The organism is Lysinibacillus sp. GW823-FHT02G10, from assembly GCF_058797135.1.
On sequence record NZ_JBXAJI010000003.1, the window covers coordinates 1 to 57671 of the forward strand.

Below are 57671 nucleotides of genomic sequence, written 5' to 3' on the forward strand. Positions count from 1 at the left end.
GCCCTCCGTTAATGTTCGGCTTTCCCAGCTCACAAGTTCACATAATAGGGCACGTAGTTTTTCGGGTGTATCCCACATAAAAGTATTCATGATTTTTTCTCCTTTTACTCCCATTCGTTAGAGGTACGATTAACGAACTTCTAGTGTTTCTTCACTTTTGCTATCTGTAGCAGCAGTCGCCGCTTTCTTTAATTTCAATTGATAAAAAATCATACAGGCAATAAAGAAGCCAATCCCGTATAGTAAACCAATCCTTTGCGTTGGATCAAACGCTAAAAATACTAAAATTAAAACACAAAAGATTATACAAAATACTGGAATCAACGGGAATAGTGGTGTTTTAAATTTTAGATCAGCCACATTTCCTCCCGACTTCACATAGCGATAACGGAACATTAACTGAGAAGCACATATCCCCATCCATGAAATTGTGACAGATATACCTGCTACCGACATTAGTAATACAAATACAGCATCAGCTTCCATTACACTAGTTAATAAAGATAAGAGTGAGAATACCATCGTAAAAATAAGCGCATTTAAAGGTACTTTATTTTTCGTTAATCGACCAAATAACTTGGGCGCCATCCCCTCTTGTGACATGGAAAATAATAAACGTGTTGATGCATATAAACATGAATTACCGACTGATAAAATAGCTGTCAAAATAACAAAGTTCATGATACCAGCTGCATATGGTACACCAGCTAAATTCATTAACGTGACAAATGGACTTTCCATAAGCCCAAGCTCTGATGCTGGGAATATTGCCGATAATACAATAATGGAAGCAATATAGAAAACGATGATTCTAAATAGAATTGTACGAATCGCTCTAGGAATATTTTTTTCAGGGTTCTCGGTCTCCCCTGCTGCAATACCCACCAGCTCTGATCCCTGATAAGAAAAAATTACATTCATCATTGTGACAAAAATAATCGTAATACCTGCTGGGAATAAACCAGAAGGTGCTAAATTTGTGAGATGTGGAGTAGGACGATCTGCCAATGGAATTAAACCAAAGATTGCTGCTCCACCAATAATGATAAATGCAATCACTGCAACAACTTTTATACTAGCAAACCAGAACTCTGCTTCAGCAAAGCCCTTCGTTGTTAAAGCATTTAAGACAAATAAAAGAACCATAAACACAGCACACCATATCCAAATTGGTACACTTGGAAACCAATGCTGCATTAAAATACCTGCAGCCGTAAATTCAACGCCTGCTGTGGCAGCAGATCCGACAAAATACATCCAACCTAATGAAAAACCGGCTGAAGGACTAATGAAACGTGTTGCATATGTTTGGAAAGAACCTGTAACAGGCATGTAAACAGCCAATTCCCCAAGACAATTCATGACCATAAACAAAATTAAGCCACCAAATAAGTAACCAATCAGTGCACCGCCGGGTCCTGCCTGGTTAATGGTATAGCCTACATTTAAAAATAAGCCTGTTCCAATAACACCCCCAAGTGAAAGCATTAACAAGTGACGACTTTTCATCGAACGCTTTAATTGATTATTGTGAAGCTGATCCCCTTTATTCAACATCCATCCCTACTTCCCATATAATGTAAAAATATTAAATATTCTGATATTTTAAGAATGAAAGTACCCAATCAATTTTCTCTTTTAAATTGATTGGGTATTGTTAGATTTACTTAAAAACGTAATGATAAACAGCTTAAACCACCATCGTGTTTTCTAAATTCAGACATATCAAGTTCAATTGTTTGATAGCCAAGGTCCAGTAATTTACGATTTGTTTCTGGATAGCCAGCTGGAATAATAATATAATCATTTACTTGAATACAGTTAGCTGAATATTCATCCTCTTTAGGAATCACGATTTTTTCGTAAGATTCAAATGCAGGATGATCGACAAATTCACCAGCTAGCACCATACGATTTTCCCCAACATAGGCAATTCCAGTTTTTAAGTGGAAGAATTCTTTTAATGGAATAATAGTTGCTTCATAACCTTCTAGTTCAACAATCTCTTTAAATTGCTGAGCGCCTTCTTCATTTGTGCGCTCTGAGATCCCTACGTAAAACTTTTTCTCTGCTTGTAGTACATCTCCACCATCAAGTGTGCCAGAACCTTTAATATAGTAAATTTTTTCATAGAATTGCTTTACAGCTGGTTCGATTTCTTCAATTTCGCGGTTACGAGCTGCTGCTCCAGGATTCGATATAATAGCAAATTCAGGCGTTAATACAGCTGTATCCTCTACAAATGTTGAATCTGGAAATGCTTCATTTGCTGGTAATTGTGTAACTTCTACACCGCATTTTTTTAAAGCCTCTACATAATGTTCATGTTGTTCAAATAATTTTTCTAAAATCGGCTTTCCTAAATCACTAGTTGTTAAACCGTTTACAAAACTATTTCCTGGATTTTTAACAATAACATTTTTAAACATATTCATCTTCTCCTTTATCCTCTTACTACTGGGCAAGTTAGGCAAGTCGGCCCACCTGTTCCTTTAACAGTAATTTCATCGCCTTTATATTCGTACACAGTTGCTCCAGCATCAAGTAGCTGTTGCTTTGTTTCTTTGTTGCCTTGAGGAATCACACATACCCTTGGTGCAAGCGCTAAAACATTACAGCCTAACGAATCGTATTCATCTTTAGGTACTTCTACTAGCTGGATGCCACGCTCAATTAGCAGTTGTCTGAAAAATACTGGCATTAAACGCGAATGCACAACAGCTAAATCTCGGTCTACCATACTTATGAAAGACATTAAATGTAAACATTCAGCTTCACCAAGATCATGTGGTAGTTGTACAACTATAAATTCATCTACCATATCGGCTGTCATTTCCTTTAACTGACGAATGGCTTCATCGTTTGTTCGATAACCTCTACCCACAACGAGCGTTCGATCATCTAGCCAAACAATATCTCCACCGTCTGAAACTGCCTCTCCAGTAAGTTCACCAATTATTGGTATACCTTTTTGCCGTAAAAAGTCCTTGTATACTGCTGCTTCTGGTTGTCTTAATTTTTTGCCTGATTTCAGTATTATGGCACCATTTGGAGTGAATTTAACTGGATCATGTGCATAAAGAGAATCTAATCCTACTTCATCTGCTATAGGCAGATATTCAATAGTCTCAACATACTTTCCAAGAATCCCAATAAATTCAGCGTATTCGCTTAGAGCTTCTTCATAATTAGGCTCAGATAAGTAGTTAAATGTTTTCCATTCCTCACTAAGATGTGTCTGGCTTCGGAAAGCATCTTTTGGATCTTTTACAATAACATGTTTCAAAGGCGCATACATTGATGAACAATAATGCATTCCTTTCACCTCATTTCCGTGTAGTGGAAAACGTTTCCGTTAAGAGGAAAGTTTATATGAAGAATATATTCGTTTTATGCTATACTGTCAATATATTTAGAAAACTTTTATTTTTCTTTTAATCTAGATTGCGTTCACCCTTGGAAAAAATGCTGTCGTTTATTAAAGAAGCCTTAAAGGATCCTTTTGTAGCTTTCGTGTATTAAAATAAGCATTTGTTTAGACTTCTGATTTGTACGGGAATATTGGAACTAGACGTAGATGGAGAATAAAAATAAAATAGGATGAAGGGAGGTGGGACAAATGCAATTATTAGAGCGGGCGATGACAATTGCCAAGGTTTTAGCTGCTGATGCAAACGACAGTAGCTTGTCCATTTCAGAGCTTTCTACAAAATGCGATTTACCGCTAAGTACTTTACATAGAATTTTAAAAGCCATGATTAAACAAGGGATGATTGAGCAAGATGAACAGACTAAATATTATCGGCTTGGAACCATATGGATGGAACTTGGCTTACAGGTGTATGATACGATGGATTATATTAGCAAAATCAGACCTGAGTTAGAACGATTAGCCAGGGAGGTTGAAGAAAGTGTTTATTTAAGTAAACCAGCTGGATTAGATACGATTATTATAGAACGGATAGACAGTGCAGCTAATCCGATTCGTATTTATGATCAGTTGGGTATTCGCATACCTATGCATATCGGAGCGGCCAATAAGGCCATACTTGCCTCAATGTCAGCGCTACAATCCAAAGAAATTCTAGAGCAACTAGTAACTAAAGATGAAATGGCCGAATTAGAGGAGCAGCTTCACCAAATTCGACAACAAGGCTATGCAATAAGTCATGGAGAACGAACTGCAGGTACTTCCTCCATTGCTGTCTCTGTTTTAGATGGTTTTGGTGAAGTGATAGGAGCAGTCAGTATTGGTTTTGTAAACTTTAATGTCTCTCAAGATCATATTAATACATTGATTGAGCGATTAGTTGATACTGGTAGACGTGTATCGCTGAAACTTGGTTATCGAGGAAAAGGATAGGAGAACTATTCCCCATTAAACTTCTCTACTTTTCATAAATGTTTTATGTCTGTAAAGGTTTTTTTCTTGAAAGGTTATGTGAAAACTGTTGCACTGAACGCCATCGTATGTTAAATTATTATGGTATGTGAAATACCGAACTGAAATAATAATCTTTCAGCATCAACAGTAAGGAGGGAATACAACATGCCAAAACAATGTGTAATCACTGGACGTAAAGCTCGTACTGGTAACAACCGTTCCCACGCTATGAACGCTAACAAACGTACTTGGGGTGCTAACCTTCAAAAAGTTCGTATCTTAGTTGACGGTAAACCAAAACGTGTATGGGTTTCTGCTCGTGCATTAAAATCAGGTAAAATCGAGCGCGTTTAATCGCTGCTTCTAAAAAATCGATTTCGCATTGAGCGCAATCGATTTTTTTCTTGATTAGTATTCTAGAAGAAAGTAAAAAATCCGACTAACACTAGTCGGATTTTTTTACTTTCTTATCTTTTTTAAATAGGTTAATACACGTACGCGTGATACTACTCACGAATTTCGGCAATTGGAACGTATATACTTTCAGGACTCTCTCCCCCTTACGCTAATCTATGCTTCTTATCATTAAACATATGCCTTGCGAGAAAGATATAGACCCTGAAGTTCCTATTATTTCATTACTTGTAAATCGAGATGTTCCTAAGGAAATTTCCTCATTCGTTGTTTCATATTTTACTTGTCGTAATGTTACACCTTGAATAGGCTCCTCGTGAGCAAAAAAAGACAAGTATCGGTATCGATCATCTGCATTAATTGTATGTGTACCTGGTAGTAAAAATTGCAACATATTAGTATGATTGATTATCTTTAACTCAATTTGAGGATGCTCTTTTTGTAACCGATAAATAGAACGAACAGCTGCCTCGTAATGATCTAAACGCCCACCCGTCACACCTGTCAAAATAATTTCTTGTGGTGCAAACGTATAGGCTTTAAGCAAAGCTAAATCTGTGTCTGTTTCATTTTTCTCTTCTTGAAAACGTTGTTGATCATTGGTTTGTGCCATTACTTGTCGATATTCTTCATCCGTTAAAGAATCAAAATCACCAACAATAGCATGGGGCGTAATTCCTTGCTCAATTAAATATAAAGCGCCACGATCAGCCCCGATAAACACAACATCCTGTTGTTGCTGAAACGATGAAAATGAACAAAGCTCATTTTTTGGACCACCTGCACAAACAACGACTGTCGTCATCCTTTAATCGCTGCCTCACCAGCTAGTAAAATCTCTTGAAGAGCAGCTGTTCGATCTTCTTTACTATAGATAGCTGACCCAGCTACAAAAATTGTCGCTCCAGCCTGTGCACATGGCACAATTGTTTCAGCAGTAATACCACCATCAATTTCAATGGCAATATCTAAGCCTCGCTCCTTAATTATTGTTGATAATGCTTCAATTTTAGGTACAACAGAATGAATAAATTTTTGTCCACCGAATCCAGGATTAACAGTCATTAATAATACCATATCAATATCTTCTAAAATGTGTTGAATTGATTCTATCGGTGTATGTGGATTTAATACGACACCCGCTTTTACACCAAAAGAACGGATTAATTGAATTGTTCGATGTAAATGACGACATGCTTCTACATGTACTGTAATATAATCTGCTCCAGCTTTTGCGAACTGTTCAATATACTGATCTGGATTTTCTATCATTAAATGCACATCTAATGGTAACTTCGTTAATGGACGGATAGCATCCAATACAATGGAACCAAATGAGATATTCGGTACAAAGTGACCATCCATTACATCAATATGAATAAGTTGTGCACCTGCTTGCTCTACTTCCTTTACTTCTTCACCTAACTTTGCAAAATTTGCTGCTAAAATTGATGGTGCTATTTGTATCATCATTAATACCTCGGCTTTCGATCCATAATTTCTTGCATAAATTGTTCATAATGCTTGTAGCGGTAGTCTCGAATTTCCCCTGCTTCTACTGCTGCCTTTACTGCACATTTTGGCTCTTTCAAGTGTAAGCAACCTCTAAATTTACAATCATCCGCTACTCTAGCCATTTCAGGAAAACATACACCTAATTCTTCTTTCTCAATTTCGTCAAAATCAAAGGAACTAAATCCAGGCGTATCTGCTAATAAACCATCACAGACCTCTATCAGTTCAACATGACGAGTAGTATGTTTACCCCGTCCTAAGCTTTGGGATATAATACCCGTTTTTAAGTTCAACTCTGGAATGAGCGTATTAAGCAAAGTTGATTTCCCAACGCCCGATTGGCCAGCTAAAACGGTGGTTTTTCCCTTTAAAATAGGACGTAACCGTTCTACTAATTCTTCTTCATCTTTATATGTTTGCAAAACTGTATAGCCCATGCTTTCATAATCTGCTATATAATTTTGTAATTCATCACGTTCATCATTTTCTAGCAAATCCATTTTTGTTAAACAAATAATAGGATGTACATGGAAGGATTCTAACACAACTAAAAATCGATCCAGTAAAATGGTATTGAAATTCGGTTCCTTTACAGAAAACACCAAAATACCTTGATCAATATTAGCAATTGGCGGTCGTACTAATTCATTTTGACGCTCAAAAATCTTTTGTATTGTCCCATCAGAGCCTTCAGTTTCCATTGTATACTCTACAATATCACCTACGAGTGGGGATTCGCCACGATTACGAAATACCCCACGTCCTCGACATTGAATCAGTTGATGTCCATCAAATACATAATAATAACCACTTAATGCTTTTCTTATTTGGCCTTGCGCCATCCAATTCCTCCTTAATCGACATCATTATAATTAACTTTGCCTTCTAAAATTATTTCTGAGTCACGAATTATTCTATAACTCGCATCTTTGCCATCTTCAATTGTAAGCTGAATGTTGTATGGCGTATCACTTAAAATTTCAAATACTTCAACAGGTTCAGACAATGTATGATTTTTATCTTGAATTTCAATTCGAATATTTTGAGCTATTCCCTCTTCTGTAGGTTTATACTCAATGACTACAGGAATGACACGTAGTTTATCGGGCTGTTTTGCTGGCCCTTTACTTATTACAACCGATATCATAGAACCTTCTTCTACCATAGTACCCGCTTTTGTCAATTGCGAAATTACACTGCCAGCTGGGATGGTTTCATGATGTTCTTCACGAGATATACGCCAATTGAGACCTGCTCTTTTCACATAGTCATCCATATCAGCTTTCGTATAATTTACAACATTTTCAACCCTTACCATTCTAACTCCTTGGCTAACTTTAAACGTGATTGTTTCTTCTTTCGCTACTACCTCAGAATTTGGTGGTATGCTTTGTTCAATAATTCTTCCTTCTGGCTCATTAGAAGGGACATCCTCTTTTATTACATCTTTATACTTTCCTTTTATTAAAGCTTCAACTTGACTATAATTTTGTCCAACATAATTATCAACAGTCGTCATCTCTACACCTAAACTAACGATTAAGTCTACCTCTGAGCCTTTTTCACGTAATGAATTTTTTGATGGGTCCGTTTCTATAACTTTCCCCTTCTCTATTTCCTCATGATTTCGCTCCTGATGCTCTTCACCAACAACAAATCCATCTGCTTCTAATTTTTTTGTCGCTTCCTCTATTGTTAAATTTGCTACATCTGGTATAGCCACTTTTTTCGGGCTAAATAAATCTTTTGCAAAAATAAAGAATAAGAAAATGACAACCGCTGCAATGAATAGTCCTGCAACATATTTGGGCCAATTTTTCTTCTTTCCCTTTACAGGAACTGGCTTTTCTACAGGCTTTTTAGGTTGTGGTTGAGAAGGTGCTTTAGCTTCCATAATCGGTTCAATAACTCTTGTTTTAGTTAGATCTTCGTCTTTTTTATGCATCTGCTCTTTAATGATGGGAATAGCTTTCGTTACATCATTATCCACAGGTATGACAAATTTGGGATCGTTGATTCTAGATGGTGTTAGTACGGTTTCCAAATCTTCATACATTTCTTCCACTGTAGTATAACGATGGGATGAATCTTTGGCAGTAGCCTTTAATACTACATTTTCCAAGCTTTGGGGAATCGTTGCATCAAAAGCACGGACAGAAGGCGTTTCGGCTTGTAAATGCTTAAGTGCTATTGAAACAGCAGATTCACCAGAAAATGGAAGTTCACCTGTTAATAATTCATATAACACAATACCGAGTGCGTAAATATCTGATTTGTTTGTAGCTGTACCGCCGCGAGCTTGCTCTGGTGATAAATAATGGACTGTACCAAGCACAGAATTTGTTTGAGTAAATGATGTAGCACTTAACGTCATGGCAATACCAAAATCCGTAATTTTCACATTACCTTCCGCATCCATTAATATATTTTGCGGTTTAATATCACGGTGGATAATATGGTTTTCATGGGCATTAGCAATGGCAGACGTTAATTGCTTCATAATATGCACACTTCTAGCAGGAGAAATTGGTGCAAATTCTTGTATGTACTGCTTTAATGTTTTTCCTTGAACATATTCCATCACAATATAGTGTAGATCTCCATCGTCACCTACATCATAAACACTAACAATATTTGGATGTGTAAGACTTGTAGCAGACAGTGCCTCACGTTGAAAACGTCGATGTAATTCATCCTCATTGGAAAAATCATAGCGTAATATTTTAATGGCTACATCACGATTTAAAATCATATCGTGTGCTAAATAAACATTGGACATACCTCCGCCACCAATGAGTTCTAAAATTTTATAACGGTCACTAATTCTTTTACCTACAAGCATTCTTACACCTCCTCATCCTTTTTTGTTAATAGCACGAGGGAGATATTGTCTTCTCCCCCGCTGGCATTTGCTAATTCTACAAGTTTACGTCCCTTTTCCTTAATGGAGTCTGGATACGTAATTATCGATGCCATTTCATAAACAGTTAGTTTATTGCTTAATCCATCTGAACAAATGAGTAAATACGATTCTGATGCTAAATCTACTTCATAAAAGTCTGGTTCGATTGTGTCCTCTGTCCCAACCGCTTTTAAGATGAAATTTTTCTTTGGATGTGTCAAAGCCTCTTCTTCGCTTATCTCACCATTTTCGACCAAGACGTTCACATATGAATGATCTCTTGTTATTTGTTGTGCACCATCTTCAAAGAAATAATACACACGACTGTCTCCCACATGTGCAATGAAGCAATGTTGTTCTTCGATTAACACTGCAATAAATGTCGTGCCCATTCCTTTACAGTCTTCATGTGATAAAGAATAGTCATATATTGTTTTATTCAATTGCTTAACTGTTTGTAATAACCATTCTTTTTTTGATGTTGTGGATACAAAATGATGTGTGTCTGCCTGTAAAAAAAAGGATTCCATTTGTTTGATTGCCATATCACTTGCTACATCACCAGCATTATGACCACCCATGCCATCCGCTACAAGTGCTAGTGCAAGTCCATCTGGACGTTTAAAGAATGCAGCACGGTCCTCATTAATGGATCGTTTTAAACCAATATCACTTTCGACTGTGTATTCCAATACTGGTCACCTCGTTTCTTCAGATCTCTCTTGTGCACGTAATTGACCACACGCAGCAGCGATATCTGAACCTTGCTCTCGGCGGATCGTTACGTTAATACCATTTTTCTTTAATGTTTTTTCAAAAGCAAAAATTTGACTACGAGATGTACGAACATAATCACGTTCTGGTACATAGTTTACAGGAATTAAGTTGACATGACATTTAATTCCTTTAATTAAAGCAGATAGTTCCTCTGCGATTTCTACTGAATCATTTTCACCAGACATCAGCCCATACTCGAAACTCACTCGTCGACCTGTTTTTTTTGTATAGTATCGCACAGCTTCCATTAATTCTTCCAATTTATAAGCACGGGCAATTGGCATTAGCTTTTGACGTGCTTCTTGGTTTGGCGCATGCAGAGAAACGGCAAAGTTAATTTGTAATTGTTCATCTGCAAACTGGTAAATTTTAGGGACAATACCCGATGTTGAAACTGTGATATGACGTGCTCCGATATTTAAACCTTTTTCATGATTGATCACTTTTAAGAAGTTCATCATTGCATCATAGTTATCGAAAGGTTCACCAATACCCATAATGACAATATGAGATACTCGCTCGCCCAATTCATCTAATGTTTGCTGCACTTTGACAACTTGCTCCACAATTTCCCCTGCTAATAAATGTCGCTTCAAACCACCTAAAGTGGAAGCACAAAACGTACAGCCAATTCGGCAGCCTACTTGTGTTGTTACACAGACAGAATTTCCATATTCATGGCGCATTAAAACAGTTTCTATTGAATAGCCATCTTGTAATTGGAATAAAAATTTAATGGTACCATCTTTAGATTCTTGTTTAATAATGGTTGATAGTGTGGATAATGCAAAATTTGCAGTTAGTTTTTCGCGTAATCCCTTTGAAAGGTTTGACATTTCTTCAAATGTCTTTACACGTTTATTATACAGCCAGTCAAAAATTTGAGCAGCACGGAAAGGCTTTTCGCCATTTTCCTTTAGCCATTCTTCTAATTGATGAGGTTGTAACGAATAAATGGATTCTTTTAAATTTGGCTTTTCTTTTTTTACACGTCGAACGGGCTTTTCTTCTGCTTCTTCGACTAAATCGTTAATACGTTCATTAAATTTCTCTTGATCCACCATTAGTTGGATTCTCCTTTTTTACGAAAGGCGGCGACAAAGAAACCGTCACTGCCAAAGTCTTGTGGAAAGACTTGAAGCATGCCATTAGCTTGCTTTTCCGCTAATTTTGTTGGTAAAGATTCTAGTTGTATAGCTTCCATTTCTGGATGTGCTGTTAAAAAGGCTTTCACAGTGCCTTCGTTTTCTTGTATGTCTACTGTACACGTACTGTATACAAGCTTACCATCTGTTTTCAAAACTTTCGTTGCTGCATCAAGTAAAGCTAATTGGATTTTTTGAAGACTTTCTAAATCTTCTTCTCGCTTTGTATATTTAATATCTGGTTTACGTCGCATAACTCCTAGTCCACTACATGGTGCATCGACTAAGATAGCATCAAAAGACGCTGCTTGTAAAAATTCTGGTGCTTTCCGTCCATCTATTGGGGCTGTTTCAACAATATCAAGCCCTAGACGCTCTGTATTATGGTCGATTAAATCTAATTTATGTGGATGAAGGTCTGTTGCTAAAATAGACCCTTCATTTTTCATTATTTCGGCAATATGTGTTGTTTTTCCACCAGGTGCCGCACACATATCCAAGACACGCATACCTGGAGATGGATTTAGCACATTAGCAGGTATCATTGAACTTTCATCCTGAATAGTAATCATACCTTCTTTGAAGGCTTTTGTACGAGCAGGTTGACCGTTTGTAATGTATAAGCACTCTGGTATAACGTCGCTTTGATTAGCCGTTAATCCTTCTGCCTCTAACTTGGCAATTGCTTGCTGAACAGTTGCTTTTGTCGTATTAACACGCACAGTCTGCACAGGCGGTCTATTATTTTCATGCAACATTTCAGTCGCTACTTCAAAACCGTAGTTATCAACAAATCTTTGAACTAACCACATTGGATGACTTGTTTCTATTGAAAGGCGCTCAATTGGATCTGCTATGTCATCTGTTGAAGGGACTCCACTGCGTAACACGGATCTTAATATGCCATTGACCATAGAAGCGATTCCACGATGCCCTCGACGCTTGGCAATTTCTACTGCTTCGTTTACTGCAGCGTGTGGAGGGATACGTGTTAAATAATGGATTTGATACAACGAAATTCTTAATAACCAGCGAACCCAATGATCAATTGAACCACGAATAAATGGCTCTAAGTAATAATCAAGTGTCATTTTATGCTGTAAAGTTCCATACGTTATTTCAGTCAATAAAGCACGATCTTTTGCTTCAATTTTATGCCGTTTAATTGTTTCATTTAGCAATAAGTTGCTATAAGCCTGATTTTTATCAACTGCTAATAGAATTGACAATGCGGCATCTCGTACATTGCCATCCCAAATCACTACACTTTTTTTACTCATTTAAATTGGTCCCCAATCTGTAATTTAGAACCTGTCCCACGTAAATATTCCTCTGCGGTCATGCGCTTTTTACCAGCTGGTTGCACATCATATAATGCTAAAGTTGTCCCGTTGCCAGCTGCTACCTCAAAGTGATCTTTATCAATGGCAACCACTGTACCTGGATTAGCCTCATGCTTACTTTTGCCAATCGTTGCCCACCAAATTTTAAAATTACCATCCTCAAAAGTAGTATAAGCAACAGGCCATGGATGAAGACCGCGCACTTGATTGTATAAAGTAATAGCATCGTTGGTCCAATCAATCCGTTCTTGTTCCCTTGAAATATTACTTGCAAAGGTAACTTGTGCTTCATCTTGAACTGTACGGTTATTTGTACCATTTATAATAGAAGGAAGTGTTTCCTTAAGTAATTCACAGCCAACCATACTTAGCTTATCAAAAAGTCCACCAGTATGATCATCTTCTTCAATAGGGATCGCTTTTTGAGAGATAATATCTCCCGCATCAAGCTTTTCTGCCATATACATGATTGTTACTCCTGTTTCTTTTTCACCATCCATGACGGCTTGGTGAATCGGAGCCCCTCCACGATATTTTGGTAATAGGGAGGCATGGACATTAATGCAGCCTAGAGCCGGTGCATCTAATAATTCTTTTGGTAGTATCTGTCCAAATGCTGCTGTTATTACTAGATCAGGCTGTAAAGCAAGAATCTGCTGTAACTCCTCGGAGCCACGCAATTTTTCAGGTTGAATAATTGGCAAGCCAAGTTCCAAAGCCGTTGCCTTTACTGGCGGCGGTGTTAATACTCGCTTACGCCCAACTGGACGATCTGGTTGTGTTACAACTGCTTTAATAGTATATCCTTCATCATGTAGCATACGCAAAATAGGTGCGGAGAAGTCAGGTGTCCCCATAAAAACGATAGATGTCATTTTATTCCTCCTCTTCAGCGTACATTTCTTCTAGTTCTTCTGCTGTGACAATACGCTTGATTTTTGAATCGAAAAGCACACCATCTAAATGATCAATTTCATGTAAAATCGCACGGGCATCAAAGCCACCTGCCTCTAATTCATAAACACGTCCTTCACGATCACATGCTTCAATTTTGACATAACTAGGACGTTCCACTTCTCCATATAACCCTGGAAAGCTCAAGCATCCTTCAATATCTACTTCTGCTCCGTCCGTTTCAACGACAGTTGGATTAATCATTTCTAAAATATCACGTTCTTCACCTAGTTCAACAATTGCTACCCGTAACCCTACGTCTATTTGTGGTGCCGCAATTCCAACGCCATCATATTCCACCATAGTGTCATATAAATCATCAAGTAATGTAATAATTTCATCATTAATTTCTGTCACTTCAGCACACGGTGTGGATAGTACTTTTGCAGGATTTTCAATTACTTTTTTTATAGCCATTATTATTTCCTCATTTCTGCTTTAAAGCTAGTGCACTAGCTAATTGATACTTTTATTAAAAATCGTGCTATTATTACACGCTAACTATATAGTAGACGGATCTAAATCTACCGTCATTAATATTCCTTGTTTAATCCACTCTGCTCTATACATAGCAAGTAAACGTTGTAACACGGGAATTAGATTTGGTTCAATTTTATATTTTATCAAACATTGATAACGATATCTATTTTGGAGACGAGCAATACTCGCAGTTGTTGGTCCTATTATTGCTACTTGATTCGATAAGTTCCCTCGTAACCAATCAGCCACTCGACCAGCATATTCAGCAGCCATCATGACATCTTCATGGGATAATTGAATAAGAGCTACAAAATAATAAGGTGGATAGTTTGATCTGCGACGTAAAAACATCTCACGTTCATAAAATGGTTCATACTCTTGTGTTTTAGCTAATTCAATTGCGTAATGCTCAGGTGTATACGTTTGAATGATGACTTCACCTAGCTTGTCATGTCTCCCAGCTCGGCCACTTACCTGTGTTAATAGCTGAAATGTTCGCTCTGCTGCGCGGTAATCAGGTAAATGTAAGGATGTATCAGCACTAAGTACACCGACTAGCGTAATATTTGGAAAATCCAGACCCTTTGCGATCATTTGAGTACCCAGCAAAATATCTGCATGCCCTGCCCCAAATGTCTCCAATATTTCTTCATGTGCCCCTTTATGCTTCGTAGTATCTACATCCATACGTAATACTCTTGCCTCAGGAAACAACTTATACAGCTCCTCTTCCACCTTTTGTGTACCTGTACCAAAATAACGAATATGATCACTTTGACATTGCGGACATATTTGTGGAACATGTTCCTCGTAACCACAATAATGACATTTCAATTTTTCAGTTGTTCGATGATAGGTTAATGAAATATCGCAATTTGGACATTGGACAACTGTTCCACAATCTCGGCAGAGTACAAATGATGAATAGCCGCGACGGTTTAAAAACAGCACCATTTGTTCTTTTTTCTCAAGTCTTAAACGGATTGCTTCTATCAGTGATTGGGAAAACATCGAACGATTACCTTGTCTCAGCTCTTCACGCATATCTGCAATAAAAACAGTCGGCAAAGCCTGATGTAAAGCACGGTGTTTTAAGGAGAGTAGCTTATATACTCCCTTTTTAGCTCTTGCAAATGATTCTAATGCTGGTGTTGCACTCCCTAAAATAATAGGACAGTTATAAAATTCGCTACGCCAGATGGCTACATCTCTTGCATGATAACGCGGTGAATCTTCTTGCTTATAAGTTGATTCATGTTCCTCATCCAATATAATAAGCCCTATATTCGTAAAAGGAGCAAAAATAGCTGAACGAGCTCCAACTACGACCTTCACTTTGCCTTGTTGGATTTTACGCCATTCATCATATTTCTCCCCTACAGATAATCCACTATGCATCACAGCAACCATCTCACCAAAGCGACTGCGGAATCGTTCGGTCATTTGTGGAGTTAAAGAGATTTCAGGTACCAACATAATGGCTTCTTTTCCTTCTTCTAATACCTTTTGAATAGCCTGCAAATAAACCTCTGTTTTGCCACTTCCTGTTACACCATGTAATAAAAAGGTTTGCGCTATTTGCTGGTCCATAGCTGTAGTAATAGCTTGGAGAGCAACCTGCTGCTCACTCGTTAATTGTAAGGCATGTGTACGTGAAACTTCCTTCGTAAATGGATCACGAAATACTTCCTCTTGAATAAATTGAGCAGCTCCTTTATCAATTACTGCCTCTAAAACTGAAATAGAGACCCTTGCTTCGTCACAAATTTGTTGGGGAGTAAAAATCTCTCCTAAGTGTTGGCACATCCATTGCAGTAATAGCCGTTGTTTAGCTGCTCTGGATGATTGCTCTAAAGCACGTTCAATAAGTTGTTGGTCTGCTGTTATTTGAACCATTCGAATTTCTTTCACATTTCCCTGTTGCTTCACAACATTTTCGATTGAAACAATGTTTTCTGCAACCAATTGCTTCAAAAGGGGTAGTAAACCTGCTCGCTCAAATTCTTTAAAATTTGCTCGTTGACGCTTCCCGAATATAGCCTGTACCTCTAGTGGCAATTGTTGACCTTGTTGTAGCTTAATCATTTTTTCATACTTGGCTCGAAGTGCAGATGGTAACATCACTTGCAAGGCATCTATTTCATAGCAAATCGTATCGCTCTTCAACCACTTCGCCATTCGCAACATCTCTTCTGTCAGGACTGGCTCCATATCTAAAATTTGATTGATTGCCTTTAGTTTATTTAACGGTACATCTGTTTCTTTCTTCAATCCAACAACAAAACCCAGGACATTCCTTGGACCAAATGGCACTTTAACACGACTTCCTAACTCGATAACACTAATCCATTCTACAGGTACTTGATAATCAAATGGACGGTCTACATGGTAAGTAGAGACATCTACAATGACCTCTGCTATCAAGAAGCTCATTGTTCCTCACCCTTTATAATATATGACCATAATGTCTGAGCAAAAAGTTGTGGGTTAATTGTAGCCAAAAACTGTCCGTTAAGCTGCGCTTTTTCACTAAAATCAATCCATCTCTCAGAAAGTATATTAAGCATTGGAGTTCCTTGCACTTTTTGTCCGAAAGTGATCGCTTTTATGCCTTCTACCGAAATGATCGGCGTTTCCTTTATAGTCGGCACATTTGCTGCATGGATCAATATTGCCTGAGGGTATTGGTTTTTATAAGCTTCCAGTTGCTGTATAGCATCAAACAAATTAGAATTTTCTATTTCAATTACATGTGCGCCCAGCATTCTTGCTTCATGTGCTAAAGCTCGGCCTATGGCTCCATTTGCCTGTGGACTAATTACATGCTGTTCATCCAATGGTACATGTAGGGCACCCGCAGTCACTATGACTGTTTTATCTGTTAGTGGTTTAGTTTTTCCAGAAAAAAAATCTTGTACAAGTGCAGTGATTTTTTCTGGCTCCTCTAGACGGCCCTTCCCGACATAGCCACATGCTAAAAAGCCTTTGGAAGGCTCAATAAATTTGTAGCCATCAGCTGATAGCCTATCCAAATTACGTTTTACCGCTGGATGGTCATACATGTGTACATTCATGGCTGGTGCAATCCATACAGGTGCTGTCGTAGCAAGCAGGGTTGTTGTGATCATATCATCTGCTATACCATTGGCCATTTTTCCTATTATATTTGCTGTAGCGGGCGCTACTAAAATTAAATCAGCCCAGTCTGCTAAGTCTATATGAGCAATCACACTTGAATCTTTTTCATCAAACGTGTCAAAATAAACATCATTTTTGGACATCACTTGAAAACTTAATGGATTTACAAACTGTCTAGCAGAGGCTGTCATGATGACTTTTACATTGGCTCCTGCTTGTGATAGCTTGCTTACGAGTGCCACAGCTTTATATACGGCAATCCCGCCTGAAACACAAAGTAAAATATTTTTATTCATGCTAGGTGTCGTCCTTTCAAATGATAAGCTCCCAAAGAAGGATTCCCTGGGAGCTTTCGGCATTCTGTATAATTAAAATCTACTGCTAACTAGACTAGCATGCATGTAAACATAGTAAAGCTCTTTACATGATGTTAGATTTCGTCCTCATACACAGTTGACTCATCCTGTGATACTTTCGTAAGTACACCTGCCGCTACTTCTTCAAGTGCTTTCCCAACATATTTATGGGAAACATACTTGTGTAAGCGTTCTGTGTCTTGCTCTTCTTGCATTTGGCGAGCACGTTTAGAAGCAAGGCTCACTAATGAATATTTTGAATCGATTTCTTTTTTTAAAGCGTCTACTGATGGGTATAGCATTGTTTTATTCTCCTCTCAACATTGACAAATATCTTTTTTCAACACGTTCTCTACGACAATGCTCGGCTTTAATAATCGCATTTATACGATCACAGGCATTCGTCACTTCATCATTTTCCACAACATAATCATACAAGCTCATCATTTCAAGCTCTTCACTTGCAGTAGCGATTCGTTTGGCAATGATATCCTCCGTTTCTGTCCCACGTCCAACTAAACGATCTTTTAATTCCGTTAAACTTGGAGGGGCTAAGAAAATAAATAAGGCATCTGGTGCTTTTTTACGAATTTGTGCTGCACCCTGCACTTCGATTTCTAAAAATACATCACGACCTGCATCAAGTGTTTCATTTACATAAGCTAATGGTGTTCCATAATAGTTACCGACAAATTCAGCGTGCTCTAATAAGCCACCTTGTTCGATTAACACTTCAAATTCATGACGTGTCTTGAAAAAATAGTCTACACCATCTACTTCACCTTCGCGAGGATTTCGTGTTGTCATCGAGATGGAATACTCATAATTCGTATTCGGCTGAGAAAATAATTCTTTTCGCACTGTCCCTTTACCTACACCAGAGGGGCCAGACAGAACAATTAATAATCCACGTTCTTTTATCATTTATTCTCTATATCTCCCTTAATTTATAACAGACACGTGCAAGTTATTCGATGTTTTGCACTTGCTCACGCATCTTTTCTAAAATTGTTTTCGCCTGAACAACAGCAACCGCTGCTTCTGTAGATTGATTTTTTGAACCAATCGTATTAATCTCGCGATGTATTTCCTGCATTAAAAAGTCCAATTTACGCCCAACCGAAATCTTTTCAAGTAATGTTTCCTCCAGCTGATTGAAGTGACTATCTAACCTGTCTAATTCTTCGGAGATGTCTACTCGTTCTGCAAAAATTGCTACTTCCGCTAGTAAACGATCTTCTAGCAATGTGCCGTTTGCAACTTCATTAATTCGCTCTATTAATCGTGTACGATATTTTTCAACAGCAAGTGAAGAACACAAACGAATTTGATTGACTTGCTCCTTTAACTGTTCTTTATATTGTACAACAACCTCTTGTAATTCTTGCCCTTCACGCTCACGCATTTGAACGAGCTGTGAAATCGCTTGTGAAATCGCTTGTTCAACAGCACTGAGCAAATCCTCTGGTGTAAGCTGGGGTTTTTGCTGTACAAGTGCCTGCTCTAACGATAAAAGTTCTTGCATCGTCCATTTTTCTTCAAGTGGTACTTTACTTGCTAATTGCTCTTTTGCCTTACGATACGCTTCAATTAATGACCAATTAATCTCAATAGATTGCTCTACGTTCTCTAAGTCCTTCACATATACCATCACATCAATTTTGCCGCGTGACAAAGCTTGAGAAATTAGTTTCTTTGCAAAAATTTCAGCTTCAAGCCATTCTTTCGGAAATTTTGCGTTAATTTCTAAAAAACGATGGTTGACCGAGCGCATTTCCACGGTTAATTGAAAGTCTCTAGTTGTTGTGACACCTCTGCCAAAACCAGTCATACTACGCACCAAGGTTCGTCACACCTTTCTTTGCATACTGGGATTATTATAACATAAGCTTTGTCGATTATGACGACTCTCCAAAAAAATTTGGTTAAAGTAAAAGCTAATTCTACCACAATTGAAGCTATATTTTAATATTCACCTAAAAAATGCTATGATAAACATACCAAAAGAGTATTTGCGAGCTTAAAAATAGTGCATGCAGATACATTAAGAAAAAAATACGAAAGTACCAAGATGCTTGATATCGTTGGAAAGAGGAATTCATATGGCATTTGATGGCTTATTTACTTATTCAATAACTGCCGACCTACAACAGCTAGTCACTGGTCGGATTACCAAAATACATCAACCCAATGCACAAGAAGTTATTTTACATGTGCGAGCGAACGGAAAGAATCATAAATTACTGTTTTCCATCCACTCTTCTTATGCACGTGTACACCTTACTGAACAGGTGATTGAAAATCCAGCAGAGCCGCCAATGTTTTGTATGCTTTTGCGTAAGCATATAGAGGGTGGTTTTATTGCTTCTATAAAACAGCGTGATTTTGATCGCATTATAATAGTAGAAATTGAAAGTAAAAATGAAATTGGAGATCCAATTGTAAGAGAAATACATGCTGAAATTATGGGTAGACATAGTAATCTACTGTTGATTGATCAAGAGCAGGGAAAAATTATTGACAGCCTAAAACATCTACCGCCTTCAGTCAATAGCTTCCGTACTGTACTACCAGGGCAACCGTATATTGCACCACCCGCACAAAACAAATGGAATCCTTTAACGGTGACAGATGAAGAGCTAACAGCATTTTTTGCTGAAGGGAAAACCTCTAAAGAGCTAGTGCAACAATTAGCTGGTTTTTCACCTCTTCACGCGGAAGAATTATTGTATCGAATGAAGACGACTTCAAATACGCTAGTATGTTTCAAGGATTTTATGGCCTCCTTTGCGAACGGTGGAATGAAGCCTATGTACGTACTCTTCAATCAGAAAGTATACTTTTCCCCTATCGAATTAACGCATTTGCATGATGGGGATATAACAAGCTATCCTAATGTCCATGAGCTTCTTGATCGTGTATTCTTTGCCCGTGCAGAGCGAGATCGTGTAAAACAACAAGCAGGCGATTTAGAGCGCTGGCTACAAAATGAGATTGACAAATTAGCTTTAAAAACAAAAAAGTTAACAAAGGATTATGAACGTGCCTCCAAGCTCGATCAATTCCAACTATATGGTGAGCTATTAATGGCTAATATCTATGCCTTTGAAAAAGGAGTTAAGGAAGTTACTGTCACAAATTACTATAGTGAAACTGGCGAAGAAATAACCATTCCAGTAAGCGAACGTAAAACACCTATTGAAAATGCCCAAAGTTATTATACAAAATATACAAAGGCAAAAAATGCCCTGGTCATGGTTCAAGAGCAGCTAGAAAAAACTACTGATGAAATTTCTTACTTCGAAATGCTTGCACAGCAAGTTCAGCAGGCTTCTCCTGGAGATATTGAGGAAATTCGTGAAGAGCTAGCAGAGCAAGGTTACTTAAAACTACGTCATGCGAAGAAAAAGAAAAAACAAGCGAAACCTGAACCAGAGTGCTATGTTTCTTCTACAGGTGTAACAATCTCTGTTGGAAAAAACAATAAACAAAATGACATGCTGACATTCAAACTAGCAAAGCGGACTGATATTTGGTTACACACAAAAGATATTCCTGGATCTCATGTTGTCATTCATTCAAGTGAACCCGATGAAACGACATTGCGAGAAGCTGCCACTCTAGCCGCCTATTTTTCTAAGGCCAGAGAATCCTCTTCTGTGCCTGTAGATTATACCGAAATACGACAGGTCAAAAAACCAAATGGTGCCAAACCTGGTTTCGTCATCTATTTTGAACAAAAGACACTGTATATTGACCCGGATGAGGCAGTCATTTTACAGTTAAAGAAACAGTCATAAAGGAAGAAACCGATACAAATAGTATCGGTTTCTTCCTTTTTATAACGAGTACACGTAATCCGTACTATAAAACGATGAAAACAACCTTATCTTGATTGATTTTTACAGACAATCTTCCTTATTATAATAACAATATAAAAACACATGAATAATCTGCACTGTTTCCTTCAACGTATATTGACTTCTACTACTGAGAAACGCTAAATTAAAGTATAAAAATTTTTATAGAGCATTCAGGAAAGGGCGTATCTATATGTCTGTAGGTAAAAAATTAAGCTTTGGTTTCTTTGCAATTATTCTCACATTAATCATTTCTTTGTTCATTATGTTCCTGTTATTTTCAAACATTGAAAAAAAGATTGAAAATGCATTAGAAGGACATGTTGCCCTGGTAGAATTAGCAGATGATATTCAATACGAAATGGCTATGCAAGGTCTTTTCATTCGTGCCATCATCATCGAAGACAAACCTGCTAACAAAGAGAGTTTCTCAAAATATGCAAGTATGCTCGACACACATGTAGATGAAATCACTGAAAAATCGAATTCAGCTGAAATGGAAACATATGCACAGGAATTAAAAGTTCATAATGATTCTTTTAACAAGGCAGCAACTGAAGCAATAGCTTTATTTGAAGCTGGTAATCTAGACGGTGCTTTGCAGAAGGTAAATGGTGAAGTCCAACAAGCTAATAAAGGTATACAAGATGTATCCGATCAAATTGGAAACTATCAAAAGCAACAACTAGATATTGTGACAAAAGAATCTAAACAGGCCGTGTTTAATTCACAAATTATTTCCATTATCGCAATCATTATTGGTATCGCTCTAGGTATTTTCCTTATTTTCTATATACAACGGACAATCTCACGCCCTTTAAAATCTGTCGTTCTGGCTGCAAACCATGTAGCTAATGGAGAATTAATTCATCCAGATATTACCCATCAATCAAAAGATGAAATTGGTCAACTTTCAGCAGCTTTTAATGCCATGAAGGGGAATCTGAAAAATTTATTAACGCATATACAGGACAATGCAGAGCATTTAACAGCTTCAGTAGAGGAACTTTCTGCCTCAACTGAAGAAATTACTGCCACTGCTGATGAAATTACAATACGGATTAACGAAACAGCTGAGGCTGCAGTGACAGCTACAGTTGCAGCTAACGAAAGCGCACACGCTATGGATGAAACGGCTGTAGGTGTTCAACGAATAGCTGAGGCAACTCAACAACTACATCAGAATGCTATAACAACTTCAGAATTAGCAACAAATGGAAATGAGACGGTAGAAGAAGCTCAGCAACAAATGAATGTCATCCATGAATCAACACAAACGATTAATAATCTTGTTCAAAAATTGAGTAAGCAATCAGATGAGATTAGTCAGATCACAGCTGTTATTACAGCTATTACAGATCAAACAAATTTATTGGCACTCAATGCAGCAATTGAAGCGGCTAGAGCTGGAGAGCATGGTAAAGGATTTGCGGTAGTAGCAGATGAGGTTCGTAAGTTAGCTGAGGAATCCAAACAATCAGCCAACCAAATCGTTGCCTTAACGCTAGATATTCAACAGGATACACATAATGTAGAAAAAGCAGTCTTTGATGGACTTCATTCTGTCACAGAGGGCGTTAAAATCATCGGACATGCAGGACAAGCCTTTGAAGGAATTGTGAAAGCAATTAATACGATGACAGATCAAATAGAAGATATATCAGCTACCTCTGAAGAAATTTCAGCTAGCGCTGAACAGGTTGCAGCGTCCGTTGCAGAAATCGCCCATGGTGCTTCAACGAGCGCGGATAATACAAAAATTGTAGCTTCAGCAACAAGAGAACAATCTATAACAGTACAACAAGTAAACCAAGTTGCCTCAGATCTAAGCGAAAAGTCCTTAGATTTACAGAATCAGATCAATCAATTTAAACTTTAAGCTTTTAAGCAGTTCATTTTTTTCAAATGAACTGCTTGATTTTTCCATTTTAATTTTAAGTATTCGTTTTTATATATATTCTTTCTAAGTGTTGCTATTTTATTTTCATTGTTATCCAGAATGCTGTCAAAGGATTTTCATTGTCTAATGATGAAATATTAATAAAATAGATTTCACTGACTATACTTTAGGGTTTTCAATTAAATTGCGATATCATTGAAATATCGCATATTTTAGATGAAAGAATATTTAATTTTTCTGTGATGCCAAAAGCTAAAGATAAATCTAATGTTTTCTCACATTTCTATAAGAGTGTGATAGTAATAGCTAATTAATTGTTTGTAAGTGAAGCTTGTTTGCATTATACTCTTCTATTTTCCCCTCATTTAAAAATATTATATTTTCCGCTAATTTCATTATATTTTGATCATGTGAAATAAGAATAGTAATTTTATCTTTTCTCATTTCTTTTATATAAGATATAATTTTAATTGCCATTTCGCTATCTAATCCACTTGTAACTTCATCTAATAATAAAATAGACGGATTACACAATAATGCTCGAATTACACTTAACCTTTGTCTTTGACCACCCGAAAGATTGGTTCCTCCATTTTCTATCGAATAATTTAAATTATTTGATAAAAACTCAAGATTAAATTTTAATAATAATTCTTCTAATAAATGTACTTTATTCTCTTCTGTTTCATCTATAAACATATTTTCTAATAATGTTCCTTTAATAAAATTGCTTTCTTGGAAAACATATTTTACATTATTGTAATAATCCTTTTGGTTTAACAATTCAATATTAGTATTATTAATTAATATGCCCCCACTCGTTACTCTAGCTAATTTAGCCATTAAATTTAGAATACTAGTCTTTCCACTCCCGCTCACTCCAGTTATCCCTAAAAATTCTCCTTTTTTCACAACAAAAGATATACCTTTTAATATATGGAAATTATCGACTGTATAATAAACATTATTAAATTCTATTTGATTATACTCAAGATTTCTAGTAGATAAACTATTATCAAGTATTGTTGTACTTTCAAGAACTTCTTTTATTCTCTTTTCAGAAACATCTATAGTTTTAAGTTGTGCAAAATTTTGAACGATAGATTGAATTGGTCTAGCTATATATCCAATATATGTTGTTAAAGCAAAAAGAGTACCGATCGTTATTTTATTCTCTTGTACTAAAACAGCACCAAAATAAAATATTAGACACAAGAATCCGGAATATAATATATTTCCTATCACGTATAGATTATAGAATAAATCTAATTTAACTATGGGTTTAATAATTTTTCGGAACGATGATTCCGTTTTATCATAATCCCAATTTTCTTTTTGATATATTCTTATTTCTTTTGAAATACTATAACTATTAGTAAGTCTATCAGTTATTTTGGCTAAATGTTCTTGAACTAATATTGACTGTGATGTAATTTTGCTACCAAGAATTTTTGGTAAAACTGCATATATCGGTATTATTAATAAGACTATAATTAAAAACTTTAAATTAATTAATGATACAATTGTGCAAATAATTAGAACTTCTATACAACTAATAATATTATCAAGTTTTCTTCTTATCTTTTGCTTAGCAATATTCACATCATTAATATGATAAGAAATGAGTTGTGAATTACTAAATTGATCAATATCTTTCAAGTTCCTTACTTTATTATGTATATTGATTCTAATAAACAAACTATATAAATTCTCTATATATGTTAAAAATACTTGTTTTGATGCTAATAATAATTCGGAGAAAACAAAGCTAAAAAAAAGAATAACGACTGTAACTAAGAGTTTATTGTGATTTCCACTATATATTCCCTCATCAATAATATTTTTATTAGCAGTAGGGATATACAAATAAATACCCAACGATAATAAACCAAAAATCAAAATTATAAAAATTATTAATAATTTATTTCTAATAAATTCTTTAATATACATTATTATTCTTCTCCTAATTAATTGCTTAGATAACATGTTTAATATTTTGTATTTCTACAACAAGAATACTTCGAAGATGTTTAAACTTATTTATAGGTTCCAAAGAGGAAAGTCATGATTATTCTTTGAGACAATTGGTCCGAATGATAAATACTTAACTATTTCTTATTTTATTTACATAGGTGATCTTATCCAAATGCGAATTAAATAAATCTAATAAAAGAACAAAAAACTCTTTTGAACATTATGACTAATTAATATCAAAAGAGTGCATGATTTAATTTATTTACCGATTACGAATTAATCTAAGATAAACAACCATTTTTAAGCAAATGGGATAGATTTATATTTATTATAAAATTTTTTTCCAATTAAATAATCAGAAATACCAAATTCTTCCGGATCATATCTTTCTGTATCAATACTAGGAAAACCATCTGGCGAAAATACCTTAACAACCTTTGTATTAATGCTTTTTAGAGGATGAGGTAAATAACACGCATATATATTTAATCCATAATTTTCATTTAAATTTAAAATTAAACTTTCCATGTTAGTTTTGGAAGATGGATAGGAGAACTCCGATAATATATCTTCTCCCTCTAATAAATAACTATAAGACTCTATAAAATCTTTAACCTTTAGAGTATAAAAATTTACAACATATTTCTCTGTACTATTTTTAAACATCTCTGGATTTTCTAGACCAATAATACTGGATTCTAAAATCATTAAATATTCATTCAAACTATTTTCAATAGCTTTTTCTAGGAGACAATTAGTACCTATTCCTGCTGAAAAGGCATTTCCTTTAGTTCCAATTGTGAAAATAACATAAATGCCTTCTATAATGGAGATATTAAATGAAAAAATAGTATCCGACATATTTTCAGCATATTTTAATAAACTTGTCAATTTTGTATTTAGGAATTTATTTTCTTTTAGATATTCAAATGAAATTTTTTCACCTGGACTTCTTGTCAACCAATTAATTACCAATGATTGACGCTCTATAAATTCTTTTAAGCCCCCCTCTATAGCATCGATACTTGTTATATGGGAAGCAAGTCCACAAGAGTCATTGTACCAGTTTCTTGTGTCTAAACCCTTAAACATAGGTAAATCAAAGTTTAAGAATATTTTATCTGCCTGCACTTTTGCAAATTCACCTGTGATTAAGTCAAAACAATCCATTACTGGGGTCGAGTTAACACTCAATTGTTTTGTGAAATTAGAAGCAGAACAAACTCTCTCAATATGTTCACCAATTCCTGCCTTTATTGCAGAAATTTTATTATATCTCAATCCAAATCCCTTTGCTTTTTCAATAGATTTCGTCTCTGCAAATATATAAGAATCTAAAAATACTTTACTTCTTACTCTAAAATGTTTTAATAAAAAAGGTGATTCATTCATGATTTACACTCCTTAGACTATAGGACAATTTGGTATTTTTTCGAATTCATCTGGAGTAATATTAATAGTTTTTATATTAATCGATTTACTTAAATTAAGATATTCCTTTTTAGGGATATGGTTATATAATTGGCTAGAAATTGCTTTTACGACTATGAATTTATCATTAATTTTTTGAGGTAAAATACATATTAATAATTGTTCTATCCATGAAGGTAGCATACTGTATAATTCTTCATAAGTAATATTACCTTCTTTTACACTAATACTTTCTCGGCTTATAGTTGGTACTTTTATTAAACTTGAAATATATTGCAATGTATCTTTATCATAGAATTTATCTAATTCTTCGGAATAACTAAATCCATTAATAAAAGTATAAAGCAATGATTCATAGTAGTTCCCTAATAAATATGCTTCGGAAGTAGATTTCATTATGGCGTCACTTAAAAGTAAACCGGATCCTATACCGAATTTATAGTTTAATGGATTGTCGGAAGAAACAGCTAATGTTATTACAACGCTAAGAGGAGAAAACTCATTTATCAAAAAAAAATGAATTTCATAACCTTGTTTTTGAAGATAAGTTGTATATATTGTGTTAACATTACTTTCAAATTTTATTCCTCTTTTACCATACCAAAATAAAAAGACAGCATTCTTTTCCAATAGTTCAGTCACTGCATTAAATATCGCCTTATTACTAATAGTATGTGCAGCAGTACCAGTTGTATCTGCATATGGCTCCACCAAACTATATAGGATTGATGTAGCTTTCACTTCTTCCACTTTTTTATTTATTAAGTCGAATGCTTTGATAGTGGACCATTCTTCATAATTATTTATACCTAATGCTCTTCTTTCTATTGATTCAGCCAAACTTTTTATTTGGGCTAGTTTTTTATTTTCTGCGACACCTCCACAGTTGGTTGGCGATTTATAACCATTATTAACAATTGCACCAATTACTGAAATGGACTCATGCATTTGCTCATTTATAAACTTTTTTTTTCTTGTACCAAATCTTTTCTTATCCTCAGTTATAAATATCATAAGACGGCTCCAAACCATTGCATCATTAAAATAGGAGCTAATCTTGGACTAAGCCCTAAATTAAACGCTAACATATTATCATTATAACTAGACCAACAACATTCTCCTAAATCATCATATTTCCATAGTTCATTTCTGAAATTCTGCGCCATTAATCCTACTTCTATTAAAGCATTCCTATATCCTCTTTTTTTGTATTTAGTTACTGATTTACCTATATCAACCATATAAGCAATTGCCAAATTAGGTATATCTTTACCCTCAATACCAAGACTATCTTTATAAGTTATTATTTTTTCTTTAGTAAACTTTGTTAATAAAAGTAATTGATGATCAGTTGAATCATATATATATACCCCAGGCTCTTTTAAAAATGGTAGGCATTTTATATCGATCACAACTAGTAAAGGAATAACTGGATATAACGCGCCACCTGATGGGTAATTTTTATGGCCGTCTTCTCTCTTACCAAATGAATTCAATAATATATCACTAAATTGATCATATTGAAATATATAGTCATCTTTAAATTCTCTATGGCTTTTTTTGCCCCTATTTAAATCCGTTGTTCTAGATGATAATTTTACAGTCTCCTCCACTATTAAGGGATATGAAGAAACGTTTTCCGCCAAAAACATCCAATTTATTAACTCATTAGAATTCGCCTTTACTTTAAATGGAACTTGCCATGTTGTCATTTGATGAAATTTTATTATTTCGTCCAATTCTTTACCGGATATTAAGTTATCCTGTAAATTTTCCATGTATTTATTGTCACATAATCGTTTTAAAATTTTTTCGTTATATTCTTTATTCTTCATAGCAGTCACACATTTCCCAATAAATTGATGTATCTTCGTATTTTTTTAACGTTTTTAAATTCAACATTGTACTCTTATTCATATTTTGTTGATGGATAGACGATTCATTTAAATCTCCAAGATATTCAGTAACCTTATTTAAAACTAAACAAGCTATATTTATTTCCTGAAGAGAAGTTAAAGGAATTCCCCTTATAAATGCATCTTCAGACTCTTGATACAAAAGTTCAACCATTAATTGATAACTCATTTCATTGTCTTCTTCAGAGTAAAAATTAGATTGAATATGCCCTACATGACAATTATGACAAGGAAGCTTCCACTTAGGATCATATAAACAGTCTAAATAGAAATTAGTAGAATATGTATATCCCATTAAAGTTACTGAGTTTTTTAGATGTCTTTGAATTTCCATGAACTCTTTAACTCTTTTTTTGTCGTACTTTGTTTGAATATAAATAATAAATTGATCTTCAAAAAACTCACTACAAAAATTATGTGGAGAAACACACTTTATAGAAAGTCTATCTTGAAATTGATTAGTTAATCTTTCTAATAACACATTGCTAATAAAATCCTCGCCATCTGATATTACTGTTATTCCTTTAACATTAATTTCATTCTCTCTTTCTTTTTCTATTAACTGATAGTTTTCTAAAAAACTTATAGCAGCTTCTGTATCTTCTTCAAACACTTCCTCAAATTCTTTTTTCGTGAATTTTCTCACTAAATTTGTATCCCAATATTTAATTAATTTGATCATTCTAGTGTCAGAAACTTTTGTTATTCCTGTAGGCGTCTGTATTATTAAATTTTCTTTAATAAGATGTATTAAAAATTTCTTAATAATATATATTTCTTCTTTTATTAATAATTGTGATTCACTCATAAGTAAGACTCCTCTTATATAATTTAATATTGCTGGAAACAACTAATCTGGTTTATAAAATAAGATCATAAAGCATAGAGAGATAAGCATTAAAAAATGCTCATCTCTAAAGAAGACTAACGATAAACTTTGATTTTATTTGAAGAACCACAACCTGATCCTACATTACCGTTCCCATTACATGATGCACACACAAACACACATGTACTTCCACCTATACATGCACATGTATTATTTATACATCCGCCACCAGCACCGGATTCATTTGCATTTCTTACTGGCTCTAGGATTACTCCTTCTCCAAATTGAGAGCCCATGAAGTTTGAACTTACTACTTTACCATTTTTTACATTTGCCATTTTAATTCCACCTTTCTCGGGATAAAAATTAAGTATTTTTCTGTAAATATATACATATTTATTATGTTGATTTACTCTTTCTACTTTTCAAATTATTTTATCGAACCCTATCTAATATCTGAATATTCGACTAATAATTTTATTTATAGATTTTGATTTTATTGGACGAACCACATCCTGATCCTGTACATTTCGTCGGATGTATCGGCAGGTTATCTACACATGCACATGAACAAGCACTTACACATGTGCCGCCTCCCTGGTCATTTGCAGTTCTAGTTGGTTCAAGAATTACTCCTTCTCCAAATTCAGAGCCAATAAAGCTTGAACTTACTAATTTACCATTTTTCACATTTGCCATTTCATCTCCTCCTTTCTAGAGATAGATTTTACAATATAGTGTAAATTTTGTAAATATTTATAATATATTTATTTCTTTCAACCACTAAATTATTATCTTAATTATTATGAAATAACAAAATCGTTTTAGTATTCATCGCTTAATTCTCTCTTATCTATAAACTTGGATTTTGTTTGACGAACCGCAACCACTACTGCAATTCAGAATACAACAACAAGCCAAACAATTAACTACTGTTCCGGAACCTCCACTACCCTGTTCATTTGCAGTTCTAGTAGGTTCAAAAATTACTCCTTCTCCAAATTGAGAACCCTTGAAGTTCAAACTTACTAGTTTACCGTTTTTTACATTAGCCATTATAAACACCTCCCTTATTCCACTATATTACATAATAAATCTATTTTGGTAAATATAGTTTAGTAAAAATAATCTTAACTTCTATATTTGACTAAGTGTTTAATTTTTTAGGTGAATTAGAAAAATCATATAAAAAATATTCTAGTTGATACTTTTGTGATCTTTATCTTTACATGTACTTATTGTGTTTTTAATTTTGTTGTTTTCAAAATTCGAAACCTGGTATTCTTACGATACGATTCTAATCCAAAATTTGGAATGTCATGAAAAATAATACCAACTAGTTACAAACTGGAGACTTATAAAGGAAAGTAATTGCAAATAGAATGCCAATTTATTGAGGGTATCTTAAGAATCTATATGTGAACAGCTAATACAAAGATTCTATTCATTGGGAAGAACGTGAATCACAAGAAGATCCAACGCATCATGAAAGAACTTGGTTTAAAGTTTCTTGTACGTATGAAATAATCTAAATCCTATAAAGGGACAGTCCGTAAAATTGCGCCAAATAATTTAAACCGCTAATTACAACGGATGCACCGAATGAAAAATGGGTAATATATAATGACGGATTTTGCAAAAAATTATAATTATCACCTGTTTTAGATTTATTTAATAGTGTAATTATTAAGTACACATTTGGCTCTAGATCCACTTATTCATTTTTTCAGAGATTTTAGATTTAACTTTAGAACGTCTACCAGAAGACCATCAGCTTCTCTTCACTCGGATCAAGGCTAGCACTGTCAAATGAAGTAATATTTTCATATGCTTCAATCAAGAATTTATTCTCTAAAAAATGTCTTAAAGGAAAAACTATGACAATAACTCTGTAATGGATTATTTATTCGGGATGATGAAGTATGAGTTTTTATACTTCAAAAATTTGAAAGTATAGACCATTTTAAAATTGAATTAGAATAGTATATAACGTATTACAAAATAAAAAGGATAAAGGCAAAATTATTAGGCATGAGTCAATTACAACATCAAACCCATGCACTAACTACTGCCTAATGAAATAACCAGTGTCTAACTTTTAGGGTATACTTTATTTAATACTTTTTATATTTTATATATTTAATATTCTCAAATTCTTAGTATAAGATAAATAGAATAATGCTCTTTTATAAAATTAACAGATAATTTTCCAGTATGAAAATAAGTAAAATCACTTTATAAAAAACTAAATAACTTAGTATTACATATATTTTCTACAAAACGACGTAGATCTCTCAAAGTATTACATCTATGACTTTAGAATCATTTTTGTAAGTCTAATAATATTATCAAAAAAATACGAATTTTTAGTATAGTAAATCATTTATTTTATTTTGTTTTATTTTTGATGCTATTAACTATTTTAAATCAAATTTTCATCATTTAGATACTTTCCTCTACTAATGTAATAGACCAAAGAAAGTTATTAAGTTTATAAAAGTCAGATAATACTATATAAATTTGAATCTTTTTTATTTTGTGCACAATGATTTTTTTGGTATATTAAATAGGAGCTTCAAAAAAGGCTTAAAAATTGTATAAGGGGGATTCACATGAATAAAAACAAAAAGTTTTTATTACTAACGGTCCTTGCAGTATTTTCTCTAGTACTTGCTGCATGTGGCTTTGGTGGAGGAGATTCGTCTGACACATCAAAAGACGATAGTAAAGATTCAGGTACATCTGGGACAGCTTCTAAAAACTTAAACTTAGTTGTAACTTCTGAACCACCATCTTTACATCCTCAACTTGCGACAGATTCAACATCTAGCGCTGTTTTAATTAACATTTTTGAAGGTCTAACTCGTTTAGACAAAGATGGTACACCAACTCCAGCTATGGCTGAGAAATGGGATGTAAGTGAAGATGGACTTACTTACACTTTCCATTTACGTGATGCAAAATGGACAAACGGAGATCCAGTAGTTGCTGGTGACTTCGAATACGCTTGGAAATGGGCTTTAAATCCTGAAAACTTATCAGAATATGCTTCTGTATTTTATCCAATTCAAGGTGCTGAAGCTTATAACAATGGTGAAGGTTCTGCTGATGATGTAGCAATTAAAGCTGAAGATGATAAAACTTTAGTAGTTACATTAGCAAGTCCAACTGCTTACTTCTTAGAATTAACTGCTTTTAAAACATATGCACCTGTTAACCATAAAGTAGTTGAAGGTAACGACGAATGGTATACAGATGCTGGTGAAAACTATGTAACAAATGGACCTTTCGTTTTAGATACTTGGAAACACAGCGATTCAATCGTACTCAAGAAAAATGCAGAGTACTGGGATGCTGAAAATGTAGATCTTGAAACAGTTAATATCGGTATGGTTGAGAATGAAGCTACTGCGGTAACAATGTTTAAAAATGGAGAAATTGACTACTTAGGTTCTCCATACCAAACAGTAGCTCTTGATGCAATAGATGGGTTTAAAGCTGACGGCTCATTACAAATTGCAGACTATGCAGCTATTTATTGGTACAAATTTAACACTAAAGACAAAATTACTGGAAACGCTAACATTCGTAAAGCACTAACATTAGCAATCGATCGTCAAAGCTTAATTGATAATGTTACTAAAGGTGAACAAAAACCAGCTTTAGGTATGGTTCCATCTGCAATTTCTGGATTTGAAGAAGATCGCGGTTATTATAAAGATAATGATATTGAAGGTGCCAAAGCTGCACTAGAAGCTGGTATGAAAGAGCTTGGTATTTCTGATCCAAAAGAAATCAGCATCAACCTTTCATTTAATACAAGTGAAGGACATGCAGCTATCGCGCAATTTATTCAAGAAGGATGGAGTAAAAATCTTGGAATTTCAGTAAACCTTGATAACTCTGAATGGCAAGTTTATTTAGAAAAACTTAACCAATTAGATTACCAGGTTGGTCGAATGGGTTGGATTGCCGACTACAATGACGCTTACACATTCCTAGAAATGTACGATACTGCTGAAAACGGTAACAATGATACTGGTTGGGAAAATGCACAATATAAAGATTTACTTAAAAAATCTGTTACAGAATTAGACACTGCTAAACGTACTGAAATTTTGAAACAAGCTGAAGCAGTTGCTATGACAGAATTCCCAGTTGGACCAATCTATTACTATACTAATTTATATGTAATAGATGATAAAGTACAAAATATGTCTCCCGATAGAATTGGTAATATTCAGCTTAAAGATGTTAAAATCGCTGAATAATTAATTCTATCACTCTTAATAGGCTCTAAAAAAAGAGCTGCCTCGTGGTCATTTGACACGAGTCAGCTCTTTTTAAAATCCGAAGGCATATGAAGGAATATATTTATCTGAAAATTGACAAATAGAAGGAGGAGTTTTATGTGATTAAATATATTTTGAAAAGGCTGATGTATATACTTCTCGCTCTTTTCGTCATCGTAACCGCTACGTTTTTCTTAATGCGTCTTGCTCCCGGTAGTCCATTTGCGAGTGAACGTAATTTCCCACCTCAAATCGAGGAGAAGTTAAACGAAACGTATGGATTAAATAACCCTTGGTATATTCAATATAAAGATTATTTAATCGATACGGCCTCTTTTAATTTCGGCGAATCAATGAAATACAAAGCGCGTTCTACAAATGATATGATTACCGAAAGTTTCCCAGTTTCACTAACATTAGGGATTGAAGCTATGCTATTAGCAGTTGGATTCGGAGTTTTAATTGGCGTAGTTTCCGCGCTATATCATAATAGGTTCCCGGATTATTTGGCAACGACATTTGCGGTGCTCGGTATATCAGTACCTTCATTTATCTTAGCTGGTTTAATGCAGTATTTCTTATCCTTTAAGCTAGGCTGGTTCCCAGTTAGTGGTTGGAAGGGGTTCGGCTATAGCATCTTACCAGCTCTTGCGATTGCGTTTTCACATATGGGCTTTATCGCAAAATTAACACGTTCAAGTATGCTTGAACAAAACAATAGTGACTATGTAAAAATGGCTCGTGCAAAAGGTATTGGAAAATGGACGGTCGTTTTCCGCCATACATTACGTAATGCCCTACTACCTGTTGTCACATACCTTGGTCCATTATCAGCTGCTGTTGTAACTGGAAGTTTCATTGTTGAAAATATTTTCGCCATTCCTGGCTTAGGTAAACACTTTGTACAAAGTATTACAAACCGTGACTATACAGTAATCATGGGTACGACGGTATTCTATTCCATCATCCTTTTATTTGCGGTATTAATCGTTGATATTCTATACAGTGTGATTGATCCGCGTATTAAACTGAAAGGAGCGAAAAAATAATGACACAGCAACAAATTGAAAAAAATAAGTTTAAAATTGTTGGTGGAAATCATGAAGCAACGGAAAAATTAGCTGATAAATCAGTCTCCTTTTGGAAAGAAGTATTTCTCCGTTTCTCTCATAATAAAATGGCCATTATTGGGATAATTATTTTAATCATTGTTATTTTAATGGCTATCTTCGCACCAATGCTATCTCAATACAAGTCAAGTGATCAGCTAGGTGTTTACAATGCACCACCCTCTGCACAATTTTGGTTTGGGACGGATGACCTTGGTCGTGATATTTTCGTTCGTATATGGGAAGGTGCTCGTATTTCCCTATTTATCGGAATTGCAGCAGCGATTATTGACTTAATTATCGGTGTTATTTGGGGAAGTATTTCAGGCTTAGCAGGCGGTCGCGTTGATAACATCATGATGCGTATTGCTGACGTTTTAACAGCTGTACCTTACCTTTTAGTAGTAATCGTACTTTTAGTTGTTATGCAACCTGGTTTATTCCCAATGATTATTGCCCTGTCCATCACTGGATGGATTAACATGGCCCGTATCGTTCGTGGTGAAGTATTATCTATTAAAAATCAAGAATATGTTCTTGCTGCTCGTACATTAGGTGCTAGTACAGGCCATTTAATTATTAAACACTTAGTTCCGAATGCTCTTGGTGCAATCTTAGTAACGATGACGTTAACAATTCCATCTGCTATTTTCACTGAATCATTCCTAAGCTACCTTGGTCTTGGAGTGCCTGCTCCGACAGCTTCTTGGGGTACAATGGCCTCTGATGGTAATAAAGCCATTGCGAATGCTCCATGGCGCTTGATTTTCCCAGCAGTATTTATCTCACTAACAATCTTTGCGTTTAACGCAGTTGGTGACGGCTTACGTGACGCTCTAGATCCAAAACTACGTAAATAAGGAGGTGGCCGAAATGAGTAAAACAATTCTAGAAGTAAAAGATTTAAGAATTAACTTTAAAACTTATGCAGGGCTTGTCCGTGCTGTACGTGGTGTTAACTTTGATTTAAAGGAGGGTGAAACACTCGCTATAGTAGGTGAATCAGGCTCTGGTAAAAGTGTTACGAGTAATGCATTAATGAAACTAATTCCACAGCCACCTGGTATTTATGAGTCAGGACAAATTTTATTTAATGGTCGTGATTTAGTTCCATTAACTGATAAAGAAATGTCTAAAGTACGCGGAAATGAAATTGCAATGATTTTCCAAGACCCTATGACAAGTTTGAACCCAACAATGAAGGTCGGACGTCAAATAACTGAAGTAATTTTGCAACACAAAAAAGTTTCTAAAAATGAAGCGAAAAAACGTGCGATTGAGCTTTTAACACAGGTAGGTATCCCCTTCCCTGAAAAACGCTATAACCAATACCCACATGAATTTTCAGGTGGTATGCGTCAACGTGTTGTTATTGCCATTGCCCTTGCAGCTGATCCTAAGCTATTAATTGCAGATGAGCCGACAACAGCTCTAGACGTAACCATTCAAGCGCAAATTTTAGAATTAATGAAAGAAATTCAGAAAAACTCGAAAACATCTATCATTTTCATTACACACGATTTAGGTGTAGTGGCGAATATCGCTGACCGTGTAGCAGTAATGTACGCTGGACAAATCGTTGAATATGGTACTGTAAATGATATTTTCTATAATCCAAAGCATCCTTACACATGGGGTTTACTTGGTTCAATGCCAGATTTAGATAATGATACTGATGAGCTATTACGTACGATTCCAGGCTCACCACCAGATCTGACGAATCCACCTAAGGGTGATGCATTTGCAGCTCGTAACGAGTATGCTATGGCCATTGATTATGAACAAGAGCCACCAATGTTCCAAGTAAGTGAAACACATTTTGCAAAGACTTGGTTGTTGCATCCTGATGCACCAAAGATTCCTCTTCCAGATGCGGTTGCTAAACGTATTGAAGGGTATTTAGCAAAGGAGGCACAAGAAAATGACTAAAATTGGTGCGAAAAAAATTCTTGAAATCAAAAATTTACAGCAGCATTTTGGTTCGCCAAGTAACCCTATCAAAGCTGTAGATGGTATCAGCTTCGATGTTTACGAAGGTGAAACACTTGGTCTTGTGGGTGAATCAGGTTGTGGTAAGTCAACAACTGGTCGTTCAATTATTCGTTTATATGATATTACAGGTGGCGAGATTGTTTTCGATGGTGAAAATGTCCATGGAAAAAAATCTAAAAATGAGTTAAAGAAATTTAACCGTCAAATGCAAATGATTTTCCAAGATCCTTATGCTTCTTTAAACCCTCGTATGACGGCTGGTGAGATCATTGGTGAAGCCTTTGATATTCATGGCCTTTACAAGGATAAAAAAGAACGTCGTGCAAAAATTCAAGAGCTACTTGAAGCTGTTGGTTTAAACAAAGAGCACGCGAATCGTTACGCACACGAATTCTCTGGTGGTCAACGTCAACGTATTGGGATTGCCCGTGCACTAAGTTTAGATCCTAAGTTTATCATTGCGGATGAGCCAATCTCTGCGCTAGACGTATCTATCCAAGCGCAAGTTGTTAACTTACTAAAACAACTACAAAAAGAACGTGGCTTAACATATCTTTTCATTGCCCATGACTTATCTATGGTAAAATACATCAGTGACCGTATTGCTGTAATGTACCGTGGTAAAATCATGGAAATCGGTAAAGCAGATGATATCTACAATCACCCTGTTCATCCGTATACAAAATCTTTATTATCAGCTATCCCACTTCCTGATCCAATGTCAGAGAAGCGCCGTCAACGTATTCAGTACAAGCATACAGAGGTTGACGAAAGTGCAACCTACCATGAAGTAGGTGACCAGCATTATGTTTATGGTACTGCTGATCTAGTAAAAACTTGGGTTGCTAATCGCTAAAAGCTATAACTCCTATCGACAGTATAAAAACTGTGATGGGAGTTTTTTTAATTTACTTCTTTTATTACCCAATATCCCCATCAGACTAAACCTAAATAAACTTACTACCTTTTAGTAGACTATAATTCCCTTCATTCTTTTATTTTACATAAAATAATTAGTTAATAAATACCATTTATGTAAAATTAGTTTAAATATTTTAAGGAATATATTATGATAGAGTTAACACGAATAAAGGGGTGTATTCAATGAAAAAAAGTATGAAACTTCTTCTTGCTACATGTTGTTTTACAATCGTATTAATTAGTGTTGGTTCTACCACAGCATCTGCCTATCCAGGTCCATGCCACAGTCCAAAGCCTTGTGTGATTAGACCATAATAGTTGGTCTCTAATCATTATTTCCAGGTCACTATCTTCTCTGTAAGGACAATCAATATTACTATGTATTAAACTATTATCCTTTATAAAATTCGGCACCTTTAAATGTGATTACTTTTACATTTAAAGGTGCCCTATTTTCTTGTCACTTATTTAATATCCATTTTTTAATTACCTTCTAGATTTTGGATTTAATGCATCCTTTAACCCTTCTCCGATAAAATTAATGGACAAAATTACTAGTGTAATAGCTGTTGCAGGAGGCACCCACATCCAAAGCTTCTCCTTTAATACCTCTGAGTTTCTAGCTTCGGACAGCATATTCCCCCAACTTGGTGTATCTGCTGGTACGCCTAACCCTAAAAAGCTTAAACCAGATTCAGCGACGATTGTTACAGCCATCAGCAATGTTGCTTGTACAATAATTGTCGAAGCAACATTAGGTAGTAAATGCTTCATAATAATCTTTGATGATTTACATCCTATTGATTGAGCTGCTAATATATACTCATTTTCCTTTTCAGCAAGCACCCTACTTCGTACAATCCTTGCAACTGATCCCCACATTAACAGTGAGATAACAAAAATCAAAGTCCATAGACCAGATACTTTTCCAATTAGAATTTGATTTAAAACAATTACAAAAATCATAAATGGAAACATTAAGATAAAATCTGTAAATCTCATGAGTATTTGATCTATTTTTCCACCAAAGTACCCTGAAATGGCGCCGACTGTAGTTCCAATTAAAACAATAAAGAACATACAGCTTAATCCCACTGTTAAGGAGGACCTACCAGCATAGAGCATTCTTGTAAACACATCTCGTCCATTTGTATCTGTTCCTAACCAATTTTCACTAGAGGGTGGTTTACTTATTTGGGTAAAATCCACCCGGACAATATCTTTAGTTGTAATATATGGTGCTAGAAACGATAAGATAATAACGATCAGTAGAAATATAAGGCTAATCAAGGCTAGTTTATTTTTAAAGAACTTTCGTCTCGCAATTACCCATGGCGAGGGGCTTTTCTTTGGCGATTTTGGCGTTAAAACTTCTTGATCCGTTACCAATGTCATATTTCCCCCTCCTTAATCCAATCTAATACGTGGATCTACTACACCATATAATAAATCCGCTATTAAATTTCCAAAAAGTGTTAAAAACGAAAGTAACATTGTGATCGACATCATGACTGCATAATCCCTTCTTCCAACTGATTCAAGGAAGAGAGCACCTATTCCAGGATACGTAAAGATTGTTTCTGTTATTACCGCACCGCTAATTAAAGTTGCGATATCAAACCCAAGGAACGTAATAAGAGGAATAATAGAATTTCGTAAAATATGTTTGTTATAAATTTTCGATTCTTTTGTTCCCTTTGCTCTCGCAGTTCTTACAAAATCTTTTCTACTATTTTCAATAATGTCATTCCGCAAAAATTGTGTATAGGATGCTGTTCCCATCAATCCTAATATAAGCGCAGGTAGTAAAACATGGTGGAATCTACTTATATAGTAGTCCAAATTTCCAGGCTCTAGCCCGACACCAACAGATCCGTTAAATGGGAACCAACCTAACTTGAACGAGAAAAAGTAAATGGCTACAATTCCCGCAACAAATGACGGAATGGCTAAAGCTAGATAATTATACGTTGCAATCAAATTATCCCCAAGTGTATAGGGTTTTCTACCAGCATACATGCCCATGATAAATGCAAATATGTAGGTAAAAATTAACGATGTTAGGGCTAAAAATATGGTATTAGGTATACGCTGCGCAATAATTTCTACTGCTGGTTTCTTATAAACAGTTGATTTACCAAAATCCCCTTGCATAAAATTAACAATCCATCTACCGTATTGCTGGATAATAGGATCGTTATAGCCTAATTTTTCTCTCATTTCTTCGATATATTGTGGATTCGTATTAGAAGGATCAATTTCACCAGCAAATGCATCTCCTGGCATCATTTTCGCTAAAAAGAATACCACCAACGAAATAAGGAGTAACAATGGGATCATGCCAAGTAGTCGTCGAAGTGTATATTGAAGCATGTAACGTCTCCTTATCTATAAATTTACTAACTAAGTCCTCTTTTCAAGGACTTAGTTAGCAAGAATTAAAGTACACAATAGCTTATTCTTTAATATGCCATTTATAAACATCCGTTTGGAAGCCAACAGCGTTGACATGAACACCTTGTAAACGGTTATTAATACCATATAAATCTAAGTTTTCCCATAAAGGAAGTGCAGGTAATTCTTCGTTGAAGTATTTTTGCCATTCAACATACGTTGCCATACGTTTTTCTTTGTCGAATGCTTCTTCACTTAAGCCTTTATCCAATAATTCTTGGTTTTTAGGATCTACCCAACGACCATAGTTCCACTCAGCGTCATTACCCCATAATCCTGATGGATCTGGATCAGCACCTGTGCTCCACGCACCGAAGAATGCTTCTAAAGCTGCATCATCATTATCTTTCATATCATTATATAAGTTAAACTCAATTAAACTACCTGTCGCTAATTCTGTTTTTACACCAATATCATTCCAAGATTGAACAATTGCTTGTGCACGTCCTTCAAATGCTGCTGAACCTGCATAGTGACCAAATGAAATTTTAAATGGTTGTCCCTTTGGATCTTCTACGAAACCATCACCATCTTTATCTACATAACCTGCAGATGCTAATAGCTCTTTTGCTTTTTCTGGGTTGAATTCATATTGGTTTAGTTCTGACTCTGGTGCAGCAGTCCAGAAAGTAGTTGGAATCACAGTGTTGGCAACTGTTGCTTTTCCTTCTAAGAAAGCATCGATCATTGCTGGACGGTTAATTGCATATAATAATGCTTGACGTAATTCTTTTGCATTAAATTTATCAAAATCTGCCACATTTTTTAATGTAGCTTTATCACGATGGCCAAAACGAAGTCCGATATATGAATAGCCCACACCATTAGTTTCTTCAATACGTACATTGCCTAATGCTTCTAATTCTTTTACGGATTGTGGTCTAATATCCATAATGTCAATTTCTCCATTTTGGAATGCACCAGTTGCTAATGATGGGTCAATTACTTTTACAATAACACCATCAAGCTGTGGTTTGCCCTTCCAGTAATCATCAAAACGCTCTAATTCAGAATATTCTCCATCTACAACTTTTTTCACCTTAAATGGCCCTAAGCCAACAGGATTTTCACGAACTTGCTTTGACTCCTCTAAATCCTTAACAGCAATACCTTCATAATGTTTCTTCGGCATTGGATTTGACCATAGATTTTCTAAATTATTAATTTTCACTTGTTCAAAAGTGATTTTTACAGTGTATGGATCTACTACTTCAATACCTTCGATTTTGTCAGCCTTACCTTCTTTTTTAGCTTTGGCACCTTTAATTCCCTCAACATAATTGTAGCGAGGTCCAGCATAATCAGGATGCGCAAGTGTTTCTAAAGCAAAAACCCAGTCATCAGCTGTTAATTCCTCACCATTATGCCATTTTACACCCTTCTGGAATGTAAACGTATACGTTAATTTATCCTCACTAATTTCCCATGAAGCTAAGTTTGGAACATATTCTAAGTCATCATTTACATCATAAATACCTTCCATTGTGAAATTTTGAATATAGCTGTCTACAATACTACCTGAATAAGCAGGATCATATACGCCTTCAGGTGCAACATCTGTACCATATGTTACAATGCCACCCTCTGTAGAAGGTTCATCTGTTGTTGTCGTTGTATCCCCGCTTGTATCCTTTTCATTTTCCTTCTCTGTTTTTGATGAGTCATTATTACATGCAGCTAAAAATAATGCCATAACTAGCAATAGCATAAATGACCATAATGCTGATTTTTTCATTTTTTTCCCCCCGTAATTTTATTTTTGTCAATAACTATTTTCCGTTTTTAGTTTTTAATATAAATGACAAGCAACACTATGCCCCGACTTCACCTCCTTTAAAGCTGGCTTAGATAATGAACATTCTGCCATTGCCTTTGGACATCTTGGATGGAATGGACAGCCTGATGGTGGATTAGCAGGACTCGGTATATCTCCCTCTAAAACAATACGACTATTTTTCTTTCTCGGATCTGGCACAGGTATTGCAGAGATCAATGCTTGTGTATAAGGATGTAATGGCTCATCGTAAATATGTTCCTTATCAGCTATTTCTACAATATTTCCTAGATACATCACGCCAATTCGATCGCTCATATGCTTGACCACACTTAAATCATGTGCGATAAACAGGAATGTTAAATCAAACTCATCCTGAAGTTCTTTTAATAGATTAAGAACTTGTGATTGTACTGATACATCTAAGGCTGAAACAGGCTCGTCTGCAATAATAAGCTTTGGTCTAAGTGCAAGTGCCCGAGCAATACCAATACGCTGGCGCTGACCACCTGAGAACTCATGAGCATATTTATAATAGGCATCTTCAGGTAAGCCGACTTTTCTTAATAGCTCCATTACCTCGCCTTTTAATGATTTCAATGATTTGTTACTGAAATTCATAATTGGCTCTGCAACAATGCTTCCTACCATTTGCATAGGATTTAAAGAAGCGTATGGATCCTGAAATACCATTTGAATATCTTTTCGTATATCTCTTAAAGATTTCCCTCTCAAGTTTGTAATATCTTTACCATCAAAGATAATTTTTCCATCCGTCGAGTCTAATAATCTTAAAATTGTCCGTCCAGTTGTCGATTTTCCGCAACCCGATTCTCCAACTAACCCTAATGTCTCGCCATTTTTAATAGAAAAAGAAATGTTATCCACTGCTTTTACATGACCAACAGTATGCCTTAAGAAGCCACCTTTGATTGGGTAATATGTTTTCAAATCAATTATTTCTAATAAGTTATCCTTTTTTTGTTTTACGATTGTTTCATTCATGCTGTCAGCTCACACCCTTTCTAGTATCGCAACTTTCATAAAGTAAACAAGATACCTCATGTCCATCATCTATAAAGGAAAGTTGCGGCGTAACCTTGCTACAATCAGGCATAGCTGAAGGACATCTATCCACAAAACGGCAACCTATTTGGGGCATGTTTTTCAACGAAGGTACAATCCCTTGAATGGTCGTTAACTTTTCAACTTCCTCATCGATTCTTGGTATAGAAGCCATTAATAGCTTTGTATAAGGATGCTGCGGATTGTGGAACAAATTATCTACATTTGTTTTTTCTACAATTTTCCCCGCGTACATGATAATTACTTCATCACACATTTCGGCTACGACGCCTAAATCATGTGTAATAAGTACGATGGACATATCATTTTTTGCTTGAATTGTCTTTAATAGCTCTAAGATTTGAGCTTGCACCGTCACATCAAGTGCCGTAGTAGGCTCATCTGCAATTAATAGTTTAGGTTGACATGCAATGGCAATGGCAATCATAACCCTTTGTCTCATACCACCAGATAATTGGTGAGGATACTCATCTACAATTTGATCCGCTCTGGGTATGCCGACTTGTTTTAATAAGTCTATTGCTTTACTTTTAGCCTCAGCCTTTGAGATTTTAGAGTGATTTAAGATAATCTCTTGTATTTGTGAACCAATTGTAAAAACGGGATTTAATGATGTCATGGGTTCTTGGAAAATCATACTGATATCTTTTCCTCTAATCTTATTCATGTCATCGCTAGAATAATTTTCGATGTTTTTTCCTTCAAACTTAATTTCTCCGCCTGTAATTTTGCCAATCCCTTTTGGAAGAAGCTGCATAACTGAAAGTGACATGACACTTTTTCCACATCCAGATTCTCCAACTACCCCAATAATTTGACCTGATTTGACTGAAAAAGAAACATCATCAACAGCATGATAGATATCCCCATCTATATCGAAACCAGTTTTAAGGTTTTTCACTTCTAACATTAAGCTCATTTAATATCACACCTTTAATTTTTTTACTAAAAATCACTACATCCTTTATGTAAGCAACAGAAACATATGTCTAAAATGTATTCTTTAAGTAAAAGATGTAAAAAGAAATTAGCTTTTGACTTCCTTCATAAGATTCAATATTCCGAAAAATTAGATCCTAAGATGTTAAACCTATTTCAAAATTATATTAGCTAAAAAAAACATCAAATTTTAAAGAGAACATCTTTATTACATAAAATTGATCCTATTTTCCAAATGTAATAGTAACTGGATCAGTATATAATATTCTGACAATTAGGCGTAATGCTATTTTATCTGGAAATAATACATTTAATCAAGTGAATTTTTATAATTCTCATAATATTACATACAAAATAATCCATACAACTATACCATTTCAAATTGGACACTTTACGTTTAAGCATACTGAATATTAGTTCATTTTCAACTTTATTTGCCTAAAGTATCATTTTTTTATTTTATTAGAATAATAATAACCTACTCAATTGATCCACACATACTACGTCAAAATTTACTTTTATTTGGAAAACATGATTATAAAAGGATTTTTATTGTTTATTTAATTCAGTGAATGATACTAAATTTTCCTAATTATTATTAATGAATAATTTTATTTACTAAAGCACTAAACAAATGAAGTGTTTTATATTACATTAAAAAAATAAATTATTTTTATAATTTTTTTAATCTATAGGCCATACTTCTCTTAAAAGTTAATAAAGTTTATTTTCCTTTGACCACGTCGAAAAACACAAAAAAACAACTATCAACAAAAGTATCGATAGTTGTTTCTATGCATTTGCCCTCTTTTATATTCCAGTAACTCTATGTTTTACTACTACTTTTACAAGATTTCTAATTATAGCTCTCCAGCTTTTAATTTTCCATGCCACTCTTTTAAGAATGGAATATCTCCTTCTTTAATAGCGCCGGATTCATTTGCTGCTTCAATCAGATAATCAAAATTTGTTAATGATACGTATTGGATGCCAGCCTCATCAAATGCTTGTTCAGCGCGTGGAAGATTATATGTGTAAACACAAACAACTCCAAGCACCTCACAGCCTGCTGCACGCAATGCTTCTACTGCTGTAATGGAAGAACCACCTGTAGAAACGATATCCTCCACAACCACTACTTTTTGTCCTGCTACGTATTTTCCTTCAATTTGATTACCACGGCCATGCTCCTTCGCTTTAGAGCGTACATAAACCATTGGTAATTCTAAAATATCACTTACCCATGCCGCATGTGGGATACCTGCTGTAGCTGTTCCTGCTACAATTTCTGTCGCTCCGAAATTTTCTTTGATGACAGAGGCTAAACCATTTGCTAATTGTTTACGAATAACTGGATCGGAAATTGTTAAACGTGTATCACAGTAAATAGGTGATTTAATACCAGATGCCCATGTAAATAGCTCTGTAGGATTTAATTCTACTGCTCCAACTTTTAACATAGCGTGTGCAATTTCATTTTGTAATGTCATAATTTATGCCTCCCATAATTCACTTACGATTTTATATGCTGCTACTGGATCCTGTGCACCTGTTACAGCACGGCCAACAACGATGAGTGATGAACCATCACGCTTTGCCCCATCAGGTGTTGCTATACGTTTTTGATCGTGTGCAGCACCTCCAGCTAAACGAATCCCAGGTGTGACACGTAGAAATTCATCTCCACACACCTCAGCAATCGCCTTAGCCTCATGGACAGAACAAACAACACCTTGTAAGCCTGCTTCCTTTGTCAGCCCTGCGTAGTGTAGAACAGACTCTTGCAATGAAAGAGCAATCTTTTGTTCTGCTTGCATTTGTTCTTCTGTTGTGGATGTTAATTGAGTAACAGCTATTAGTGCAGGACGTTCTTTGCCTGTTGGTGTTCCTGCTTCAAGTCCTTCTAGAGCTGCTTCCATCATAGCACGTCCGCCTGCAGCATGGACATTGACTAAATCTACCCCTAATTTTGCTAGCCCCTTCATCGCAGAGCCTACTGTATTTGGGATATCATGTAATTTTAAATCAAGGAAAATATCATGACCTAAATCCTTTACTTTGCGTACGATATCAGGTCCCTCTTGCATATATAATTCCATTCCAATTTTCACGAAAAGAGGCTCATCGAATTTTTTAAGAAAATCGTATACTTCTTTTTCTCCTGGAAAATCTAGAGCTAGTATAGGTTTCGTATTCATCAACGATGGCTCCTTCCAATAATCTCTGTTATATGTTCTACACCTAATGCATCCAGCTTTGCTGGTAATTCTTCAATAATGTTCGGGCAAACGAAATGGTCAACAAAGTTAGCTGTTCCTACTGCTACAGCTGAAGCACCTGCGGACATAAAATCAATGACATCCTGTGCTTCCGTTACACCGCCCATACCAATTATCGGAATATTGACAGCCTTGTACACCTCATAAACCATTCGTATTGCTACAGGTTTTACAGCAGGACCAGATAGTCCACCTGTGCCATTAGCTATGACTGGCTTACCTGTTCGCTCATCTAAACGCATACCAACCAATGTATTAATCATGGTAATACCATCTGCTCCACCTGCTTCAACAGCTAGGGCAATATCAACGATGTTCGTCACGTTTGGTGATAACTTCACATAGACTGGCACTTCTGACACAGCCTTGACAGCCTTGACAAGCTCACGTGCAGTAGCAGGATCTGTTCCAAATTGAATACCACCACATTTCACATTAGGGCACGAAATATTCAGCTCCAACGCTTTAACATTTGAAGCTGTTGAAATACGGCGTGCTACTTCTACATAGTCTGATGTCTCTGTTCCAGCAACATTGGCGATGATGGGCACATTATAATCCTCTAAAAATTTTAATTCCTCATTCATCACTTTTTCAATGCCCGGATTTTGTAGACCAATGGCATTTAACATCCCCGCTGCTGTTTCGGCAACACGTGGCGTAGGGTTACCTGCACGCGTTTCGACCGTTGTTGCCTTAATCATGATAGCCCCCAGTTTAGATAAATCATAAAGCTGTGCATATTCACGACCAAAACCAAAGCAACCTGAGGCTGGCATAATAGGGTTTTTTAAATCTAAGCCTGGTATTTGAATTGTTAAACGACTCATAGTGCCACCGTTCCTTTCGGGAAAACTGGTCCATCAGAGCAAACTTTAACATAGTCTTTTTCAACCTGATCAGTTGTTTTGCATACACATGCAAAGCAAGCTCCAATACCACAGCCCATACGTTCTTCAAATGATAAATAGCCTTCTTTTTCAGGATAAAAGCCTTCTAATGCCCTTAACATTGGTAAGGGTCCACAGGAATAAAAAACATCAAATTCAGGAGCATGCGACTCTAAAACCGTTGTTACAAAGCCTTTTGTACCTTTCGAGCCATCCACCGTAACATAATGCGTTTCACCAAGTGCACTAAATTCATCCTCATAAAAGCAGACATCTTTTGTTTGGAAGCCTAAGACGTGGATTGTTTTCACACCACGAGCATTCAATTGCTTGGCTAGCTCATGTAATGGAGGGACACCAATGCCACCACCAACTAGTAGTGCAGTACCTCCCTCTTGCACCGCTTCTACTGGGAAACCATTCCCAATTGGTCCAAGTACGTTGACCAGCTGACCTTCTCGATTTGTTGCCAGAACTTTCGTACCACGCCCCTCAGCACGATAGATCATTGTAAACTCATTGTTGTCTTTATCAATATTTGCAATACTAATTGGTCGACGTAAAAGCGGCTCCAGTGAATCCGACACCTTTACATGGACAAACTGGCCAGGAGTCATCTCCTGAACCAGTTCACCATGAAGTGTCAGTTCGAAAATGTTTGTCGCAATTTGCTTTTGAGAGACGACCGTCATTTTCTCTTGACGTATCATATTAGTGTACTACCTCCGCTTTTGGCATTTGTTCTGCTGTAAATGTCATAGATTCAATAACACGTACCATGGCTTCTGCTGTATCTAAAGATGTCAGACAAGGAACACCATTTTCTACAGACTCACGACGAATTCGGAAGCCGTCACGAGCTGGTTGCTTGCCTTTTGTTAATGTGTTGACAACAAGCTGAGCTTCCCCATTTTGGATAAGGTCAATCAATGTTTGTCCTTTCGCCCCAATCTTGCCTACTACATCAGTTCGTACGCCTGCTGCTTCAAATGCTTTTGCTGTACCTTCAGTTGCTACAATGCGATAGCCTACTGTTGAGAAGCGTTTTGCTAATGCAATCGCTTCTTCCTTATCTTTATCAGACACAGTGAATAATACTGTACCTTCTGTTCGTATTTCCATACCTGCTGCAACTAAGCCTTTATAAAGAGCTTTTTCTAATGTTGCATCTTTCCCCATTACTTCACCAGTAGATTTCATTTCAGGTCCTAATGTAATGTCTACACGTCGTAATTTAGCGAATGAGAACACTGGTACTTTTACAAATACGCCTCTTTGCTCAGCTGCTAGGCCTGTTGGATAGCCTTGCTCTACAATGGATTTGCCAAGGATTGCTTTTGTTGCAATATTAGCCATTGGGATATTTGTAATCTTACTTAGGAACGGTACTGTACGTGATGAACGTGGGTTCACCTCGATAACAAATACTTCGTTTTGTGAAATGACATATTGGATGTTCATTAATCCGATGATGCCTAGCCCCTTCGCAAGACGAGTTGTATAGTCAACTAATGTATCTTTTTGTGCCTGTGTTAATTTTTGCGGCGGGTAAACAGAGATTGAGTCACCAGAGTGAACTCCTGCACGCTCGATATGCTCCATAATTCCTGGTATTAACACATTCTCACCGTCACAGATAGCATCTACTTCAATTTCCTGTCCTGTTAAGTAACGGTCTACTAATACTGGATGATCTGGAGATGCCTCTACCGCGTTTTCCATATAGTGCTGTAATTCTTCTTGGTTATAAACAATTTCCATTGCACGTCCACCAAGTACATAAGAAGGGCGGACAAGCACTGGGAAGCCTAGACGCTCACCAATGGCAAGAGCTTCCTCTGTAGAAACCGCTGTTTCTCCTTGAGGTTGTGGAATATCTAATTCACGTAGCGCCTGCTCAAATTTATCGCGGTTTTCTGCACGGTCAATATCCTCAAGAGACGTACCTAAGATTTTCACACCATTAGCAGCTAATTTATCAGCAAGGTTAATAGCCGTTTGACCACCGAATTGAACAACAACACCAATTGGTTGTTCTAAGTCGATAATATGCATAACATCCTCAATTGTTAATGGTTCAAAATATAATTTATCGGAAATTGAGAAATCTGTTGACACTGTTTCTGGATTTGAGTTAATGATGATCGCTTCATAACCTGCTTCTTGAATCGCCCATACTGAGTGTACTGTGGCGTAGTCAAATTCTACCCCTTGGCCAATGCGGATTGGACCTGAACCGAGTACCACCACAGAAGGTTTTTCTGACTTAATCGATTCATTTTCGTCTTCATATGTGCCATAGAAATATGGTGTTTCTGATTCAAATTCTGCTGCACATGTATCCACCATTTTATAGACTGGCATAATACCAAGCTCTTTACGATAAGCATACAATTCTTCTGGTGTTGTTTCCCAAAGCTCAGCAATTTTCTTATCTGCAAAGCCTAAACGTTTAGCTGTTCGTAGTACGTCTTTATCATTCTTATTGTCAGCAAGCGTTTGTTCCATATCCACAATATTTTTAAATTTATTTAAGAAGAATAGATCGATTGCTGACCATTCATGAATTTGTTCAATTGTTACACCTCGACGTAAAGCTTCACCGATAAAGAATAGACGCTCATCCCCAGCCTTGCGAATACGTTTTTCAATCCAAGAATCTGAATTTTCTTCAGCATGTTTTAACTCTAAGTGTACTTGACCTGTCTCAAGAGAACGAACCGCTTTTAGCATAGCTTCCTCAAAAGTACGACCTAACGCCATTACTTCACCAGTAGCTTTCATTTGCGTACCAAGATTACGTTTAGCAGATTCGAATTTATCGAATGGCCAGCGAGGAATTTTTGCTACGATATAGTCCAGTGCAGGCTCAAAACAAGCATATGTTGAGCCTGTTACAGGATTTTTAATTTCATCTAACGTTAAGCCTACTGCAATTTTAGCGGCTAGTTTAGCAATTGGATAACCTGTTGCTTTTGATGCTAATGCAGATGATCGAGAGACACGTGGATTTACTTCAATCACATAGTAATTAAAGCTATATGGATCAAGTGCAAGCTGTACGTTACAGCCACCTTCAATTTTTAATGCGCGAATAATATCGAGTGAAATATTACGTAGCATTTGGTTTTCGCGATCAGATAATGTTTGCGTTGGTGCAACAACGATTGAGTCACCTGTATGAATCCCTACTGGGTCAACGTTTTCCATGTTACATACAACGATGGCATTGTCAGCTGCATCACGCATTACTTCGTATTCAATTTCTTTATAGCCTGCGATTGATTTCTCTAATAGACATTGCGTTACAGGTGAATATTTTAAACCCGATGTCACAATTTCTTCTAAGTCTTGATCGTTGTAGCAAATACCGCCCCCTGTACCGCCAAGTGTAAAGGCAGGTCGAACAATGACAGGATAGCCAATTTTCGCAACAAATCTTTTTGCTTCATCTAAGTTATGAATAATATCAGATTCAGGAACTGGAGCTCCTAGCTCATACATTAAATTACGGAATAAATCACGGTCCTCTGCTTTATGGATGGCATCTAATTTAGTACCAAGAATTTCAATCCCAAGCTCATCTAGAATACCTGATTTGTCTAATTCGATCGCCATATTTAGGCCCGTTTGACCACCAAGTGTTGGTAAAATCGCGTCTGGACGTTCTTTACGTAATATACGCGATACAAAATCAAGAGAAATTGGCTCAATATAGACTTTGTCTGCAATTTCTGTATCTGTCATGATTGTAGCAGGGTTTGAATTGATTAAAATAACGCGGTAGCCCTCTTCTTTTAATGAAAGACATGCTTGTGTTCCTGCATAGTCAAATTCTGCTGCTTGTCCGATAACAATTGGGCCTGAGCCGATTACTAAAATAGTTTCAATATCTGTACGTTTAGGCATGTTGTTTCCCCTTCCCTGCTTCTACTTCCATCATTTCGATGAATTCATCAAATAAGTGGTTTGAATCTTCTGGACCTGGTGATGCTTCTGGGTGATATTGCACTGTGAAAATTGGATATTTTTTATGACGCACACCTTCACATGTTCCATCGTTTAACGCGATATGTGTTAATTCTAAATCTGTATCTTTTAATGATTCGATATCGATGGCATAGCCATGGTTCTGAGATGTTAAATCTGTACGACCTGTGCGTAAATCTTTTACTGGATGGTTACCACCACGGTGTCCAAACGGTAATTTAAAGGCTTTTGCACCACTTGCTAAAGAAAAGATTTGATGGCCTAAACAAATACCGAACATTGGCACTTTTCCAATTAAGCTACGTACTGTTTCAATGCCTTCTTGAACATCTTCAGGATTTCCTGGTCCATTTGACAGCATGATGCCATCTGGATGCCAAGCTAAAATTTCCTCAGCTGACGTATTATAAGGTACTACTAGCACATCACAATCACGTTTGTTTAATTCACGTAAAATCCCATGCTTCATTCCATAATCAATTAGGACAACTCGTTTACCACGCCCTGGAGATGGATAGGCCGCTTTTGGTGATACTTCACGAACATGGTGCGTAATGGCTGGCGTTGCTTGTAATTGTGCTACTATTTCATCCACATTTACTTCTTCATCAGCAGCTGTCAAAATCGCTTTTACCGAACCTTTACTACGGATAATACGTGTTAATTTTCGTGTATCAATCCCTTCAATTCCTGGGATATCCTTTGATGTCAAATAATCATCTAAAGTTAAATCACAGCGGAAATTTGAAGGATTTTTAGCTAATTCACGCACAACAAATCCACGAATGGCTGGCGTAATCGATTCAAAGTCATCACGGTTAATGCCGTAATTACCAACTAAAGGATAAGTTAAAGTGACAATTTGTCCATAGAATGAGGGATCTGAAATCGTTTCCTGATAACCCGTCATCCCTGTTGTGAAAACAACCTCACCTTGTGAAGCGCGCTCGCTACCAAATGCTGTACCTGTAAATACTGTGCCATCTTCTAAAACTAGTAAACGTTTTTTCATTACTCTGCCTCCTGATATACGATATTGCCTTCAAAAATAGTTAGTACTGGCCAACCCTTTGCCACCCAGCCGTTGAATGGTGTATTACGACCTTTTGATACAAAGCCTTCTGCATCAATCGTTTGTTCTTTTTTAATATCAATTAAAATCATATCCGCTGAAGCACCTACTTCTAATGTGCCATATGGCAGATCAAAAATCTCAGCTGCTTTCACTGTCATCCAATCAACTAATTGTTTTAACGTCCACTTTCCTGTTTCTACAAACTGTGTATAAAGTAGTGGGAAAGCTGTTTCGAAACCTACAATACCAAATGGTGCGCCAACCATACCGCAGCATTTTTCTTCTACTGTGTGTGGCGCATGATCTGTTGCAATGCAGTCGATTGTGCCATCAAGTAGTGCTGCATGTAGAGAATCTTTATCATCCGTTGCACGTAATGGTGGATTCATTTTCCAATTAGCATCATCAGATGGAATATCCATCTCTTCTAGTAATAAATGATGTGGACAAACTTCTGCTGTGACACGGATTCCTGCAGCCTTTGCATCTCTTACCGCACGCACTGATTCCTTCGTCGATACGTGACAAACATGGTAACGAGCGCCTGCTGCTTCTGCAAGTAGTACATCTCGTGCAATTTGTACGGATTCACAAATGGAAGGTATTCCTGGGAGGCCTAGCTCTTTATTACGCTTTCCTTCATGCATCACACCATCATAGATTAATGAGTTGTCCTCACAATGTGCTACAACGACCATATCGTGCTGGGCCGCATCTTTCATTTGCTCATACATCGTTGAGGCTAGCTGGATACCAACACCATCATCTGAGAATGCCACTGCTCCATATGCTTTTAATTCTTCAATATTTGTTCGAACCTCACCCGATATATCCTTTGTTAGGGAACCGTATGGGAGTACTCGAATAACCGCACTGTCCTTAATGAGCCCATTGATAAGTTGCATGTTTTCAACCGAATCAGGTACTGGCTTTGTATTAGGCATTGCGCAAATTGTCGTAAAGCCGCCTTTTGCTGCTGATGCCGAACCTGTTGCAATGGTTTCCTTATGCTCAAATCCTGGCTCTCGTAAATGTGTATGAACATCGATAAAGCCTGGTGCTACGATTAAACCATGTCCTTCAATCAGTTCTGCACCTGCTACAGTCACATCTTGACCAATAGCCGTAATCTTTCCGTCTGCCATTGCAATATTGACTGTCTTCAATTCACCTTGTTCATCTAGCATTTGTACATTTTGAAGTACCTTTGTCATGTTATTCTCTCCCCTTTAAAATGGTTTCCATAATAGCCATCCGTGTGTAAACACCGTTCCGCACCTGTTCAAAAATTCGAGAGCGATCACACTCGACTAACTCAGAAGCAATTTCGACATCACGATTGACGGGTGCTGGATGCATAATAATGGCCGATTCTTTCATTTGCTTTTCTCGTTCAATTGTTAAACCAAACTCTTGATGGTAACCTTCCTTTGAGAAGCTTTTATTTACTTTATGACGTTCATGTTGCACACGTAGTAACATAATGACATCACTTATTTCGATCAGATTATCCCATGAATGGTGCGCTTCAAAACCGCCAGACCATTCTTCTGGGCAAAGGAAATGAACATTTGCCCCTAAATTTTGTAATGCTGTTGCATTTGATTTCGCTACTCGACTATGAGAGATATCTCCTGCAATTGTGACATTCAACCCTTCGAAATAGCCAAACTCTTTTTTGATGGTATAAAGATCCAATAAGGATTGTGAAGGGTGTTGCCCAGCACCATCTCCTGCATTAATAATCGCTACGTTGATACCATTCAGCAGCTCATTGTAATACTCATCTTCTGACGCTCGAATGATGACAGCATCTAAACCAATCATTTCCAATGTTTTGACAGTATCGTACATCGTTTCCCCTTTTGTAACACTCGAAAACCCTGCATCAAAAGGGATAACATGACAGCCAATTTTGTATTCTGCCATTTCAAAGCTTGTTTTTGTACGAGTACTTGGTTCAAAGAATAGGTTGGCCACTTTGTGTGTGCGAGATAACGATGATGTTTCACCATTTTCAAATGCTTGCGCAAGATCTAGGATTTGGTTAATCTCTTCTGTTGTTAAATGTTCCATCGATAATAAGTTCTTCATCATGTGACCTCCATTAGGTTGTGAATCGTGAACGTCTTTGTATGACGTTCTCTGTATATAAAGTAAAAGCCCCGTTGATGTCATCAACGAGGCATGAGGAGGCGTGACAAACTACAGCAAGACATACATCCTACTTCAGCCTGTCCACAACTTCCCTTTTTTTGCCTCTCTGGACAATTCATTAAAAGGTACTACTATGAATCTTTATTTTGATTGTATTGTACGGGTATATCAGCTTCTTTTTTACCTGGTAGAATGGCATTCAATAGCACACCAATAATCGCTGCTAGGGCCATTCCTTCAACACTCAATGATTCTGAGATAACAAACTTGGCACCGCCGATACCAATGACTAAAATCACTGAAGCAATTACTAGGTTACGACTGTTACCAAAATCAATATGATTATCTACTAGCATACGTAAGCCACTTGCTGCGATAATTCCGAAGAGTAAGATGGAAACCCCACCAAGTACTGCGGTTGGAATCGTTGCAATTACGGCCATTGCTTTCCCGAAGAATGATAGTAAGATAGCAACCACTGCTGCACCTGCAATAACGTAGATACTGTATACTCGAGTAATGGCTAGTACACCAATATTCTCACCATACGTTGTTTTCGGAGGGCCTCCGATTAAAGCACTCACAAATGTGCCAAGTCCGTCACCTAGTAGCGAACGGTGTAGTCCTGGCTCTTTAATATAATCCCGATCTACTACTTTTCCTAATACCAGTTGATGACCAATATGTTCTGAAATTGTTACAATAACGATCGGTACCATGATAAGTAGAATTTTTGTTGTTATTTCAAACTCATAATGCACACCCGGTATTAAGAAATCAGGCATAGCGAAGAATTTTGCTTTGGCAATCGGTGTATAGTCTACTATGTCAATTATCATGGAGTAAATGTAACCTACAATTAGGCCCATCAAAATTGGCATAGTGCTTAAAATTCCTTTAAAGAAAATCGTAAAGATGATCGCTGTAAAGACCGTAACTAAAGCAGCTGAGAAGTGTAAAAAGCTATACTCTCCATTAACGTTCATTGCCATATTCACAGCCGTACCAGAAAGTCCAAGCCCAATTACCATAATTACTGGACCTACCACAATCGGTGGCAAGATTTTCATAATCCACTTATAACCACTTTTCCAAATGATTAAGGATACAATTCCGTACGTAATGCCGACAGCCATAGCACCGATCATGGCATTGCCTGGGTTTACACTCGAACCGTCTTCATTTAAACCACCTGCAGCAAGTAGGATTGGTGCAATAAAGGCGAAGGATGAGCCTAAATAAGCCGGTACCTGGAATTTCGTAATTAATAGGAAGAATAATGTAGCAATTCCGCTTGTTAAAAGGGCAATCGCTGGACTAAGACCTACTAACTGCGGTACTAAAATCGTTGAACCAAACATCGCAAACATATGCTGGAAACTTAATGTCACTAGCTGGAGCGGGGTCGGTTTATCCTTAATATCTAAAACTGCATTTGACATACTGTTTCCTCACTTTATTGTTCGTCTTCTTTGTAAATAATGACGCAATCTTCTCCGTCTACTTCTTGTAAATTGACAACAATGCGCTCAGAGCCAGAAGTTGGAACGTTTTTTCCCACATAGTCTGCTCTAATTGGTAGCTCTCGATGTCCTCTATCTACTAGAACAGCTAGTTGAATTTGTGCAGGTCTTCCTAAATCCATTACAGCATCTAGAGCTGCACGTACTGTTCGACCTGTATAAAGTACATCATCTACTAAGATGATTTTTTGATTTTTCACTTGATACTCGATATCAACTTGTTCTACATGTGCTTGTTCGTTTTCATGTTTCGTTGTTAAATCATCTCGGTAAAGTGTAATATCAAGTTCCCCTGTACGAATCGGTTTACCTTCAATTTTTTCAATTCGCTGCGCCAAACGTCTGGCTAGAAAGGCACCTCGTGTTTTAATGCCAACTAAAATACATTCATCGATTCCTTTATTACGTTCAATTATTTCATGGGCAATACGTGTTAATGCTCGTGTCATTGATGGGCCATCTAATAATTCATTTTGTGCCATATTCGTATCCTCCTCTCTTCAATCTATTATCGGCCATGTGTCCATAAAAAAACCTCTCGAGGCGAATAGCCTGAGAGGGTTGTATACGTGTTGAAAAAGCATGTTGGAAAAATTTGCAGCACAAATTTCCACAACACTATCACATGTCCCTTCTCAGCCTCTCTGGACTGCCATTAAAGGTGAATATTTAGTTATGTTGTTCATTCACTGTCGTTAGTATAGACTTTCTTTTCGTATACGTCAATGCCTATTTCGTAAATCATTTAATAATTGTTCATAATCAGCTGGAAGTGGTGTTTCAAACTCCAAGTATTCTCCAGATGAAGGATGATCGAATCCTAAAGTCGCTGCATGTAAAACTTGTCCCCCAAAGTCGATTGTCTTTTTCGGACCATATTTTGGATCTCCAACAAGTGGGAAGCCAATATAATTCATATGCACACGAATTTGGTGTGTACGTCCCGTTTCTAAACGACATTCCACCAGCGTATAGTCACCAAAACGTTCAACAACTTGGAAGTGTGTGACAGCATGTTTACCATTATCGACAACTGCCTGTTTTTGGCGATCTTTTTGGTCACGACCAATCGGTGCATCAATTGTCCCCTTATCATGTGCAATATGCCCGTGGACAAGAGCAATATATTTACGAGTAACTGTTTTATTCACTAATTGATTGACTAATGATTCATGAGCCGTATCGTTTTTAGCAACCATCAATAAGCCCGATGTATCTTTGTCGATACGATGGACAATTCCTGGTCGTAGTACACCATTAATCCCTGATAAGTCTTTACAATGATACATTAAGCCATTTACCAGTGTACCTCCCATATGGCCCGGTGCTGGATGTACCACCATACCCTTTGGTTTATTCACAACAAGAACATCTGCATCCTCATAAACAATATCTAAATCTAAATTTTCTGCGACAACATCCAATTCTTCCACTTCTGGTACATCAATAGCGATGATGTCACCAGCTTTAACCTTATATTTTGCCTTTACAGCATCACCGTTTACTTTAATGACTCCCTCACTAATCCAGTTCCCAATTTGCGTGCGTGACCACTCAGATTGTAAGCTAGAAAGTGCTTTATCAATGCGCTCTCCTTGCTGCTGTTCTTCGATTGTATATGTTACTTGCGTCATTGTTTCACCTGTTTCTTCTCTTTTTTATCTTCCATAATTAAGCCAATCATCAGCACGACAACCGCTATTGTTAATGCAGCATCTGCCACATTAAAAATAGGAAAATCATAATTAATAATTGGAATTAAAACATCTACAAAATCGACCACTTCTCCTCTAAATAGACGGTCTATAAAGTTTCCTACTGCACCACCAAGCAAGAGCATTAAGCCAACTTGAAAAACAGGCTTTCCCTTTG

The 57671-nt window shown here is 36.3% G+C and carries 52 protein-coding genes and 1 pseudogene (1 of these 53 running past the window's edge); 10 read left to right on the top strand and 43 right to left on the bottom strand.

The window, feature by feature from the left end; translation table 11 throughout:
* Positions 1-129: 129 nt before the first annotated feature.
* The 3 genes from AC1RFD_RS12325 to AC1RFD_RS12335 all read right to left on the bottom strand — a co-directional run bounded on the left by AC1RFD_RS12325 (position 130) and on the right by AC1RFD_RS12335 (position 3316).
* Positions 130-1557: an amino acid permease gene (locus AC1RFD_RS12325; protein WP_054549887.1), complete on the bottom strand. Its 1428-nt coding sequence runs from the start codon at positions 1555-1557 to the stop codon at positions 130-132.
* Between the two features lie 110 nt (positions 1558-1667).
* A complete protein-coding gene (locus AC1RFD_RS12330) occupies positions 1668-2429 on the bottom strand; it encodes a dimethylarginine dimethylaminohydrolase family protein (protein ID WP_081010999.1) in 762 nt (253 codons plus the stop codon).
* Positions 2430-2443: 14 nt separating this feature from the next.
* Positions 2444-3316, bottom strand: a complete 873-nt coding sequence (locus AC1RFD_RS12335) for a dimethylarginine dimethylaminohydrolase family protein (RefSeq protein WP_054549885.1) — start codon at positions 3314-3316, stop codon at positions 2444-2446.
* A 303-nt stretch (positions 3317-3619) separates the two neighbouring features.
* On the opposite strand from AC1RFD_RS12335, the gene AC1RFD_RS12340 reads away from it, so the two are divergent.
* Together AC1RFD_RS12340 and rpmB are read left to right on the top strand one after the other, a co-directional pair.
* On the top strand, positions 3620-4363 hold the full coding sequence (locus tag AC1RFD_RS12340; protein WP_048395357.1) for an IclR family transcriptional regulator: 744 nt from the start codon (positions 3620-3622) through the stop codon (positions 4361-4363).
* 186 nt (positions 4364-4549) lie between these two features.
* Positions 4550-4738: a 50S ribosomal protein L28 gene (gene rpmB, locus AC1RFD_RS12345; RefSeq protein WP_004227417.1), complete on the top strand. Its 189-nt coding sequence runs from the start codon at positions 4550-4552 to the stop codon at positions 4736-4738.
* 91 nt (positions 4739-4829) lie between these two features.
* Here rpmB and spoVM read toward each other — a convergent pair whose 3' ends face one another.
* The 15 genes from spoVM to AC1RFD_RS12420 all read right to left on the bottom strand — a co-directional run bounded on the left by spoVM (position 4830) and on the right by AC1RFD_RS12420 (position 19251).
* Complete coding sequence (gene spoVM / locus AC1RFD_RS12350; protein WP_099805045.1) at positions 4830-4931, bottom strand: stage V sporulation protein SpoVM; 102 nt, start codon at positions 4929-4931, stop codon at positions 4830-4832.
* 18 nt (positions 4932-4949) lie between these two features.
* Positions 4950-5603 (bottom strand): thiamine diphosphokinase, encoded by a 654-nt coding sequence (locus tag AC1RFD_RS12355; RefSeq protein ID WP_326141154.1) that lies wholly within the window; start codon positions 5601-5603, stop codon positions 4950-4952.
* Positions 5600-6268 (bottom strand): ribulose-phosphate 3-epimerase, encoded by a 669-nt coding sequence (rpe, locus tag AC1RFD_RS12360; protein ID WP_048395360.1) that lies wholly within the window; start codon positions 6266-6268, stop codon positions 5600-5602. Before rpe ends, AC1RFD_RS12355 begins: the two co-directional genes overlap by 4 nt.
* 2 nt (positions 6269-6270) lie before the next feature.
* Positions 6271-7155 carry a ribosome small subunit-dependent GTPase A gene (gene rsgA, locus AC1RFD_RS12365; RefSeq protein WP_048395362.1) on the bottom strand — a complete coding sequence of 295 codons (885 nt, stop codon included), beginning with the start codon at positions 7153-7155 and terminating at the stop codon, positions 6271-6273.
* 11 nt (positions 7156-7166) lie between these two features.
* Complete coding sequence (gene pknB, locus AC1RFD_RS12370) at positions 7167-9155, bottom strand: Stk1 family PASTA domain-containing Ser/Thr kinase (RefSeq protein ID WP_048395364.1); 1989 nt, start codon at positions 9153-9155, stop codon at positions 7167-7169.
* Between the two features lie 2 nt (positions 9156-9157).
* Positions 9158-9907, bottom strand: coding sequence for a Stp1/IreP family PP2C-type Ser/Thr phosphatase (locus tag AC1RFD_RS12375; protein WP_054549883.1), 750 nt, complete (start codon positions 9905-9907; stop codon positions 9158-9160).
* Between the two features lie 6 nt (positions 9908-9913).
* Positions 9914-11056, bottom strand: coding sequence for a dual-specificity RNA methyltransferase RlmN (rlmN, locus tag AC1RFD_RS12380; protein WP_048395368.1), 1143 nt, complete (start codon positions 11054-11056; stop codon positions 9914-9916).
* A complete protein-coding gene (gene rsmB, locus AC1RFD_RS12385; protein WP_066037830.1) occupies positions 11056-12417 on the bottom strand; it encodes a 16S rRNA (cytosine(967)-C(5))-methyltransferase RsmB in 1362 nt (453 codons plus the stop codon). Before rsmB ends, rlmN begins: the two co-directional genes overlap by 1 nt.
* Complete coding sequence (fmt, locus tag AC1RFD_RS12390; RefSeq protein ID WP_103117565.1) at positions 12414-13355, bottom strand: methionyl-tRNA formyltransferase; 942 nt, start codon at positions 13353-13355, stop codon at positions 12414-12416. Before fmt ends, rsmB begins: the two co-directional genes overlap by 4 nt.
* 1 nt (position 13356) lies before the next feature.
* On the bottom strand, positions 13357-13851 hold the full coding sequence (gene def, locus AC1RFD_RS12395; protein WP_004227388.1) for a peptide deformylase: 495 nt from the start codon (positions 13849-13851) through the stop codon (positions 13357-13359).
* An 84-nt stretch (positions 13852-13935) separates the two neighbouring features.
* Positions 13936-16347, bottom strand: coding sequence for a primosomal protein N' (gene priA / locus AC1RFD_RS12400; RefSeq protein WP_492474941.1), 2412 nt, complete (start codon positions 16345-16347; stop codon positions 13936-13938).
* A complete protein-coding gene (gene coaBC, locus AC1RFD_RS12405; RefSeq protein WP_492474942.1) occupies positions 16344-17348 on the bottom strand; it encodes a bifunctional phosphopantothenoylcysteine decarboxylase/phosphopantothenate--cysteine ligase CoaBC in 1005 nt (334 codons plus the stop codon). Before coaBC ends, priA begins: the two co-directional genes overlap by 4 nt.
* A 134-nt stretch (positions 17349-17482) precedes the next feature.
* Entirely contained in the window at positions 17483-17710 is a 228-nt protein-coding gene (gene rpoZ / locus AC1RFD_RS12410; protein WP_004227380.1) for a DNA-directed RNA polymerase subunit omega, read from the bottom strand.
* A 4-nt stretch (positions 17711-17714) separates the two neighbouring features.
* Positions 17715-18332, bottom strand: coding sequence for a guanylate kinase (gene gmk / locus AC1RFD_RS12415; RefSeq protein ID WP_004227379.1), 618 nt, complete (start codon positions 18330-18332; stop codon positions 17715-17717).
* Positions 18333-18375: 43 nt separating this feature from the next.
* Entirely contained in the window at positions 18376-19251 is an 876-nt protein-coding gene (locus tag AC1RFD_RS12420; protein WP_054549878.1) for a YicC/YloC family endoribonuclease, read from the bottom strand.
* A 259-nt stretch (positions 19252-19510) separates the two neighbouring features.
* Here AC1RFD_RS12420 and AC1RFD_RS12425 point away from each other — a divergent pair, with 259 nt between their 5' ends.
* Together AC1RFD_RS12425 and AC1RFD_RS12430 are read left to right on the top strand one after the other, a co-directional pair.
* Positions 19511-21208, top strand: coding sequence for an NFACT RNA binding domain-containing protein (locus AC1RFD_RS12425; RefSeq protein WP_054549877.1), 1698 nt, complete (start codon positions 19511-19513; stop codon positions 21206-21208).
* 253 nt (positions 21209-21461) lie between these two features.
* Positions 21462-23147, top strand: a complete 1686-nt coding sequence (locus AC1RFD_RS12430; RefSeq protein ID WP_054549876.1) for a methyl-accepting chemotaxis protein — start codon at positions 21462-21464, stop codon at positions 23145-23147.
* 327 nt (positions 23148-23474) lie between these two features.
* Here AC1RFD_RS12430 and AC1RFD_RS12435 read toward each other — a convergent pair whose 3' ends face one another.
* From AC1RFD_RS12435 to AC1RFD_RS12470, 8 genes are all read right to left on the bottom strand, one after another.
* Positions 23475-25118, bottom strand: coding sequence for an ATP-binding cassette domain-containing protein (locus AC1RFD_RS12435; protein ID WP_492474943.1), 1644 nt, complete (start codon positions 25116-25118; stop codon positions 23475-23477).
* Between the two features lie 324 nt (positions 25119-25442).
* Positions 25443-26534, bottom strand: a complete 1092-nt coding sequence (locus tag AC1RFD_RS12440; RefSeq protein WP_492474944.1) for a YcaO-like family protein — start codon at positions 26532-26534, stop codon at positions 25443-25445.
* A 12-nt stretch (positions 26535-26546) separates the two neighbouring features.
* Positions 26547-27587: a YcaO-like family protein gene (locus AC1RFD_RS12445; protein ID WP_492474945.1), complete on the bottom strand. Its 1041-nt coding sequence runs from the start codon at positions 27585-27587 to the stop codon at positions 26547-26549.
* The gene (locus AC1RFD_RS12450; protein WP_492474946.1) at positions 27584-28408 is read right to left on the bottom strand and encodes a nitroreductase family protein; all 825 of its coding nucleotides are present in this window, start codon (positions 28406-28408) and stop codon (positions 27584-27586) included. The genes AC1RFD_RS12445 and AC1RFD_RS12450 overlap by 4 nt, the downstream gene beginning before the upstream one ends.
* Positions 28398-29297 (bottom strand): McbB family protein, encoded by a 900-nt coding sequence (locus AC1RFD_RS12455; protein WP_492474947.1) that lies wholly within the window; start codon positions 29295-29297, stop codon positions 28398-28400. Before AC1RFD_RS12455 ends, AC1RFD_RS12450 begins: the two co-directional genes overlap by 11 nt.
* 116 nt (positions 29298-29413) lie before the next feature.
* The gene (locus tag AC1RFD_RS12460) at positions 29414-29656 is read right to left on the bottom strand and encodes a hypothetical protein (protein ID WP_492474948.1); all 243 of its coding nucleotides are present in this window, start codon (positions 29654-29656) and stop codon (positions 29414-29416) included.
* Positions 29657-29795: 139 nt separating this feature from the next.
* Positions 29796-30017 carry a hypothetical protein gene (locus AC1RFD_RS12465; RefSeq protein WP_492474949.1) on the bottom strand — a complete coding sequence of 74 codons (222 nt, stop codon included), beginning with the start codon at positions 30015-30017 and terminating at the stop codon, positions 29796-29798.
* A 150-nt stretch (positions 30018-30167) separates the two neighbouring features.
* Positions 30168-30374 (bottom strand): hypothetical protein, encoded by a 207-nt coding sequence (locus AC1RFD_RS12470; RefSeq protein WP_492474950.1) that lies wholly within the window; start codon positions 30372-30374, stop codon positions 30168-30170.
* A gap of 402 nt (positions 30375-30776) precedes the next feature.
* On the opposite strand from AC1RFD_RS12470, the pseudogene AC1RFD_RS12475 reads away from it, so the two are divergent.
* From AC1RFD_RS12475 to AC1RFD_RS12500, 6 genes and pseudogenes are all read left to right on the top strand, one after another.
* A pseudogene (locus AC1RFD_RS12475) lies at positions 30777-31394 on the top strand (IS3 family transposase); the annotation flags it as partial.
* 536 nt (positions 31395-31930) lie between these two features.
* Positions 31931-33589: a peptide ABC transporter substrate-binding protein gene (locus tag AC1RFD_RS12480; protein WP_492474951.1), complete on the top strand. Its 1659-nt coding sequence runs from the start codon at positions 31931-31933 to the stop codon at positions 33587-33589.
* 140 nt (positions 33590-33729) lie between these two features.
* Positions 33730-34659, top strand: a complete 930-nt coding sequence (locus AC1RFD_RS12485; protein WP_492474952.1) for an ABC transporter permease — start codon at positions 33730-33732, stop codon at positions 34657-34659.
* Complete coding sequence (locus AC1RFD_RS12490) at positions 34659-35579, top strand: ABC transporter permease (RefSeq protein ID WP_492474953.1); 921 nt, start codon at positions 34659-34661, stop codon at positions 35577-35579. Before AC1RFD_RS12485 ends, AC1RFD_RS12490 begins: the two co-directional genes overlap by 1 nt.
* Before the next feature lie 13 nt (positions 35580-35592).
* Positions 35593-36648, top strand: coding sequence for an ABC transporter ATP-binding protein (locus AC1RFD_RS12495; protein WP_004227367.1), 1056 nt, complete (start codon positions 35593-35595; stop codon positions 36646-36648).
* Complete coding sequence (locus tag AC1RFD_RS12500; protein ID WP_492474954.1) at positions 36641-37567, top strand: ABC transporter ATP-binding protein; 927 nt, start codon at positions 36641-36643, stop codon at positions 37565-37567. The genes AC1RFD_RS12495 and AC1RFD_RS12500 overlap by 8 nt, the downstream gene beginning before the upstream one ends.
* 551 nt (positions 37568-38118) lie before the next feature.
* Here the strand turns inward: AC1RFD_RS12500 and opp4C are convergent.
* The 17 genes from opp4C to lspA form a co-directional block, all read right to left on the bottom strand.
* Entirely contained in the window at positions 38119-39027 is a 909-nt protein-coding gene (opp4C, locus tag AC1RFD_RS12505) for an oligopeptide ABC transporter permease (RefSeq protein WP_048395389.1), read from the bottom strand.
* A 12-nt stretch (positions 39028-39039) separates the two neighbouring features.
* Positions 39040-40005 (bottom strand): oligopeptide ABC transporter permease, encoded by a 966-nt coding sequence (opp4B, locus tag AC1RFD_RS12510; RefSeq protein ID WP_016994271.1) that lies wholly within the window; start codon positions 40003-40005, stop codon positions 39040-39042.
* 82 nt (positions 40006-40087) lie between these two features.
* The gene (opp4A, locus tag AC1RFD_RS12515; protein ID WP_048395392.1) at positions 40088-41821 is read right to left on the bottom strand and encodes an oligopeptide ABC transporter substrate-binding protein; all 1734 of its coding nucleotides are present in this window, start codon (positions 41819-41821) and stop codon (positions 40088-40090) included.
* Between the two features lie 54 nt (positions 41822-41875).
* Entirely contained in the window at positions 41876-42865 is a 990-nt protein-coding gene (locus tag AC1RFD_RS12520; RefSeq protein WP_048395393.1) for an ABC transporter ATP-binding protein, read from the bottom strand.
* Between the two features lie 4 nt (positions 42866-42869).
* Positions 42870-43865 carry an ABC transporter ATP-binding protein gene (locus AC1RFD_RS12525; RefSeq protein ID WP_048395394.1) on the bottom strand — a complete coding sequence of 332 codons (996 nt, stop codon included), beginning with the start codon at positions 43863-43865 and terminating at the stop codon, positions 42870-42872.
* Between the two features lie 880 nt (positions 43866-44745).
* The gene (pyrE, locus tag AC1RFD_RS12530; RefSeq protein ID WP_492474955.1) at positions 44746-45375 is read right to left on the bottom strand and encodes an orotate phosphoribosyltransferase; all 630 of its coding nucleotides are present in this window, start codon (positions 45373-45375) and stop codon (positions 44746-44748) included.
* A gap of 3 nt (positions 45376-45378) precedes the next feature.
* A complete protein-coding gene (pyrF, locus tag AC1RFD_RS12535; RefSeq protein ID WP_492474956.1) occupies positions 45379-46083 on the bottom strand; it encodes an orotidine-5'-phosphate decarboxylase in 705 nt (234 codons plus the stop codon).
* On the bottom strand, positions 46083-46994 hold the full coding sequence (locus AC1RFD_RS12540; RefSeq protein WP_048394627.1) for a dihydroorotate dehydrogenase: 912 nt from the start codon (positions 46992-46994) through the stop codon (positions 46083-46085). Before AC1RFD_RS12540 ends, pyrF begins: the two co-directional genes overlap by 1 nt.
* Positions 46991-47764 (bottom strand): dihydroorotate dehydrogenase electron transfer subunit, encoded by a 774-nt coding sequence (locus tag AC1RFD_RS12545; RefSeq protein WP_004227355.1) that lies wholly within the window; start codon positions 47762-47764, stop codon positions 46991-46993. The genes AC1RFD_RS12540 and AC1RFD_RS12545 overlap by 4 nt, the downstream gene beginning before the upstream one ends.
* 1 nt (position 47765) lies before the next feature.
* Positions 47766-50963, bottom strand: coding sequence for a carbamoyl-phosphate synthase large subunit (gene carB, locus AC1RFD_RS12550; protein ID WP_054549869.1), 3198 nt, complete (start codon positions 50961-50963; stop codon positions 47766-47768).
* Positions 50956-52056 carry a glutamine-hydrolyzing carbamoyl-phosphate synthase small subunit gene (carA, locus tag AC1RFD_RS12555; RefSeq protein WP_416141393.1) on the bottom strand — a complete coding sequence of 367 codons (1101 nt, stop codon included), beginning with the start codon at positions 52054-52056 and terminating at the stop codon, positions 50956-50958. Before carA ends, carB begins: the two co-directional genes overlap by 8 nt.
* Positions 52056-53333 (bottom strand): dihydroorotase, encoded by a 1278-nt coding sequence (gene pyrC, locus AC1RFD_RS12560; protein ID WP_115673786.1) that lies wholly within the window; start codon positions 53331-53333, stop codon positions 52056-52058. The genes carA and pyrC overlap by 1 nt, the downstream gene beginning before the upstream one ends.
* A gap of 1 nt (position 53334) precedes the next feature.
* Positions 53335-54213, bottom strand: coding sequence for an aspartate carbamoyltransferase catalytic subunit (locus AC1RFD_RS12565; protein WP_048394636.1), 879 nt, complete (start codon positions 54211-54213; stop codon positions 53335-53337).
* Between the two features lie 194 nt (positions 54214-54407).
* Positions 54408-55718 (bottom strand): uracil-xanthine permease family protein, encoded by a 1311-nt coding sequence (locus AC1RFD_RS12570; RefSeq protein WP_054549867.1) that lies wholly within the window; start codon positions 55716-55718, stop codon positions 54408-54410.
* Between the two features lie 14 nt (positions 55719-55732).
* Positions 55733-56281, bottom strand: a complete 549-nt coding sequence (gene pyrR, locus AC1RFD_RS12575; RefSeq protein WP_004227349.1) for a bifunctional pyr operon transcriptional regulator/uracil phosphoribosyltransferase PyrR — start codon at positions 56279-56281, stop codon at positions 55733-55735.
* Positions 56282-56521: 240 nt separating this feature from the next.
* Positions 56522-57433, bottom strand: a complete 912-nt coding sequence (locus tag AC1RFD_RS12580) for an RluA family pseudouridine synthase (protein ID WP_054549866.1) — start codon at positions 57431-57433, stop codon at positions 56522-56524.
* Positions 57430-57671 carry the 3' portion of a signal peptidase II gene (gene lspA, locus AC1RFD_RS12585; RefSeq protein ID WP_004227346.1) on the bottom strand. 238 nt of this gene lie beyond the right edge of the window, so 242 of the gene's 480 nt are visible here — the last part of the coding sequence; its start codon lies beyond the right edge, outside the window — the gene reads right to left on this strand; the stop codon is at positions 57430-57432. Before lspA ends, AC1RFD_RS12580 begins: the two co-directional genes overlap by 4 nt.

What these genes read in the sequence shown, in the direction of transcription:
- AC1RFD_RS12450 (WP_492474946.1), bottom strand. Translation starts at nt 28,408, where the DNA reads ATGAAGAATAAAGAATATAACGAAAAAATTTTAAAACGATTATGTGAC.
- opp4A (WP_048395392.1), bottom strand. Translation starts at nt 41,821, where the DNA reads ATGAAAAAATCAGCATTATGGTCATTTATGCTATTGCTAGTTATGGCA.
- AC1RFD_RS12565 (WP_048394636.1), bottom strand. Translation starts at nt 54,213, where the DNA reads ATGAAGAACTTATTATCGATGGAACATTTAACAACAGAAGAGATTAAC.
- rpmB (WP_004227417.1), top strand. Translation starts at nt 4,550, where the DNA reads ATGCCAAAACAATGTGTAATCACTGGACGTAAAGCTCGTACTGGTAAC.
- pyrE (WP_492474955.1), bottom strand. Translation starts at nt 45,375, where the DNA reads ATGACATTACAAAATGAAATTGCACACGCTATGTTAAAAGTTGGAGCA.
- AC1RFD_RS12445 (WP_492474945.1), bottom strand. Translation starts at nt 27,587, where the DNA reads ATGATATTTATAACTGAGGATAAGAAAAGATTTGGTACAAGAAAAAAA.
- AC1RFD_RS12470 (WP_492474950.1), bottom strand. Translation starts at nt 30,374, where the DNA reads ATGGCTAATGTAAAAAACGGTAAACTAGTAAGTTTGAACTTCAAGGGT.
- priA (WP_492474941.1), bottom strand. Translation starts at nt 16,347, where the DNA reads ATGAGCTTCTTGATAGCAGAGGTCATTGTAGATGTCTCTACTTACCAT.
- AC1RFD_RS12435 (WP_492474943.1), bottom strand. Translation starts at nt 25,118, where the DNA reads ATGTATATTAAAGAATTTATTAGAAATAAATTATTAATAATTTTTATA.
- rlmN (WP_048395368.1), bottom strand. Translation starts at nt 11,056, where the DNA reads ATGGTGGATCAAGAGAAATTTAATGAACGTATTAACGATTTAGTCGAA.
- def (WP_004227388.1), bottom strand. Translation starts at nt 13,851, where the DNA reads ATGGCTATAAAAAAAGTAATTGAAAATCCTGCAAAAGTACTATCCACA.
- fmt (WP_103117565.1), bottom strand. Translation starts at nt 13,355, where the DNA reads ATGACATCTATCGTTTTTATGGGGACACCTGACTTCTCCGCACCTATT.
- AC1RFD_RS12495 (WP_004227367.1), top strand. Translation starts at nt 35,593, where the DNA reads ATGAGTAAAACAATTCTAGAAGTAAAAGATTTAAGAATTAACTTTAAA.
- AC1RFD_RS12580 (WP_054549866.1), bottom strand. Translation starts at nt 57,433, where the DNA reads ATGACGCAAGTAACATATACAATCGAAGAACAGCAGCAAGGAGAGCGC.
- AC1RFD_RS12340 (WP_048395357.1), top strand. Translation starts at nt 3,620, where the DNA reads ATGCAATTATTAGAGCGGGCGATGACAATTGCCAAGGTTTTAGCTGCT.
- AC1RFD_RS12455 (WP_492474947.1), bottom strand. Translation starts at nt 29,297, where the DNA reads ATGAGTGAATCACAATTATTAATAAAAGAAGAAATATATATTATTAAG.
- pyrC (WP_115673786.1), bottom strand. Translation starts at nt 53,333, where the DNA reads ATGACAAAGGTACTTCAAAATGTACAAATGCTAGATGAACAAGGTGAA.
- pknB (WP_048395364.1), bottom strand. Translation starts at nt 9,155, where the DNA reads ATGCTTGTAGGTAAAAGAATTAGTGACCGTTATAAAATTTTAGAACTC.
- carB (WP_054549869.1), bottom strand. Translation starts at nt 50,963, where the DNA reads ATGCCTAAACGTACAGATATTGAAACTATTTTAGTAATCGGCTCAGGC.
- AC1RFD_RS12325 (WP_054549887.1), bottom strand. Translation starts at nt 1,557, where the DNA reads ATGTTGAATAAAGGGGATCAGCTTCACAATAATCAATTAAAGCGTTCG.
- AC1RFD_RS12355 (WP_326141154.1), bottom strand. Translation starts at nt 5,603, where the DNA reads ATGACGACAGTCGTTGTTTGTGCAGGTGGTCCAAAAAATGAGCTTTGT.
- AC1RFD_RS12460 (WP_492474948.1), bottom strand. Translation starts at nt 29,656, where the DNA reads ATGGCAAATGTAAAAAATGGTAAAGTAGTAAGTTCAAACTTCATGGGC.
- pyrF (WP_492474956.1), bottom strand. Translation starts at nt 46,083, where the DNA reads ATGAATACGAAACCTATACTAGCTCTAGATTTTCCAGGAGAAAAAGAA.
- AC1RFD_RS12480 (WP_492474951.1), top strand. Translation starts at nt 31,931, where the DNA reads ATGAATAAAAACAAAAAGTTTTTATTACTAACGGTCCTTGCAGTATTT.
- rpoZ (WP_004227380.1), bottom strand. Translation starts at nt 17,710, where the DNA reads ATGCTATACCCATCAGTAGACGCTTTAAAAAAAGAAATCGATTCAAAA.
- AC1RFD_RS12440 (WP_492474944.1), bottom strand. Translation starts at nt 26,534, where the DNA reads ATGAATGAATCACCTTTTTTATTAAAACATTTTAGAGTAAGAAGTAAA.
- AC1RFD_RS12540 (WP_048394627.1), bottom strand. Translation starts at nt 46,994, where the DNA reads ATGAGTCGTTTAACAATTCAAATACCAGGCTTAGATTTAAAAAACCCT.
- AC1RFD_RS12465 (WP_492474949.1), bottom strand. Translation starts at nt 30,017, where the DNA reads ATGGCAAATGTGAAAAATGGTAAATTAGTAAGTTCAAGCTTTATTGGC.
- AC1RFD_RS12570 (WP_054549867.1), bottom strand. Translation starts at nt 55,718, where the DNA reads ATGTCAAATGCAGTTTTAGATATTAAGGATAAACCGACCCCGCTCCAG.
- rpe (WP_048395360.1), bottom strand. Translation starts at nt 6,268, where the DNA reads ATGATACAAATAGCACCATCAATTTTAGCAGCAAATTTTGCAAAGTTA.
- pyrR (WP_004227349.1), bottom strand. Translation starts at nt 56,281, where the DNA reads ATGGCACAAAATGAATTATTAGATGGCCCATCAATGACACGAGCATTA.
- rsgA (WP_048395362.1), bottom strand. Translation starts at nt 7,155, where the DNA reads ATGGCGCAAGGCCAAATAAGAAAAGCATTAAGTGGTTATTATTATGTA.
- rsmB (WP_066037830.1), bottom strand. Translation starts at nt 12,417, where the DNA reads ATGAGTAAAAAAAGTGTAGTGATTTGGGATGGCAATGTACGAGATGCC.
- AC1RFD_RS12335 (WP_054549885.1), bottom strand. Translation starts at nt 3,316, where the DNA reads ATGCATTATTGTTCATCAATGTATGCGCCTTTGAAACATGTTATTGTA.
- carA (WP_416141393.1), bottom strand. Translation starts at nt 52,056, where the DNA reads ATGAAAAAACGTTTACTAGTTTTAGAAGATGGCACAGTATTTACAGGT.
- opp4B (WP_016994271.1), bottom strand. Translation starts at nt 40,005, where the DNA reads ATGCTTCAATATACACTTCGACGACTACTTGGCATGATCCCATTGTTA.
- AC1RFD_RS12520 (WP_048395393.1), bottom strand. Translation starts at nt 42,865, where the DNA reads ATGAATGAAACAATCGTAAAACAAAAAAAGGATAACTTATTAGAAATA.
- AC1RFD_RS12430 (WP_054549876.1), top strand. Translation starts at nt 21,462, where the DNA reads ATGTCTGTAGGTAAAAAATTAAGCTTTGGTTTCTTTGCAATTATTCTC.
- gmk (WP_004227379.1), bottom strand. Translation starts at nt 18,332, where the DNA reads ATGATAAAAGAACGTGGATTATTAATTGTTCTGTCTGGCCCCTCTGGT.
- AC1RFD_RS12425 (WP_054549877.1), top strand. Translation starts at nt 19,511, where the DNA reads ATGGCATTTGATGGCTTATTTACTTATTCAATAACTGCCGACCTACAA.
- opp4C (WP_048395389.1), bottom strand. Translation starts at nt 39,027, where the DNA reads ATGACATTGGTAACGGATCAAGAAGTTTTAACGCCAAAATCGCCAAAG.
- AC1RFD_RS12330 (WP_081010999.1), bottom strand. Translation starts at nt 2,429, where the DNA reads ATGTTTAAAAATGTTATTGTTAAAAATCCAGGAAATAGTTTTGTAAAC.
- coaBC (WP_492474942.1), bottom strand. Translation starts at nt 17,348, where the DNA reads ATGAATAAAAATATTTTACTTTGTGTTTCAGGCGGGATTGCCGTATAT.
- AC1RFD_RS12525 (WP_048395394.1), bottom strand. Translation starts at nt 43,865, where the DNA reads ATGAGCTTAATGTTAGAAGTGAAAAACCTTAAAACTGGTTTCGATATA.
- AC1RFD_RS12545 (WP_004227355.1), bottom strand. Translation starts at nt 47,764, where the DNA reads ATGATACGTCAAGAGAAAATGACGGTCGTCTCTCAAAAGCAAATTGCG.
- AC1RFD_RS12490 (WP_492474953.1), top strand. Translation starts at nt 34,659, where the DNA reads ATGACACAGCAACAAATTGAAAAAAATAAGTTTAAAATTGTTGGTGGA.
- AC1RFD_RS12500 (WP_492474954.1), top strand. Translation starts at nt 36,641, where the DNA reads ATGACTAAAATTGGTGCGAAAAAAATTCTTGAAATCAAAAATTTACAG.